53 protein-coding genes and 1 tRNA gene (2 of these 54 cut by a window edge) are annotated in these 57543 nt (G+C 72.1%); 42 read left to right on the top strand and 12 right to left on the bottom strand.

Going from position 1 to position 57543, the window contains the following annotated elements; translation table 11 throughout:
* Nucleotides 1-251: the end of a Gfo/Idh/MocA family protein gene (locus EXU48_RS12720; RefSeq protein WP_133108008.1), read on the top strand. Its footprint begins 766 nt before the window's first position; the window shows 251 of its 1017 coding nt (coding positions 767-1017); the start codon falls outside the window, past its left edge; its stop codon occupies nt 249-251.
* Between the two features lie 37 nt (nt 252-288).
* Nucleotides 289-1551 carry a BadF/BadG/BcrA/BcrD ATPase family protein gene (locus tag EXU48_RS12715; RefSeq protein ID WP_133108007.1) on the top strand — a complete coding sequence of 421 codons (1263 nt, stop codon included), beginning with the start codon at nt 289-291 and terminating at the stop codon, nt 1549-1551.
* A 1-nt stretch (nt 1552) separates the two neighbouring features.
* Here EXU48_RS12715 and EXU48_RS12710 read toward each other — a convergent pair whose 3' ends face one another.
* Entirely contained in the window at nt 1553-2737 is a 1185-nt protein-coding gene (locus tag EXU48_RS12710; RefSeq protein ID WP_328591645.1) for a glycosyltransferase, read from the bottom strand.
* 133 nt (nt 2738-2870) lie between these two features.
* Here EXU48_RS12710 and tmk point away from each other — a divergent pair, with 133 nt between their 5' ends.
* From tmk to EXU48_RS12685, 5 genes are all read left to right on the top strand, one after another.
* Complete coding sequence (gene tmk / locus EXU48_RS12705; RefSeq protein ID WP_407938733.1) at nt 2871-3509, top strand: dTMP kinase; 639 nt, start codon at nt 2871-2873, stop codon at nt 3507-3509.
* Nucleotides 3506-4642, top strand: coding sequence for a DNA polymerase III subunit delta' (locus tag EXU48_RS12700; RefSeq protein ID WP_133108004.1), 1137 nt, complete (start codon nt 3506-3508; stop codon nt 4640-4642). The genes tmk and EXU48_RS12700 overlap by 4 nt, the downstream gene beginning before the upstream one ends.
* Nucleotides 4643-4846: 204 nt before the next feature.
* Nucleotides 4847-6361: an alpha/beta hydrolase gene (locus EXU48_RS12695; RefSeq protein WP_133108003.1), complete on the top strand. Its 1515-nt coding sequence runs from the start codon at nt 4847-4849 to the stop codon at nt 6359-6361.
* A gap of 98 nt (nt 6362-6459) precedes the next feature.
* Nucleotides 6460-6532, top strand: a tRNA-Thr gene (locus tag EXU48_RS12690).
* Between the two features lie 152 nt (nt 6533-6684).
* Nucleotides 6685-7617: an alpha/beta fold hydrolase gene (locus tag EXU48_RS12685; protein ID WP_133108002.1), complete on the top strand. Its 933-nt coding sequence runs from the start codon at nt 6685-6687 to the stop codon at nt 7615-7617.
* A gap of 54 nt (nt 7618-7671) precedes the next feature.
* Here the strand turns inward: EXU48_RS12685 and EXU48_RS12680 are convergent, their stop codons facing one another.
* Nucleotides 7672-8766, bottom strand: coding sequence for a LacI family DNA-binding transcriptional regulator (locus tag EXU48_RS12680; RefSeq protein WP_133108001.1), 1095 nt, complete (start codon nt 8764-8766; stop codon nt 7672-7674).
* A 124-nt stretch (nt 8767-8890) separates the two neighbouring features.
* On the opposite strand from EXU48_RS12680, the gene EXU48_RS12675 reads away from it, so the two are divergent.
* From EXU48_RS12675 to EXU48_RS12645, 7 genes are all read left to right on the top strand, one after another.
* Nucleotides 8891-10786, top strand: a complete 1896-nt coding sequence (locus EXU48_RS12675; RefSeq protein WP_207947716.1) for a glycoside hydrolase family 127 protein — start codon at nt 8891-8893, stop codon at nt 10784-10786.
* An 82-nt stretch (nt 10787-10868) separates the two neighbouring features.
* Nucleotides 10869-11882 (top strand): alcohol dehydrogenase catalytic domain-containing protein, encoded by a 1014-nt coding sequence (locus EXU48_RS12670; RefSeq protein WP_133108000.1) that lies wholly within the window; start codon nt 10869-10871, stop codon nt 11880-11882.
* Complete coding sequence (locus EXU48_RS12665; protein WP_133107999.1) at nt 11879-12868, top strand: Gfo/Idh/MocA family protein; 990 nt, start codon at nt 11879-11881, stop codon at nt 12866-12868. The genes EXU48_RS12670 and EXU48_RS12665 overlap by 4 nt, the downstream gene beginning before the upstream one ends.
* Before the next feature lie 53 nt (nt 12869-12921).
* Nucleotides 12922-14292, top strand: coding sequence for an extracellular solute-binding protein (locus EXU48_RS12660; protein ID WP_133107998.1), 1371 nt, complete (start codon nt 12922-12924; stop codon nt 14290-14292).
* On the top strand, nt 14289-15245 hold the full coding sequence (locus tag EXU48_RS12655) for a carbohydrate ABC transporter permease (protein ID WP_133107997.1): 957 nt from the start codon (nt 14289-14291) through the stop codon (nt 15243-15245). Before EXU48_RS12660 ends, EXU48_RS12655 begins: the two co-directional genes overlap by 4 nt.
* Nucleotides 15242-16147 carry a carbohydrate ABC transporter permease gene (locus EXU48_RS12650; protein WP_165962797.1) on the top strand — a complete coding sequence of 302 codons (906 nt, stop codon included), beginning with the start codon at nt 15242-15244 and terminating at the stop codon, nt 16145-16147. The genes EXU48_RS12655 and EXU48_RS12650 overlap by 4 nt, the downstream gene beginning before the upstream one ends.
* A 75-nt stretch (nt 16148-16222) precedes the next feature.
* Nucleotides 16223-16546 carry a hypothetical protein gene (locus EXU48_RS12645; protein WP_133107996.1) on the top strand — a complete coding sequence of 108 codons (324 nt, stop codon included), beginning with the start codon at nt 16223-16225 and terminating at the stop codon, nt 16544-16546.
* Nucleotides 16547-16555: 9 nt separating this feature from the next.
* Here the strand turns inward: EXU48_RS12645 and EXU48_RS12640 are convergent, their stop codons facing one another.
* From EXU48_RS12640 to EXU48_RS12630, 3 genes are read right to left on the bottom strand one after another with little or no spacing between them, the layout of a single operon-like run.
* Nucleotides 16556-17077, bottom strand: a complete 522-nt coding sequence (locus EXU48_RS12640) for an SRPBCC family protein (protein WP_133107995.1) — start codon at nt 17075-17077, stop codon at nt 16556-16558.
* Complete coding sequence (locus EXU48_RS12635; RefSeq protein ID WP_133107994.1) at nt 17074-17439, bottom strand: ArsR/SmtB family transcription factor; 366 nt, start codon at nt 17437-17439, stop codon at nt 17074-17076. Before EXU48_RS12635 ends, EXU48_RS12640 begins: the two co-directional genes overlap by 4 nt.
* Before the next feature lie 59 nt (nt 17440-17498).
* Complete coding sequence (locus EXU48_RS12630) at nt 17499-17768, bottom strand: nickel-binding protein (RefSeq protein WP_165962796.1); 270 nt, start codon at nt 17766-17768, stop codon at nt 17499-17501.
* A 143-nt stretch (nt 17769-17911) separates the two neighbouring features.
* Here EXU48_RS12630 and EXU48_RS12625 point away from each other — a divergent pair, with 143 nt between their 5' ends.
* The 5 genes from EXU48_RS12625 to EXU48_RS12605 all read left to right on the top strand — a co-directional run bounded on the left by EXU48_RS12625 (nt 17912) and on the right by EXU48_RS12605 (nt 25619).
* Nucleotides 17912-18862, top strand: coding sequence for a hypothetical protein (locus EXU48_RS12625; RefSeq protein ID WP_133107992.1), 951 nt, complete (start codon nt 17912-17914; stop codon nt 18860-18862).
* Nucleotides 18863-18975: 113 nt separating this feature from the next.
* On the top strand, nt 18976-19509 hold the full coding sequence (locus EXU48_RS12620) for a sigma-70 family RNA polymerase sigma factor (RefSeq protein ID WP_133107991.1): 534 nt from the start codon (nt 18976-18978) through the stop codon (nt 19507-19509).
* Nucleotides 19510-19672: 163 nt separating this feature from the next.
* On the top strand, nt 19673-21175 hold the full coding sequence (locus EXU48_RS12615) for a hypothetical protein (RefSeq protein WP_133107990.1): 1503 nt from the start codon (nt 19673-19675) through the stop codon (nt 21173-21175).
* A 205-nt stretch (nt 21176-21380) separates the two neighbouring features.
* Nucleotides 21381-24335, top strand: coding sequence for an FAD-binding and (Fe-S)-binding domain-containing protein (locus EXU48_RS12610; RefSeq protein ID WP_407938734.1), 2955 nt, complete (start codon nt 21381-21383; stop codon nt 24333-24335).
* Between the two features lie 117 nt (nt 24336-24452).
* Nucleotides 24453-25619 (top strand): hypothetical protein, encoded by a 1167-nt coding sequence (locus EXU48_RS12605; RefSeq protein WP_133107989.1) that lies wholly within the window; start codon nt 24453-24455, stop codon nt 25617-25619.
* On the opposite strand, the gene EXU48_RS12600 is transcribed toward EXU48_RS12605, so the two are convergent.
* Nucleotides 25573-26277 carry a maleylpyruvate isomerase N-terminal domain-containing protein gene (locus tag EXU48_RS12600; RefSeq protein WP_133107988.1) on the bottom strand — a complete coding sequence of 235 codons (705 nt, stop codon included), beginning with the start codon at nt 26275-26277 and terminating at the stop codon, nt 25573-25575. The genes EXU48_RS12605 and EXU48_RS12600 overlap by 47 nt on opposite strands.
* Before the next feature lie 109 nt (nt 26278-26386).
* Here EXU48_RS12600 and EXU48_RS12595 point away from each other — a divergent pair, with 109 nt between their 5' ends.
* Entirely contained in the window at nt 26387-27382 is a 996-nt protein-coding gene (locus tag EXU48_RS12595) for a Gfo/Idh/MocA family protein (RefSeq protein ID WP_133107987.1), read from the top strand.
* Between the two features lie 37 nt (nt 27383-27419).
* Here the strand turns inward: EXU48_RS12595 and metX are convergent, their stop codons facing one another.
* Both metX and EXU48_RS12585 read right to left on the bottom strand, forming a co-directional pair.
* Nucleotides 27420-28616, bottom strand: coding sequence for a homoserine O-acetyltransferase MetX (gene metX / locus EXU48_RS12590; protein WP_133107986.1), 1197 nt, complete (start codon nt 28614-28616; stop codon nt 27420-27422).
* 74 nt (nt 28617-28690) lie between these two features.
* The gene (locus EXU48_RS12585) at nt 28691-30040 is read right to left on the bottom strand and encodes a bifunctional o-acetylhomoserine/o-acetylserine sulfhydrylase (RefSeq protein ID WP_133107985.1); all 1350 of its coding nucleotides are present in this window, start codon (nt 30038-30040) and stop codon (nt 28691-28693) included.
* 362 nt (nt 30041-30402) lie between these two features.
* Between EXU48_RS12585 and EXU48_RS12580 the strand changes: the two genes are divergently transcribed.
* Nucleotides 30403-31749, top strand: coding sequence for a C40 family peptidase (locus tag EXU48_RS12580; protein ID WP_133107984.1), 1347 nt, complete (start codon nt 30403-30405; stop codon nt 31747-31749).
* A gap of 96 nt (nt 31750-31845) precedes the next feature.
* Here EXU48_RS12580 and EXU48_RS12575 read toward each other — a convergent pair whose 3' ends face one another.
* Nucleotides 31846-32349 (bottom strand): pyridoxamine 5'-phosphate oxidase family protein, encoded by a 504-nt coding sequence (locus EXU48_RS12575; protein ID WP_133107983.1) that lies wholly within the window; start codon nt 32347-32349, stop codon nt 31846-31848.
* 94 nt (nt 32350-32443) lie between these two features.
* A complete protein-coding gene (locus tag EXU48_RS12570; protein ID WP_133107982.1) occupies nt 32444-32959 on the bottom strand; it encodes an inorganic diphosphatase in 516 nt (171 codons plus the stop codon).
* Between the two features lie 122 nt (nt 32960-33081).
* Here EXU48_RS12570 and dacB point away from each other — a divergent pair, with 122 nt between their 5' ends.
* The 16 genes from dacB to EXU48_RS12480 all read left to right on the top strand — a co-directional run bounded on the left by dacB (nt 33082) and on the right by EXU48_RS12480 (nt 52544).
* A complete protein-coding gene (gene dacB / locus EXU48_RS12565; protein ID WP_165962795.1) occupies nt 33082-34506 on the top strand; it encodes a D-alanyl-D-alanine carboxypeptidase/D-alanyl-D-alanine endopeptidase in 1425 nt (474 codons plus the stop codon).
* 211 nt (nt 34507-34717) lie between these two features.
* Nucleotides 34718-35791 (top strand): zinc-dependent metalloprotease, encoded by a 1074-nt coding sequence (locus EXU48_RS12560; RefSeq protein WP_235856990.1) that lies wholly within the window; start codon nt 34718-34720, stop codon nt 35789-35791.
* The gene (locus EXU48_RS12555; protein ID WP_207947715.1) at nt 35791-37179 is read left to right on the top strand and encodes a tRNA lysidine(34) synthetase; all 1389 of its coding nucleotides are present in this window, start codon (nt 35791-35793) and stop codon (nt 37177-37179) included. The genes EXU48_RS12560 and EXU48_RS12555 overlap by 1 nt, the downstream gene beginning before the upstream one ends.
* Nucleotides 37180-37734 carry a hypoxanthine phosphoribosyltransferase gene (gene hpt, locus EXU48_RS12550; protein WP_133107979.1) on the top strand — a complete coding sequence of 185 codons (555 nt, stop codon included), beginning with the start codon at nt 37180-37182 and terminating at the stop codon, nt 37732-37734. It abuts the gene before it with no gap.
* Between the two features lie 136 nt (nt 37735-37870).
* Nucleotides 37871-40015: an ATP-dependent zinc metalloprotease FtsH gene (gene ftsH, locus EXU48_RS12545; protein WP_133107978.1), complete on the top strand. Its 2145-nt coding sequence runs from the start codon at nt 37871-37873 to the stop codon at nt 40013-40015.
* Between the two features lie 14 nt (nt 40016-40029).
* On the top strand, nt 40030-40620 hold the full coding sequence (gene folE, locus EXU48_RS12540; protein ID WP_133107977.1) for a GTP cyclohydrolase I FolE: 591 nt from the start codon (nt 40030-40032) through the stop codon (nt 40618-40620).
* Nucleotides 40621-40682: 62 nt separating this feature from the next.
* Nucleotides 40683-41534, top strand: coding sequence for a dihydropteroate synthase (gene folP / locus EXU48_RS12535; RefSeq protein WP_207947714.1), 852 nt, complete (start codon nt 40683-40685; stop codon nt 41532-41534).
* Nucleotides 41531-43882, top strand: a complete 2352-nt coding sequence (gene folK / locus EXU48_RS25330) for a 2-amino-4-hydroxy-6-hydroxymethyldihydropteridine diphosphokinase (protein WP_133107976.1) — start codon at nt 41531-41533, stop codon at nt 43880-43882. The genes folP and folK overlap by 4 nt, the downstream gene beginning before the upstream one ends.
* Nucleotides 43852-44346: a DUF3180 domain-containing protein gene (locus EXU48_RS12525; protein WP_165962794.1), complete on the top strand. Its 495-nt coding sequence runs from the start codon at nt 43852-43854 to the stop codon at nt 44344-44346. Before folK ends, EXU48_RS12525 begins: the two co-directional genes overlap by 31 nt.
* Nucleotides 44347-44429: 83 nt before the next feature.
* Nucleotides 44430-44924 (top strand): PH domain-containing protein, encoded by a 495-nt coding sequence (locus tag EXU48_RS12520; protein ID WP_133107974.1) that lies wholly within the window; start codon nt 44430-44432, stop codon nt 44922-44924.
* A complete protein-coding gene (locus EXU48_RS12515) occupies nt 44921-46528 on the top strand; it encodes a PH domain-containing protein (protein ID WP_133107973.1) in 1608 nt (535 codons plus the stop codon). The genes EXU48_RS12520 and EXU48_RS12515 overlap by 4 nt, the downstream gene beginning before the upstream one ends.
* Nucleotides 46525-48411 carry a pantoate--beta-alanine ligase gene (gene panC, locus EXU48_RS25420; protein ID WP_328591643.1) on the top strand — a complete coding sequence of 629 codons (1887 nt, stop codon included), beginning with the start codon at nt 46525-46527 and terminating at the stop codon, nt 48409-48411. The genes EXU48_RS12515 and panC overlap by 4 nt, the downstream gene beginning before the upstream one ends.
* Nucleotides 48412-48420: 9 nt before the next feature.
* Nucleotides 48421-49980, top strand: coding sequence for a lysine--tRNA ligase (gene lysS, locus EXU48_RS12500; RefSeq protein ID WP_207947713.1), 1560 nt, complete (start codon nt 48421-48423; stop codon nt 49978-49980).
* 287 nt (nt 49981-50267) lie between these two features.
* Nucleotides 50268-50603: a histone-like nucleoid-structuring protein Lsr2 gene (locus tag EXU48_RS12490; protein ID WP_133107971.1), complete on the top strand. Its 336-nt coding sequence runs from the start codon at nt 50268-50270 to the stop codon at nt 50601-50603.
* A gap of 100 nt (nt 50604-50703) precedes the next feature.
* Nucleotides 50704-51732 carry a lactonase family protein gene (locus EXU48_RS12485; RefSeq protein WP_133107970.1) on the top strand — a complete coding sequence of 343 codons (1029 nt, stop codon included), beginning with the start codon at nt 50704-50706 and terminating at the stop codon, nt 51730-51732.
* A gap of 74 nt (nt 51733-51806) precedes the next feature.
* Nucleotides 51807-52544, top strand: coding sequence for a phosphoglyceromutase (locus EXU48_RS12480; protein WP_133107969.1), 738 nt, complete (start codon nt 51807-51809; stop codon nt 52542-52544).
* Between the two features lie 66 nt (nt 52545-52610).
* On the opposite strand, the gene phoU is transcribed toward EXU48_RS12480, so the two are convergent.
* Nucleotides 52611-53276, bottom strand: coding sequence for a phosphate signaling complex protein PhoU (gene phoU, locus EXU48_RS12475; RefSeq protein ID WP_133107968.1), 666 nt, complete (start codon nt 53274-53276; stop codon nt 52611-52613).
* Between the two features lie 225 nt (nt 53277-53501).
* Between phoU and EXU48_RS12470 the strand changes: the two genes are divergently transcribed.
* Entirely contained in the window at nt 53502-54722 is a 1221-nt protein-coding gene (locus EXU48_RS12470; protein ID WP_133107967.1) for a sensor histidine kinase, read from the top strand.
* Entirely contained in the window at nt 54700-55389 is a 690-nt protein-coding gene (locus EXU48_RS12465) for a response regulator transcription factor (RefSeq protein ID WP_133107966.1), read from the top strand. The genes EXU48_RS12470 and EXU48_RS12465 overlap by 23 nt, the downstream gene beginning before the upstream one ends.
* 39 nt (nt 55390-55428) lie before the next feature.
* Here EXU48_RS12465 and EXU48_RS12460 read toward each other — a convergent pair whose 3' ends face one another.
* A complete protein-coding gene (locus EXU48_RS12460) occupies nt 55429-55911 on the bottom strand; it encodes a hypothetical protein (RefSeq protein WP_133107965.1) in 483 nt (160 codons plus the stop codon).
* 264 nt (nt 55912-56175) lie between these two features.
* Between EXU48_RS12460 and EXU48_RS12455 the strand changes: the two genes are divergently transcribed.
* The 3 genes from EXU48_RS12455 to EXU48_RS12450 form a co-directional block, all read left to right on the top strand.
* Nucleotides 56176-56658, top strand: a complete 483-nt coding sequence (locus EXU48_RS12455) for a CarD family transcriptional regulator (protein WP_133107964.1) — start codon at nt 56176-56178, stop codon at nt 56656-56658.
* Between the two features lie 122 nt (nt 56659-56780).
* A complete protein-coding gene (locus EXU48_RS24505) occupies nt 56781-56945 on the top strand; it encodes a hypothetical protein (RefSeq protein ID WP_165962793.1) in 165 nt (54 codons plus the stop codon).
* Nucleotides 56942-57543, top strand: partial view of a CPBP family intramembrane glutamic endopeptidase gene (locus EXU48_RS12450; protein ID WP_133107963.1) — the 5' portion only. The gene runs 121 nt beyond the window's last position; 602 of the gene's 723 nt are visible here — the first part of the coding sequence; the start codon lies at nt 56942-56944; the stop codon falls past the right edge of the window. Before EXU48_RS24505 ends, EXU48_RS12450 begins: the two co-directional genes overlap by 4 nt.

Below are 57543 nucleotides of genomic sequence, written 5' to 3'. Positions count from 1 at the left end.
ACGGGCGGATCGAGATCGCCGGCACGTTCTACGCGCCGACGACCGTCACCGTGCGGCCCCGGCACGGCGAGGCGCGCAGCTTCACGCCCGAGGTGAGCGCCGGGTTCGCCTACCAGGCCGCCGAGGTCGCACGCCGGGTGCACGCCGGCGAGACGTTCTCCCCGCGGCACGATCCGGAGGGGACCATCGCCGTGATGGCGACGATGGACGAGGCACGACGCCAGCTCGGGGTGGTCCTGCCCGGTGAGTGAGCCGGACCGCCGGGGGCTGGAGCCGGCACCGGGAGCAATGCGTGTGATCGTCGGGGCGGACGTCGGCGGCACCTCCAGCAAGGTCGCCGTGGGGCTCGCCGACGGGCCGGTGCTGAGTTACGCGACCGGCCCCGGTGGGAACATCCGCAGCTCGCCGGGCTCGGTGCGGGCCAACCTCGCGCAGACCCTCACCGCGGCCCTCGCCGCGGCCGCCGATCGCGATCGCAGGGTGGCCGCGCTCACCGCTCGGTCCGGCCGGCCGGGCGGCCGCGGCGGATCCCTGGCCGTGGTTGTCGGTGCGGGTCCGGTCGCCGCCGGGGCGGCCGACGGCGGCCGCGGACTCGCGGATGCGGACGCTGCGGGCATCGAGGTCGCCGGGTTGGTCGGCATGGCCGGCGCGGGCACCGGCGCCGACCCGGTGCCGGACGCGCTCGAGGCCGTGCGTGGCGCGTGGGCGGACGCCGGTCTGCCGGGCGAGCCGTGGCTGCGTGGCGACCTGGCGATCGCCTACGCGGCAGCAGCGCAGGCGCCCGACGGGCTGCTGCTGCTCTCCGGTACCGGCGCCGTCGCGGCTCGGGTCCAGGTGCCCGGCAGTGCGATCGCGGGCGGCGACACATGGGCCGGTCTCGAGGTCGCGGCCCGCTGCGACGGGATGGGCTGGATCCTCGGCGACCTCGGCTCAGGGGTCTGGATCGGGCTGGCCGGGCTCCGGGCCGCGGCCGCCGACCTGGACGGACGAGGCCCGGCGACCGCGCTCACCACCGCGATCCTCGACTGGGCCGGGGTACCCGGTGGCCCGGAGGCGCGCCAAGGGCTCATCGTGGCCGTGCACGCGATGGCGCCGTCCCAGTACGGGTCCGTCGCGCCGCTCGTGGCGGGCCTGGCCGCCTCCGGCGATCGGGTCGCGTCCGCGATCGTCGATGAGGCCGTCACCGCACTGGTGTCGGCCGCGCAGGTCGTCGCCGGGTCTGCGCCGTCCGAGGCCGGCCCCGGATCGGCCGGCGGCGGCGCCGATCCGGCGGGTCACCCCGGTCCCACCGGACCGGATGGTGCCGCTCCGGCTCCGGCCGAGATCGTGCTGGCCGGATCCCTGCTCACGACCGCCGGGCCGGTCCGGGACGGGGTCCGAGCGGCTCTGACGGCCCGGTTCGGGTTGCCGCAGGGTGTCGAGGTTGCGCTTCGTGACGCCGAGGTACCGGTGGTCGGGGGCCTCCGGCTGGCCGCGGCGGAGGCCGGCTGGCCCGTGGGCGATCCGGCCGTCCTCGCGGATGCGGTGCGCGCCGTCGCGCCGCGGCGCTGAGCTAGCCGGCCGTGCGCGAGTCAGCAATCTGTTCGATCTCCGGCACGAGCGTCGCGGCCTCGGGAAGGGCGGCGATCTCGGCCGCCAACTCCCGCGCGCGCGTTCCGATCCGGTCGTCGGCCAGTACACGCGTCACCGCCTCTGCGAGCTGCGTGACGCCCGCAGGCCCGTCGTCGACCCGGACACCGGCGCCCACCGCTGCGACCCGGTCGGCGTTCAGGCGCTGGTCGGTGGCGAACAGCGGCATGAGCACCTGCGGCACCCCGGCGGACAACGCGGACATGGTGGTGCCGAACCCGCCGTGGCCCACGACGGCCGCCGCGAGCGGCATCACGTCGTCCTGCGGCCAGAACGTCTCGACGTGGGCGTTCGCGGGCCACGGCGTCGCGACCTCCAGTCCCCCGGCGTGACCCGTGGTCATCAGCACCCGGACGGGCAGGTCCGCCAGTGCCGCCAGTGCGGCGTCGAACAGTTCGGATAGATGGCCGAGGCCCGCCGCGACGGTCCCGAAGGAGACGTAGACCAGCGGATCCGTGGGCTCGCCCCAGGCCGCCGGCAGGCGTCCGGCACGCTGATCCGTGCCGGCTCGGTAGCGCGTGATCGGGCGGCTGCCCCGACCGGGGGCGGGGTCAGGATCGTCGAGGCTCGCAGGTACCATCGTGAGGGCCGGCGCGGATCGCAGGGCGGCGTGCAGCCGACCCTCAGCAAGCCCTGCAAGCGAGTCCAGTTCGGCCAGCGGCTCACGGAGGTGGCCGGCGGCCCAGGTCATCGTCACGGCGAGTCCGATCGAGACCTCGACGTGCGGAATGCCACGGGCCTCGGCAGCCGCCAGCGATCCCAACTCCATCGGCTCGCGCAGGACGACGTCCGGTCGCCACTCCTCGACCGCGGTACGGATGCCGGGCAGTGCGTACTGCGCGTCGAGGCGGCCGAAGATCTCGCGCACCACGGTCTCGTTGGCCTGGTCGAAGCTCAATGTGGGCAACGCTGCCATCACGGGGCCGATCCGCTCCGGTGGCACATCCGGGAACGGGGCATGTGCCAGTCCGGCTCGGGCCACCGCGCGTGCGAAGGACGCCGGTGCGGATACCACTACCTCATGGCCGGTTTCGATGCAGGCGCGAGCCACGCGCGCGAGCGGACCGAAGTGGCCGTCGCCGGCAGTCGTCGAACACAACACCCGCATGACGCATCTTCGCACTGCGAGGCCGCGCGAACCAGAGCCGCGGGGGCCGGTCGCAGCCCGGGGACGACCGGCCCGGTGCTGCGGTGGTGGGCGTCGGTCCGCACCGTCGGTGGGCGTGGTTAGGCTGCAGGGCGTGAGCGGACTCTTCATCTCCTTCGAGGGCGGCGACGGCGCCGGCAAGTCGACCCAGCTGGGTCTGCTCGCCGACTCCCTGGCGGCCGGGGGCCACCGGGAGGTGGTGCGCACCCGCGAGCCCGGTGGCACCGAACTCGGGCGCACGCTCCGGGACCTGCTGCTGCACGGGGCGGACCTGGACCCGCGCACCGAGGCGCTGCTGTTCGCGGCAGACCGCGCCTACCACGTGGCCTCCCTGATCCGCCCGGCGCTCGCACGCGGGGCGGCGGTGCTCACCGACCGTTACCTCGACTCCTCCGTGGCCTACCAGGCCGGCGGGCGGACCCTGCCCGCCGAGGACGTGGAGCGGCTCTCCCTCTGGGCCACCGATGCGCTGCTGCCGGACCTGACCGTGCTGCTCGATCTCGATCCGGCCCGGCTGTCCGAACGGCTCACGGACGCGCCGGACCGGCTCGAGCGGGCCGGGTCCGAGTTCCACGCCCGCACCCGGCAGGCGTTCCTCGACCGGGCCGCCGCAGACCCGGGCCGCTGGCTGGTGCTCGACGCCACCCGTGCGCGCGAGGACCTCGCCGCCGCGATCCGCGCCCGGGTCGACGCGCTGCTCGCGAACCAGGTGACCGCGGGGCAGCAGCGGTGAGCGTCTGGGACGCCCTGGTCGGGCAGCCGGAGGCGGTGGCCGTGCTCAGCGAGGCGGTCCGGCGCCCCGAGGCGATGACGCACGCCTGGCTGATCACCGGTCCACCCGGCTCGGGCCGATCCGTGGCCGCGCGCGCGTTCGCCGCGGCCCTGCAGGACCCCGACGATGCCGACGGCACCTCCCACGAGACGCAGACCGCGCTCGCGGGCACCCATGCCGACGTCACCGTGCTGGCCACCGAGAAGGTCGTCATCAGCATCGACGAGGCCCGGAACCTGGTCGGCCTGTCCCAGCGTGCACCGTCCCAGGGCCGCTGGCGGGTGATCATCGTCGAGGACGCCGACCGCATGGTCGAGCGCACCTCGAACGTGCTGCTCAAGGCGATCGAGGAGCCGCCGCCGCGGACGGTCTGGGTGCTCTGCGCCCCCAGCCCGCAGGACGTGCTCGTCACGATCCGGTCGCGGTGCCGGCTGGTGAACCTGCGGGTGCCGCCGGCCCAGGCGGTCGCGGATCTGCTCGTGGCCAGCGACGGTGTCGACCCGGCGCTGGCCCTGGAGTGCGCGCTCGCCGCGCAGAGCCACATCGGGATGGCCCGCCGGCTCGCCGCGAACCCCAAGGCCCGCGACTACCGGGCGAAGGTACTCGCGATCCCGGCGACGATCCGGGGGGTCGGGGACGCGATCCTGGCCGCCGGAACCCTGGTGGACGAGGCCACCGAGGAGAGCAAGGTCGCGACCGCGGAGCGGGACGCGGCGGAGAAGGCCGAACTGCTGCGCAACCTCGGCGCGGACCAGGGCGGCACCATCCCGCCGGCGCTGCGGGCCCAGGTGCGCCAGCTGGAGGAGGAACAGAAGCGGCGGGCCCGGCGCGCGCTCATCGACGTGCTGGACCGCGCGATGGTGGACCTGCTCTCGTTCTACCGGGATGTCCTGGTGGTCCAGCTCGGCAGCGACCAGGTCCTGATGAACCGGGCCGCCGAGCCGGCCGTGCGGGAGATGGCAGGCGCGTCGGCACCCGAGCAGTCGCTGCAACGGATGCAGGCCGTCGGGGTGGCGCGCACCCGGATCGCGGCCGGCGCGGCGCCGTTGCTGGCCATCGAGGCGATGACGGTCGCGCTGCGACCGCAGAACTGACGACCACCCCTCAGGGGTGGAACCGGTTCGGAACGGGCGGCGCCGGGCGGTGGGAGTCTGCGCCGGCCCGTCCGCGGAGCGTCGCACCGCGCGGACCGGACCCACCGCGAGCCCTCGCACCCGCGCGGACCCGACCTGCGCCGTCGGGCAGTTCTGTCCCTTGCCCGGCACGGAGACCTCGGTCTGCTTGGTTAGGCTGCGTTCGTGCCTACCCCGCCCCGCCGTCTCTGGTCCGCCGTCGCCGCCGTGTTCGCCGGCGTCGCCCTGCTCGCGGGCTGTGCCGCGCCGGCGCCGCTCGTGCAGCCGCCGGCCGCTGGCGGGGCACCGGCGCCCGAGGGGCTCGAGGAGTTCTACAGCCAGCAGCCCGAGTGGGCCGAGTGCGACTCGAACTACCGGTGCGCGGACATCGAGGTGCCGCTCGACTACGAGGACCCCGGCGGGGAGCGCATCACCATCGCGGTCAAGGTGTTCGCGGCCGTCGGGGAGCCGATGGGCTCGCTGTTCGTCAACCCGGGCGGGCCCGGCGGGTCCGGCATCGAGATGGTCGAGTCGATCGACGCCTACCTGGGCTCGGACATCCTGCGGAACTACGACGTGGTCGGGTTCGACCCGCGTGGGGTGGGGCAGTCGACGGCGGTGCGCTGCTACGACTCCGCGCAGCTCGAGGAGTGGTACGGCACCGAGTTCGACGTCGAGACCGACGCCGGCTTCCAGGCCTTCGTCGACGGCAGCACCGCCTACGGTGAGGCCTGTGCCGAGAACACCGGCCCGCTGATCGGGCACGTGGACACGATCAGCGCCACCCGGGACCTGGACGTACTGCGCGCCGTCGTGGGGGAGGCGCAGCTGACCTACCTCGGCTTCTCCTACGGCACCTTCCTCGGGGCCCACTACGCGGAGCTGTTCCCGGAGAATGTCGGGCGCCTGGTGCTCGACGGTGCGGTCGACCCCGCGCTCGGCTACGGCGAGATCGTCCGCGGCCAGACCGCGGGCTTCGACCTGGCCTACCGCTCGTTCGTCGAGGACTGCCAGGCCGGGACCGACTGCCCGCTGACCGGCGACGTCGAGTCCGGGATCGACCAGACCGTCGCCATCCTCGAACAGCTCGCCGACACCCCGGTCGCCAGCGGTGACCCCGACCGTCCCGCGAACGACGCCGACCTGATGAACTCGATCATCGTGTCGCTCTACAACCCGGCCTCGTGGCCCACTCTCAGCAGCGCGATCGCCGCGCTCCAGGACGGCGACGGCTCCCAGGTGCGGTTCCTGTCCGACTACGCGCTCGACCGCGACGAGGACGGCAACTACCCCGAGGACCAGGGAGCGTTCCGGGCCATCGACTGCCTCGACTACCCGGTCGAGGTGGACCGGGACGCGATGCGTGCCGAGGCCGAGGAGCTCACCGAGATCTCCCGGCTGTTCGGCCCGTACAACGGGTACGGCGAGGTCGGCTGCGGCACCATGCCGGTGCAGTCCACCGCCGTCCGGGAGCCGATCGCCGCGGAGGGCACCCCGCCGATCCTCGTGATCGGGACCACCCGGGACCCGGCCACGCCGTACGAGTGGGCCGAGTCGATGGCGGATCAGCTGTCCTCCGGCGTCCTGCTGACCTACGACGGCGACGGGCACACCGCCTACGGTGCGGGCAGCTGCATCGACGACGCCGTGGACGACTTCCTCGTCGAGGGCACGGTGCCCGACGACGGCCTGTCCTGCTGACCACTGCCGGGCCGGTGGCACGACGTGGCCGTTTTGGCGAACGCCGACGGCGGCAGGTACAGTGGGCGCGCCCCGCGGCTCCACCCGCGCGGGCATCCGCCGCCTTAGCTCAGTCGGCAGAGCGTCTCACTCGTAATGAGAAGGTCCAGGGTTCGATTCCCTGAGGCGGCTCCGGCCAAGCGGCCCCGGGCACCGATCTTGGTCGGTGCCCGGGGCCGTCTTCGTGCCGCGGGGGGACACCTTGACATCGGGCCAGGATGATGGGATTTTCCTCACACCGGGCGGTCGCCGTGCGCTCGTTTCGGCGACTGACGGGAGCCCACATGCGCGCAAATCCCGAGAGGGCGAGTTATCGTCACCGCGCGCGACGGCATCCGCGGCGGCCCGCCTCCGGCCTGACCGACACGTGGACCACGGTCGACGGGGTCGACGTGTTCTATCGCACGTCGCGCAATGCCGAGGGCGCGCCGGTGATGACGCACCTGCACGGATTCGGGCTCTCCGGCCGCTATCTGCTGCCGACCGCCGAACTGCTCTCCGACGAGTTCCTCACCTATGTGCCGGATCTGCCCGGCTTCGGGCGCAGCGGACGCCCCAGTCGTCCGTTCGACGTGCCCGATCTGGCTCACGCTGCGGCCGGCTTCCTCGACGACCGAGGCGTCACGTCGACCACGCTGGTGGGCAATTCGATGGGGTGCCCCGTCATCTGCGAGTTCGCGCATCGGTACCCCGAGCGCCTGGATCGCGCCGTTCTGGTCTCGCCTGCCGGCGGCATCGCGAACCAGCCGCTGCGACGCGCGATCGGGCAGCTCACGAGGGACGGCGGACGGGAGCCGGCCAGGATGCTCGGCGTGGCGACACCGGACTATCTGCGTTTCGGCGTGCCGAGCACGATCCGACTGTTCCGGGCCCTCACCCGGTACCCGACGCTCGAGCGGCTGCTCGAACTGACCATCCCGACGCTGGTGGTGCTCGGCGACCGCGACCCGCTGCTGCCGGGTCCGGCGCGCGTCCAGGAGGTCGCCGCGCAGACCGACAACCATGTGCTCGTGGTCCTCATCCAGGGTGCCGCGCACGCGATCAACTTCAGCCACCCGGGTGAGCTCGCCCACGCCATCAGGCTGTTCATGAGGGATGAGCCCATCGTCGACGACCCGGACTCACCCGGAACCGCGTCGGTCTACGAGATCCACCGGGGCACGCTGCACCCGCCCGCGAAGCCGAAGCCGGACGGCGGAGGGACGCCGGGCGGGTGACGTCGCGGATCGAGATCGGCGGCGTCCCGGACGCCAGCCCGAACCGGCTCGGCGTCAGACCGCGCCCGTGGCATCGGTCGAGCCGCGGATGACCAGATGTGGGGCGACACGCTCGACGCCGGAGTGCGGGCGGCCCGCGATCGCGTCGAGGAGCCGCTCGGCGGCGATCCGGCCGACCTCGGACAGGCCGGTGTCCACGGTCGTGAGCGGGGGGCGGGCGCCGGTCGCGACGATCTCCCAGTTGTCGGTGCCGATGAGCGCGACATCGCGCGGCACGTGCCGGCCGAGTTCGCGCATGCTGTCGCCGACGCCGCGGGCGACGAGGTCGCTGCCACAGTAGATCGCGTCGACCTCGGGGTGGGCACGCAGCAGCATCTGCCCGGCCTGCCGCCCCCACTCCTCGCCCCAGCCGCCGTAGAACGTGGGCGCGACCAGCGCGGCGCCGGCGTCGGTGAGCGCGTCGAGCAGGCCACCGGCCCGCTCGCGGGCCGCGTCGAAGTGCTCGGGGCCGGTCACGTGTGCGATCCGGGTGCGCCCCATCCGCAGGAAGTGCTCGCCGGCGATCCGCCCCGCGGCGGCGTCGTCCACGACGATCGAGCAGTCGGCCGGATCGGCCGACGGTGTGAGCGCGTAGACCACGGGTGTCCCGGGCTCGACGTTGAGCGGCTGCCGCACGTTCGAGCTGCGGCCGGTCACGATGAAGCCGTCGACCCGCCGCCCCTGCAGCACGTCGATGTAGTGCTTCTCGCGGATCGGGTCGTCGCGACTGTCGCACAGGAAGACCGAGATCCGGCCGGCGCCCAGTGCATCCTCCGCGCCGAGCATGACCGGGACGCTGAACCGCTCGAAGCTGTCGGTCGTGATCATCCCGACCGTGTAGCTGCGCCGCTCGAACACGCTGCGTGCGAGCTCGTTCGGCTTGAACCCGGTCTCCGCGGCCGCGGCGAGGATGCGCTGGCGGGTCTCGGTGCTGATCTGTCCGGTCCCGTTCAGGGCCTTGGAGACTGTTCCTGGGGACACGCCAGCTCGTGCCGCGACATCACGGATCGTCGTGCGGCGGTGCGGTTCGGCCACGTCGTACCTCTCTGTTTCCGGAAACTCTAGCCCCTCCTGCGCCGGTCGCGGATCAGGCGCGACTCCCCGTCCCATCGCATATGCGGAAATTTCGGAAACATGTTGCGCTTGTTGCCGTGGTCGTGCCAGAGTGTGCGTCACGGCCCGCTGGAGGGCCGCAGCCGTCCGCCGAAGCACGCAATTTCTCACCGGGAGCACCGTGTCCGTTCAGTCCGACCTGACCATCACGACCGTCGATGCCCAGGGCGTCGGAGGGGGACCGGTCCAACCCCGAGCCACCACGGTGCTGACGCCGCTGGGCTTCGCCGACGTCCGGCTGACGGACGGTTTCCTCGGTCGGCTCCAGCAGGAGAACGCCACCACCTCGATCGTTCGCGGGCAGCAGCACCTCGATGGTCAGCAGGCCTGGACGAACTTCGCGAACGCGGCCGACGGTACAGCCGGCCGGCCGTACCACGGGCCGGTGTTCGAGGACGGCGAGGCGTTCAAGTGGTTGGAGGCGACCGCCTGGGAGCACGGCCGCTCCGATGACGAGCAACTGGCCGGGTGGCTCGAGCGCTATATCGAACTGGTCGCCTCGGCCCAGGCGCCCGACGGCTACCTTTCCACGTTCAACCAGATCGCCGGCAAGCGGGATCGCTACGAATGGATCTCCTACGACCACGAGATCTTCAACATGGCGACGATGATCCAGGCGGCCGTCGCGCGCTACCGGGCCTCGGGGTCGCCCGACCTGCTCGAGGTGGCCCGCAGGGCGGCCGACCACCTCGACGCCACCTTCGGCTTCGACAAGCGCCGCGAGACCTGCGGTCACCCGCTCGTGGAGATGGCGCTGGTCGAGCTCTACCGGGTGACCGGCCAGCGCCGGTACCTCGACCTCGCGTCCTACTTCGTCGAGGTGCGCGGTCACGGCACGCTGACCGACCCCACCTGGCAGGGATGGACGTCCGTCTACTTCAGCGACCGGATACCGGTTCGCGACACGGTCTACCCGGAGGGTCACGCCGTCCGAGCCGTCTACCTCGCAGCGGGTGCCACAGACGTCGCGGTCGAGACCGGCGACGTGGACCTCTTCGCCGCCGTGCGCCGTCAGTGGGACAACATGGTCGAGGCGAAGATGTACGTCAACGGCAGTCTCGGCGCACGCTGGGAGGGTGAGGCCTTCGGTGATCCGTATGAGCTGCCGTCCGACCGGGGGTACGGCGAGACCTGCGCGGCGATCGCCAGCATCCAGTGGAGCTGGCGGCTGCTCCTGGCGACGGGCGAGGCCAAGTACGCCGACCTCATCGAACGGCAGCTCTACAACGCCGTGCTCTCGGGGGTGACGCTCGACGGTGACCGGTACTTCTACGTCAACACACTCCAGGTGCGCGAGGGTGCGATCCCCTACGACGACCGGATGGGTGCGGCCGGCCGGCAGGAGTGGTTCGGCTGTTCGTGCTGCCCCACCAACCTGATGCGCACGCTCGCGTCCTGGCACCACTATGTCGCGACGTCGACGGAGTCCGGGCTGCAGATCCACCAGTACGGCACGGCCACGGTCCGCGGTGGTGGCCTGCAGGTGCGGATGGTCTCGGACTATCCCTGGCGGGGCGACCTCGAGTTCATCGTCGATGACGCCCCCGGGGCCGAGGTCGAGCTCAGCCTCAGGGTGCCCGGGTGGGCCGCGGGTGCCACGCTCGAGGTGGTGGGGGACCCGGTGCCCGTCGCGCCGGGTGAGTACGCCCGGGTGCGGAGGACCTGGCGCGCCGGTGATGTGGTGCGGCTGGTGCTGCCGATGGCGCCACGGGCCACGCAAGGGCATCACCGGGTCGATGCCGTCCGCGGAAGCGTCGCGATCGAGCGCGGTCCGCTCGTCTACGCGATCGAGCACGTCGACCAGGACGCCGGTCTACGGGTCGATGACGTCGCGCTGACCTCGACCGACCTGTCCGAGGAGTGGCGCGACGACCTGTTCGGCGGCATCCCGGTCGTCACGGCACCCGCGCGCAACCTGCCCGACGGTGACGTCGGCCGGGTGGTCGCCGTCCCGTACTTCATGTGGGCCAACCGCGAGATCGGACCCATGAAGGTCTGGCTGCCGATGGACGCCTGACCCACCCTCGACGTCCACCCACGCAACGGCGGCCCGACCAGGGTCGGCCGGCGGATCGCGACACCCTGGAAGGGGACCCCGAGTGAGCATCACCGCGCCTGCACCCCACTTCGACGGAGCCGGTCGCATCCGTGTCGCCGATCATGTCTACCGCGATCCCGGACCCGGCGAACTTCGGGTCCGGATCGGGGCGAACGCGATCTGCGGCACCGACCGCAAGGAGTACCTGGAGGGTGTCGACATCGTCCCGGGCCACGAGGCCGCCGGGGTCGTGGAGGCCGCCGGGCCCGCAACCACGGTGCCGATCGGGACCCGCGGTGCGATCTACCTCATGGACTACTGCGGCCAGTGCCGCTCCTGCGCGGTCGGGGCCACCAACCAGTGCTCGGCCAAGCGACAGGACGTGGGACAGACGTCCGACGGCGGGTACGGGCCGTTCGCGATCGTGCACGAGACGAACTTCTTCCCGGTGACCGAGGACGTCTCCCTCGTCGCCGCGACCATGCTGTTGGACGTCATGGGGACGAGCACCCACGCCCTGCGGCGGGCCGAGCTGGTGCGCGCGGACACGCAGAGCGTCCTGGTCGTGGGGGCCGGTCCGATCGGTCTCGGACTGGTCGCGATGACGAAGGTCCGATACGGCCACGACTTCCCGGTCTACGTGAGCGACGTCAGCGAGTTCCGCCTCGACCTGGCCGACCGGCTTGGCGCGCGGCCCGTCGACGCCCGCGACGAGGCCGGCATTCTCGCCCTGCAGCCGGATGTCGCGTTCGACTCGTCCGGGAGGACGGTCGCCCGTGAGACCGCGCTGCGGTCCCTGAGCCAGCGCGGCGCACTCATCTGCGTCGGCCACGGCGAAGGCCTCGGCATCGACGTCTCGCGTGACCTGATCGCCCCCGAGCGTGCGGTGCTCGGCAGCGAGTACTTCCGGTACGACGAGATGCCGCAGAACCTGCAAGCCCTGCGCGACAACCTCGACTACCTGTCCGCGATCGTGACCCACACCGTCGACGTGACCGAACTGCCGGCGGCCTTCGAGCTGTTCCTGTCCGGACGAAGCGGCAAGGTCGTCGTCACCCAGCAGGTGCCCGCGTGAGCGCGCTCAAGGTGGCGGTCGTGGGCGCCGGAACCTGGGGCACCCAGCACGCACGGATCTTCGCCGGCCGCCCGGACACCGAACTCGTCGCGGTCGTGGGTCGCGACCCGGGACGCGTCACCCGCCGTGCGGATGAATTCGACACCCACGCCTACACCGACCTCGACCGCATGCTGGAGCGGGAGCGCCCCGACCTCGTCACCGTGTGCCTGCCCAACGAGGGACATTTCGAGGTCACCCGGCAACTGGTGGACGCGGGCGTCGACCTGCTGGTCGAGAAGCCGCTCGTGTTCGACCTCGGTGAGGCGGACACGTTGCTCGACGCGGCGGAGGCGTCGGGCAGCTTCTTCGCGATCAACTTCAACCACCGGTACGCCGAGCCCGTGCAGCGCGCGAAAGCCGCGATCGACGCCGGCGAGCTGGGGCGGCTGGTCTTCGTCACCTGGCGGTTCGGAGGTGAGGCCAACCACGGCACCTCGCGGCACGCCAACCTCATCGAGACCCAGTGCCACGGCTTCGACATGATCGAGCACCTCGCCGGTCCGGTGGTGTCCGTCGCGGCCCAGATGACCGACGCCACGTACGGCGACTACAGCACGATCGCGCTGGCGCTGGAACTCGCCGACGGCGTGGTCGCCACCATGCTGGGCAGCTACGACACCTCCTACGCCTATCCGGACAGCCAGCTCGTCGAGGTCAACGGGACCGACGGCCGCCTGACGATCCACGACACCGTCCGTCGTCTCGAGGTCGCCCGAGCCGGGAACGCGGAGCGCCGCGTCTGGGAGGCGGGCTACTTCGACGACGAGGCGCGTCGCTTCCACGGGACGTTCGACCGACACGTCGAGCACCTGCTCTCGGCGCTGCGCGCCGGCGACCCACCACCGATCCACGCACGTGCCGGGCGCCGTGCACTCGAGCTGGCCCACGCGGCGATCGCATCCTTCGAGACCGGGCGGCGCGTGCCGGTCGCCACAACCTCCTGACGCTCGTCAGGAAGATCCCACCCCTCGCACACCCACCCGCAAGGAGCCCGACAATGAAGCCGATCTTCCTCAACCGCCGAGACGTGCTCCGTCTCGGCGGCGTCGCCGCGCTGGGAACCGCCGTCGGCGGCTCCCTCGTCGCCTGCAGCTCAGGCGGCCCCAAGATGCAGTACATGTTCTGGGGGTCGACCGCGGAACAGGAGGCGGTCGAGGGCATGCTCTCCAGCTTCCAGACCACGCTGCCCGAGGACGTCGACCTGACGGTCGAGCCGCTGTACACGCCGGACGACTACGACACCAAGCTCAACGCCCTGATCGCGTCCGACCGGATGCCCGACGTCGCCTACATCAACAACCCGATGGCCTACCGGCTGGCCGAACAGGACAGGTTGCTCGACCTCGCCCCGTACTTCGACGACTATCCGGGCATCGGCGAGCGGCTCCCGGAGGCGTACAACTACTGGAGCGAGACCCAGACCTTCGGCACACCGGCCGCACTCGAGATCATGTGCCTGTTCACCAACAAGAAGGCCTTCTCCGAAGCCGGGATCGAACTGCCGCCGGTCACGGCCGACGGTGCCTGGAACTGGGACGCGTTCGTCGAGGCGGCGTACCGGCTCACCGTGGACCAGAGCGGGCGCCGACCCGACGAGGACGGGTTCGACACCACCCAGGTGGCCCGGTTCGGGACGTTGGCGAACATGTGGTCGGCCGCCTGGTACGGGCTGCTGCTGAGCAACGGCGTCGACGTCGTCGACGAGTCCGGCACGACCACCCTGCTCAACAGCCCGGAGGCGGTGGAGGTGCTGCAGAACCTGGTCGACCTCATGCACGTGCACCGGGTGGCCCCCTCACCCACACAGCTCGGTAACAATGCGCCGTCGACCGCGGCGCAACTCGCCTCCGATCGCCTCGGGATGGCGATCGACGGGCAGTGGGCGCTGCTGGACATCAGCGGGGCCGACTTCGAGTACGGCATCGGGGTGCTCCCGAGTTACGGAACACCCTCGACGGCGTCGATGGGTGGCGCGATCGGCATCTCCACGGAGACCGAGCATCTCGACGAGGCGCTGGAGCTGTACACCTACCAGTCCGACCCGTCGGTGGTCAGCCTGTTCTCGTCAGGGCTGTGGATGCCGGTCGAGGAGAAGTACTACACCGACGACGACCTCGTGAAGGTCTGGATCGACAACGACGCGCACCCCGAGGAGTACCGCACCGCGGTCGTGGACTACGCGGTCTCGAGCTCCACGCGGTACTTCGCCGAGAGGATGAAGAACTACGAGGACATCGACAAGGTGATCTCGCCCGCGATGGAACGCATCCAGACCGGCGAGGAAGACGTCCAGACCGTGATGGACGAGGTCGCCGGCCAGCTCAACGACGGGATGCTGCAGGGCTTCTACCCGAACCCGCGGGTATGAGCACGGCGACGGCGGACCCGGTCACCGAGGCGACCACCCCGCCCCGACCAGCAGGGCGGCGTCGCAGTCGGATGGGCCGCGCCGAGGCACGGTGGGGAGTCCTGTTCGCGATGCCGGCGATCCTCGGCTTCCTGATCTTCACGATCGGGCCGATGGTGGCGTCCTTCATCTTCAGCCTGACCGACTGGACCGTAGGAGCGGCGCCGAACTTCATCGGCCTGGGCAACTACCAGGCGATGGTCGACGACCCACTGTTCTGGAAGTCGCTCGGGGTCACCACCTACTACACCCTCGCCGCGGTCCCGATCGCCCTGGTGGTCGGATTCGTCGTGGCGATGCTGGTCAACGCCGGCTGGCGGCGGCAGTCGATGTGGCGCACGATCTACTACCTGCCGACACTCGTGCCCGCGGTCGCCAGCGCGGTCCTGTGGATCTGGATCTTCAACCCGGACTCCGGGCTCTTCAACTCGGTGCTGCGGGCGCTGGGACTGCCGACGTCGAACTGGATCTACGCCGAGTCCACGGCGGTGCCCTCGCTCATCATCATGAGCACGTGGGGCTTCGGGAACGCGATGGTGATCTTCCTCGCCGGGCTGCAGGGGGTTCCACGGCACCTCTATGAGGCAGTCGCACTCGACGGCGGTGGTGCGTGGGCGAAGTTCCGGCACGTCACGCTGCCGTTCATGACGCCGGTGATCTTCTACAACCTGGTGACCGGCGTGATCGGCACGTTCCAGGTGTTCAACCAGGCCTACATCATGACGAGCGGTGGCCCGAACAACGCGACGCTGTTCTACATCTACTACCTGTACACCCAGGCGTTCACGGACAGCCAGATGGGATACGCGAGCGCCCTGGCCTGGGTGCTGTTCCTCATCGTGCTCGTCATCACGGCGCTGCTGTTCCGCAACGCCCGGAGCTGGGTCTACTACGAAGCGGGAGGTGCGCGATGAGTTCCTCGATGCGATCCGTGCTGAGCGTCGGACGCCGACGTCGGCGCACCGGCGACCAGGTCACGGGTGGGCGGCCCCTGACGCGAGCGATGATGTTCCTGATCCTCGCGTTCGGCGCGGCGGCGATGCTGATGCCATTCGTCTGGCTGGTCCGCAGCGCCCTGATGACGGACGCCCAGATCTTCATCAATCCACCCCAGTGGATCCCGAACCCGGTCGCGTGGGAGAACTTTCCCGACGCGCTGACCGCGCAGCCGTTCGTGCGCTACTTCCTCAACACGATGATCATCGAGGTGCTCGTCGTCACCGGGACGGTGCTGACCTGCTCGCTGACCGCCTTCAGCTTCGCGCGACTTCGGTGGCGCGGTCGCAACCTGGTGTTCGGGTTGCTCTTGACCGGCGTGATGCTGCCGTACGCCGTCACCCTCATCCCGACGTTCGTGGGCTGGGCCGCGCTCGGTGCCCTGGACACCTTCATCCCGCTGACGCTGCCGGCGTGGTTCGCCGGCGCTGGCGGCGGTGTCTTCAACATCTTCCTGATCCGGCAGTTCTTCCTCACCATCCCCTACGAGATGGATGAGGCCGCCTACATCGACGGTGCGAACCCGTGGCAGGTGTTCACGCGGATCGTGATGCCGCTGTCGAAACCCGTGATCGTGGTCGTCACGATCTTCACCTTCATCGGGGTCTGGAACGACTTCCTGGGCCCGTTGTTGTACCTGACCGACAGCGACAACTTCACGCTGGCCCTCGGGCTCGCGACGTTCCAGAGCACCTATACCGCACAGTGGGGTCTGCTGATGGCGGCATCGCTCGTGGTGATCCTCCCGATCGTCTTGCTGTTCTTCGTGCTGCAGCGCTACTTCGTCGAGGGCGTGACGCTCACCGGGATCAAGGGCTGACCGGACCGAGGGAGCGTCCGCGCGAGGCGGCCGGCAGGTCCGAGCCCGTCGCCGCGGCGTGGTTTGATGGCCCGCATGAGCGATGCGGGGGAGTCGGGCACGCAGGGGAGCGGCGGGTTGCGGGTGCCGGATCCGTCGCCGGTGGGTTCCGCCGTCGTGCTCACCTTCGGCGTGGCGCTGCTGGTGGGCGGCTGGCTGGCGGTGGACCACGCCCGGTACCTCAGCCTGGTCTGGGAACTCACCGGTGCCGCGCAGAACGACCCCGGCCGGGTCTGGCTGACCGTCGGTCTCATCGTCGCGGGGGTGGGTCTGGTCGCGACGCTTGTGGGCGTCTACCGGCTGGCGGTGGGTGTCGACTACGCCGCGCACCGGTGGGCCGCGAACGCTCCGGGGACGTGAGGGTGCCGGTCAGGCCAACTCGTTGCGGTAGTGCTCGGTGAGGGCCGGGTAGTACGCGTCGAAGTCGACCGTACCGGGATCGGCGCCGGTCTCCGCCGCGACCATCCGGTCGAGGTAGTAGTCCCACCCCGGGCCCACGCCCTCCGCGAGGGTGGCATCCCCGACCTCCTGGGCGAATGTCAGCGTGGTGACGCCGTCGGTCTCGGCGAGGTCGATCTGCCAGGTCCACTCGACGGCGCTGTCGTCGGGACGCGCCGACCGCATCACCAGGCGTTGAGGCGCGTCGCAGACGTCGATGTAGATCGTCTCCTCCGGTGCGTCTGCGGCCTCGGCGGTCATCCAGAAGGACACCGAGCCGCTGGACGGGTCTCCGGCCCAGTGGCCGATCCAGCGCACCAGCCGGTCGGACTCGGTCGCGGCCGCCCAGACGTCGGCGATCGGCGCCCGGAACGTGCGCTCGAAGACGAGGTAGGCGACCCCGTCCCGTTCCTGGTGTCGCCCTGTGGCGCGGGGGGTGTCGGTGGTACTCATGCGGTCTCCTCGGTCGTGGTGTGGATGATGGCGTCGGTGCCGGTCCGGTCCCGGACGGCGCGTCGGACCTCGAGGTCGAGACCGTCGAGGACGGAGTCGTCGAAGCGCGGCTGGGGTTCGAGCGCCGCGAGGTAGTCGGCCACCGGGGCCAGCCCGGTGCGCTCGAGCCGGTAGTGCCGCTCGCGCCCGACGTCGTCCGCGGCCACCAGGCCGGCCTCGCCGAGCACCCGCAGATGGCGGCTGATCGCCGGTCGGCTGATGGCGTGTTCGCCCGCGAGATCCACGACACGCGCCGATCCGTTGGCGAGCCGGCTCACGAGGTCCCGGCGTACCGGGTCCGCGAGGGCGGCGAAGGCGTCCATGTCACATTGGTAACCTAACGGTTACCGATCTGTCAAGAGCGATCGGGGCCATCCCCGTTTCAGGACAGGTGGGTGGGTCGTCCGAACAGGTGGCGGAGTTCCTCGGCGACGTACCCACTGAGCCGGGCATGTTCGCGAACGTGCGCCTCGCTGGCGGCGCGATAGAGGCAGACCAGGTGGTCGCCGGCCACGAAGGTCCGCTCCCAGCGGGCGGATGCGCCGACGTGCGCGCGTGCGGCGGCGTTCGATGCCGTCGACAGCGCGCGGAGCTGCTGCGGAGTGAGTTCCCCCGCGCTCGGAACGGCGCGGCGGATCAGGAACGTCGGCATGGCCTCTCCTCGGGTGTCCGGTGACCCGGCGGGTCTGGTGGGTCCACCCTGGTCGGTGCGCGCCGTGGCGTCATGAGGGAAATCCCCCATCTCGCCGGGCGGCGCTGCATGACACCATGGCCGCATCGACGTGAAGGAGCGAGATGGCCACCACCGTGGGTCCGTTGGGCTGGATGGAGAGCAGCGACCTGGCCGACGGCGCCACGATCACGGTGCTGCGCGGCGTGGACGGCGGCGCCGTGCTCAAGGCCTTCGGGGCGATGGGCACCCCGGTGCCGCCGGGCACCCGGATGCAGGAGGCCTCGGGCGGGGACCTGCCGCTGCCGTGGGCCGTGGTCGCGGCCGTGGCCGGTCGGGTGCTGGTGGTCGAACCCAACGGGTGGGTCGGCACGAACCCCGTGGTGCTCCGGCGGGCCTCCCCGGGCGGGCTGGCCGTCTCCGTCTACTGGAACGTCAACCTGCTCACCGACGTGGAGATCGCCGAGAACGGTGCCGTGATCGGCGGGATCAATGACACTCAGCCACACGGTGCGGACCGGTTCCGCGAGTTGGTCGCGCCGCTCGGGTTGCCGGGTTCCGGCGTGGAGGCGCTCGGCGCCGTCGCGTGGGGCCTGCGGGCGCAGGCCGAACTCGTCGGGTTGTCCCTGACGCAGCAACTGTGGCAGCACCTCCGGACCCAGCCCTGCGCGTACCTGCTGGTGCCGCCGCTGCCCGAGCAGTACGGGAACCGGCACACCTGGCACCAGGACGTGGCCACGCTCACCGCCGCAGCGGTTGCGGCGGACGCGGGACTGGTCCGCGAACTGACCTGGCAGTCCGCGGGCCAGGTGGCTGCCGCGGCCGGTGCCGGACAGCGCGCCGAGGTGGTCTCGACGCTGGCGAACCGGGCACTCGACGCCAGCGCCGATCTCGCTGCCCGGCGGGCGTTCCTCGGTGCCGGCAACGAGATCGTCCTGTGGCGGATGCTGTATGCCGCGACTAACCCCGACGCACCGACCGCCCTGCTCGGCGTTCTCGCGGACGCCTCGTTCCTGCTCGACGACGCCGCCTTCGCCGACCTGCTCGCCCGCGTCCGCGCCCACCTACCCAGCTGACGGAACCGACGTCGGCTGTGTGATCGTGTGCAACGATCGCGGTGATGGGGACATAGGCATCTTGAGAGCACCGTGGCATTCCGCCCGTGCCCCCAGCAGATCCGGGAGTGACGATGACGGACCACGACGGCCCCGTGCCCGCGGCTGATCCCGCCGGCCGTGACCGAGCCTGGTTCGAGGACTTGTTCACCGCCCACGCCGGCGCCGTGCACCGGTACTTCCTACGCCGTGCGCCCCGTGACGACGTCGAGGACCTGACGGCCGACGTCCTCGCGACCGCATGGCGTCGGCGCGCGGATCTCCCCGAGGGCCACGAACTGCCGTGGCTGTACCGGACGGCCGGGTTCGTGCTCGCCAACCACCGGCGCAAGGGCCGGCCGGTCCCGGTCGAGTCGCTGCCCGACGACGCCGACGGCGAGTACGCCGCCGATCCCGCAGATCTCGTCCTCGCGGACGCCCAGGTGAGTGATGCGCTCGCCGCGCTGAGCGACCGGGACCGGCACGTCCTGATGCTGCACGCCTGGGAGGGCCTCGACGGCGAGGAACTGGCCGCGGCGCTCGGCATCGGCCGCGGTGGGGCGGCCGCCGCGTTGTCCCGGGCCCGGGCGCGGCTGCGCTCGGCCTGGGACGAGCGCGTGACCGCGTGAGGTCCGGGTCACCCACCGCGCGCCGGGCGCCGACGCAACACCCGCCGTCGACGGCACACAGGCAGGGCAGAGGGCGAAGGCGAGGGCGACCACACGATCCGCCACGGATCGGGCCGGCGAGGACGGTCGCGGCTCCCGAAGCCCCTCGGCGAGAGGACATCTGATGAGCAGCGACGATCCCACCGGCACCGACGAGGCGTTCCGACGCCTGCGCGCCGCCGACCCGGCCGCCGGCTCCACCCCGGACCTGGACATGCTGCGCAGTGCCGTGACCGCTCGGGTCGGCGACCTCGAGGAGGACGGCCCCGGGCGGCGCGAGCGCGAGAACACCGAGCACGACGACGAGCTGCTCGCCAAGCGGAACCGGCGCGCAGCCGTCGGGCGGGGCCGCCGCGGTCTGCTGGTGGCCGCGTCGGTCGCCGCGCTCGCGGTGTTCGGTGGCGGCGGGTACGCGATCGGTGCCGCGAGCGGCACGGAGCCCGACGGCGGCAGCGTCGTCGCGAGCGACGGTTCCGAGGACGCTGCCGGGGGGGCGGTGGAGCAGGAAGCGCTCGGGAGGGTGGCGGACACCATGCTCGCCGGCTACGGCCGGACGGAGTTCACCGCGGACGGGCTCTCCACGCAGGGTTCGGCGGCGGAGGCGTACGGGCTGGACGCGGGCGCGGCGCTGACCGCAGAGCGGGTCGCGCAGGTGGCGCAGGCCCTCGGTCTCGAGGGCGAACCGGTGCTCGCCGACGGCGCCTGGACGGTCGGTTCCTGGGACGGCGGCGGCCCGGTGCTGTCCGTGTACGTCGACGGGACGGCCTCGACGAGCTATACGAACCCGTCTCTGGACCCGTGGCGGTGCGCCGCCATCGAGCAGATCGAGCCGGACACCGGCGGCGGTGACACCGCCGCGGCCGAGTGCGAGGGTGAACAGGTGGCCGCCGGCGAGGACGAGGCGATCGCCGCCGCCCAGGCGGTCGTGACCGCGGCCGGCGGCGACGTCGGGGATTACAACTGGAGCATCACCGAGCCGGGTGAGCACGCGACGAACGTGCTCGCGACCCCGAACATCGGCGCGGGCACGGTCGAGGGCGTGATCGGCTGGCAGTTCACCGTCACCACCGAGGGGATCGCCTCGGCATGGGGGTCGATGGCCGAGGTCTTCTCCCTCGGTTCCTACGAGGTGGTCTCGCCCGCGGAAGCGGTGCAGCGGCTCACCGACCCACGGTTCGGCGCCGGCGGTGGCGGGATCATGCCGTTCAGCGCGGCCGGCTCCGCGGTCGCGGAGGCTCCGGCGGGACCCGTGGAGGACTCCGGTGCCGGTGAGCCCGCCCCCGGCACGGCGGCCGAGGAGACGGCCCCGGGCACAGCCCAGGATCCAGCTCAGGAGTCGGCACAGGAGTCGGCACCGGAAGCAGTCGAGGCGCCCGCCGGCCCGGCCGACGCGCCGGTCGATGCCGCGCCACCGACCGAGGCGCCGGCGCCCGCCGAGGTGGGCGCCCCGATCGACTGGCCGGTCCGTCAGGTCACGATCAACGGGTCGGAACTCGTCCTGATGTCGGTGTACTCCGACGACGGCGCCGTGGTGCTCGTCCCGGCGTGGCGGCTGTTCGACACCGAGGGCGGGGTCTGGACCATGAACGCCGTCGCCGACGCGGGTCTGGACTTCGGCGCCGACTGAGACGCCCGCTCGCCCGGGCCGGAGGGGCCCGGGCGGGTGGTCGGTGAGGCCGCGGCTTCAGATCGCACCTGCCGCCTCGAACTCGTACGCCGGGGGGCACGATCTCGAGGCGGCCGGTGCGATCTCGGCGTCCGGGATGGGTCCCGTGGCCGTGGCGGTCTCACAACCGGGGCGGGAGCACGGGGCCGGGCGCGGGCGTGGGAAACTGGCGAACGTGTCGACCCTGAGCACGAATCCCCCCGTGGCGCCCGAGGTGGCGGATCTGGTCGCGGCCCTCGGCCGTGCGATCACCGGGGAGGTGGATGCCTCCGCGCGGCGCCGATCGGAATACGCCACGGACGCCTCGAACTACCGGGTCCCGCCCCAGGTGGTGGTGTTCCCGAGGAGCACCGAGGACGTGCTCGCCACGCTCGCCACCGCCCGTGAGTACGGCACCCCCGTGACCGCCCGAGGTGGCGGCACCTCGGTGGCCGGCAACGCCGTCGGGCCCGGGATCGTCATCGACTTCTCCCGGCACCTGAACAAGGTCCTCGAGATCGACCCGGTCGCGCGGACCGCGCGGGTGCAGCCGGGCGTCATCATGTCCGACCTGCAGGCGGCCGCGCGGCCGCACGGCCTGCGGTTCGGGCCGGACCCGTCCACCCAGGCCCGAGCCACCCTCGCCGGGATGATCGGCAACAACGCCTGCGGCCCGCACGCCGTCGCCTACGGGCGCACGGTGGACAACACCATCGCCCTCGACGTCGTGGACGGCACCGGGCGGCGCTTCGGTACCGGCACCGGGGCCGGCGCCCTTGACGAGATCCCCGGCCTGGCGGACCTGGTCCGCTCCCGCCTGGCCCTGATCCGCACCGAGTTCGGCCGCTTCGGCCGCCAGGTGTCCGGGTACTCCCTCGAGCACCTGCTGCCCGAGAACGGCACCGACCTGGCGAAGTTCCTGGTCGGTACCGAGGGCACCCTGGTCACCATCCTCGAGGCCACCGTGGCGCTGGTGCCGATCCCGAGTTCCCCGATGCTGGTGGCGCTCGGCTACCCGGACATGCCCTCGGCCGCGGACGCGGTGCCGACCATGCTCGCCCACGCCCCGCTCGCGATCGAGGGCCTTGACGCGAAACTCGTGGACGTCGTGCGCGCCCACCACGGTCCCGACTCGGTGCCGGACCTGCCGCCGGGCGCCGGCTGGCTGCTCGTGGAGGTCGGCGGCGAGACCCAGGAGGCGGCACTGGCCTCGGCCCGCGCGATCGTCGCGGACTCCGGCACCGAGGCGACCCGGATCATGCCGCCGGGACCGGACGCGACCGCGATGTGGAAGATCCGGGCCGACGGCGCAGGGCTGGCCGGGCGCACCGGGTCCGGTGCCCAGGCGTGGCCGGGTTGGGAGGATGCGGCCGTGCCGCCGGAGCGGCTCGGCACCTACCTGCGCGAGTTCGAGGCGCTCATGGCCTCCTACGGTGTGGACGGACTGCCGTACGGGCACTTCGGGGACGGCTGCATCCACGTGCGTATCGACTTCCCGATGACCGACGAGGCCGGCGCCGCGCAGTTCCGCTCCTTCATGCTCGACGCGGCGAGACTCGTGGCCTCCCACGGCGGCTCCCTCTCGGGCGAGCACGGGGACGGCCGGGCCCGCGGGGAGCTGCTGCCACTGATGTACTCGGCCGAGGCGATCGCCACCTTCGAGGCGGTCAAGGCGCTCTTCGACCCCGAGGACCTGCTCAACCCCGGAGTCGTGGTGCGGCCCCGGCGCGTGGATGAGGACCTGCGCCGCCCGCACGCCCGCCCGCTGCCGATGCTGGCCTCCTCGGGCTTCGCGTTCGCCCACGACGACGGCGACTTCACCACCGCCGTGCACCGGTGCGTCGGCGTCGGCAAGTGCCGCGCCGACCTGACCGACGCCGGGTCCTTCATGTGCCCCTCCTACCTGGCCACCAGGGACGAGAAGGACTCCACCCGCGGCCGCGCCCGGGTGCTCCAGGAGATGGCCAACGGCACCCTCGTGCAGGGCTGGGACGCCCCGGAGGTGCACGACTCGCTGGACCTGTGCCTGTCCTGCAAGGCGTGCTCGTCGGACTGCCCGGCCGGGGTGGACATGGCCCAGTACAAGTCCGAGGTGCTGCACCGCAGCTACCGCGGCAAGGTGCGTCCGATCAGCCACTACGCGCTCGGTTGGCTGCCCCGCTGGGCCCGGCTGATCACGGCCGTGCCGGGTGTCTCACGGCTGGTGAATGCGGTGCTCGGGGTTCGCCCGATCGCGAAGCTGGTGCTCGCCGGCGGTGGCATGGATGTCCGACGGCGGATGGTCACCTTCGCCGAGGAGCCGTTCAGCAGGTGGTGGCGCAGGCGGGCGCCCAGCCGGCCCGAAGGGCCGGGCGCCCGGGTGCCGACCGCCGAGGTGACGTCGGCGCCGGGGCGAGTGACGACGTCGGGCAGCATGGGCCGATCGGGCACCGAGGTGCTGCTCTGGGCGGACTCGTTCTCCGAGCATCTGGACACCGCCGGGGCCCGGGCGATGGTCGACGTGCTCGAGCAGGCCGGGTACACCGTGCGGCTGCCGGAGGCGAGTGCGTGCTGCGGCCTCACCTGGATCTCGACCGGCCAGCTCGACGGTGCCCGGGCCCGGCTGAGCCAGACCATGGACGTGCTCGGGCCGTACGCCGAGGCGGGCATCCCGATCGTCGGGATCGAGCCGTCCTGCACGGCGGTGCTGCGCTCGGACCTGCCGGACCTGTTCCCCGACGACCCACGTGCCGCCGCCCTGGCGAAGGGGACCTACACCCTCGCCGAGCTCCTGACCGCCCCGGCCCCGGTCGGTCCCGCGGACTGGGCCCCGCCGGACCTGGACGGGACGCAGGTCATCGCCCAGCCGCACTGCCATCAGCACGCCGTGATGGGATACGAGGCGGACCTGGAACTGCTCCGCCGGGCCGGTGCGCAGGTGTCCACGCTCGGTACCTGTTGCGGGCTGGCCGGGAACTTCGGCATGGAGAAGGGCCACTACGACGTGTCCGTCGCGGTGGCCGAGCAGGCGCTGCTGCCGGCGCTGCGGGAGGCGCCGGAGGGGGCCGTGTACCTGGCCGACGGCTTCTCCTGCCGCACCCAGGCGAAGCAGTTGGCAGACGTTACCGGAATGCAACTGGCCCAGTTGCTCCGGCACTCTTGATCCCTGCGCTGGGAGTGTCAGAATGGTCCCCGGGGCAGGACAGTCACAGAACTGACGGCGCGCTTCCGCGGAAGCACTGCCGTGCCCGCCGCTGCCATCAGAAGAGAACCCTTGCCGATGCCGTCGTTCGCGTTCGAGTCCGGTCACCTCGTCCCAGCGACGTTCGGACGGCAGGGCCCGAGCCGGCTGAACCCCGACCACAGATCGGCGCTACGGCGATATCTGCTCGACGTGCTCGAAGCGGACCTCTTCCCGATCTGTTGGAGCGATGGGGCCGAGCCGGTGCTGACCGCGATGGATCCCGCCGGTCAGGTGGTCACCGCCCTGGTCGTGGACCGGCTCGACGAGGCCACGCTGATGCGCGCCCTCGCCGGTGCCGGTGAGAACGCGGCGGCGTCCTGGCTGACCATCGCGGGTCGGTACCGGTCCGGTGTGGCCGGTTTCCGGCGTGACTGGAACGCGTTCCGGGAGTCCCGGCCCGCGGGCGCCCAACCGGGCCCGCAGCTGTACCTCGTGGCCGGTGACGTGTCCGCCGAGGTGCTCGCCGGCCTGCGGGTGATGCACGGTGTGCGGGTGGTCGCCGTGGATGTCCGGGAGGGCCCCTCCGGTGCGCCGCTGCTCGACGTCACCGACGTCGCGCCGTCCCGGGTGCGGGTGTTCGACGGCGAGGCGGAGCCCGAACTCGCTCCCGTCACCGGTCCGGTGGCACCGGTCGGCTCGACCGCGGTGCCGGAGACCGCTCCGGCATCGATCGGGCGGGCCGCGGCGCCGGCGACCGCGCCGGCGCCTGCCGAGCCGGTCCGGTCCGCCCCAGTAGCGGCCGCTGCGACCGCACCGCCACCACAGCCGCCAGCCGCCCACCCCACCACCCGGTTCCCGCTGCGGCGCGAACCCGAACCGGTGCGGGCGTCCGAGCACCTGCGCGCCGTCGCGGCACTGGTCGACGCCCCGGTGCGGATCGTGCTGCGTTCGCGAGAGCGCGACCACACGGCGTGGCTCCGGCAGGACGGCGTGGTCGTGGTCTCCGGCGGCGTCGAGCACGGAGAGCTCGACGCCGCGGCCGCGCACCTGCTCGGTCACGAACCGGCCGACGCCTGGTCCCAGTGGCGCTTCGCCGAGGGCGGTCTCGCACTCGCCGATGCCCGCGCCGAGGTGATCCGGACAGACCGGTCGGGGCACCGCCAGGCACCCGCGGCCCAGGCCGCCCGAACGGGCGGCGAGCCGAGCCGCCGGGCGCTCAGATCAACGGAAGGAAACGGCTCACGTCGGGGAGCCCGTCACTGAGGTACTCCGGGCGCAGCGCCCCCGCGGCGACCGCGTCGGCCCAGGTGAGCCGTCCCGTCGCCGTCTTGATCCAGGCGACCTCGTCGCCCACCTGCAGGTCGTAGCCGCTGGCCCAGTTGAGCGCCTCGAGCAGCGCCTCCGCGGCCAGCCTGCGCGCCCCGGCGTCGACCGGAGCGGGGTCGGGCAGGTCCGTGGCGAGGTCGTACCCGTGCGCCACGAGCTCGATGATCCGGGTGAGCACCAGGTCGCGCACGGTGATCGGCCCGCGCCGGGCGAGCACCACCGCATCCGGTCCCGCCTCCGTGAGCGCGGCGAGGCGTTCGAAGGCGGCCTCGGACAGCTCGTCCAGGCGGGGCAGGGGATCGTCGCCGAGGTCGGCCGCCAGGGTCTTCGCCGCGCGGGTGATCTCCTCGGCGCCCATCGCGTAGCCGCGCAGGTACTCCCCGAGGGACAGGGGCTCCACCTCGGCGGGCTGTGCCTCGCAGGCGGAGAACGCCGCGATCGAACGTCCGAGGTGCGCGACCAGGTCGGCGACGCTCCAGCCGGGGACGGCACTCGGCTCGGCGAGCACGTCGTGGTCGAGGTCCTCGAGCCTGCCCCGGAGCAGGTCCCACTGGTCCCGAAGTTCGGCGGTCAGGGTCGGCAGCGGTGTCGGCATGCCACCATGATGGCGGAACGATGGTGGAACTCGCGCGCCGCGCGTGCCACTGGCAGGTCGGACGGCAGGGTCGGAAACGTTCGCGACGATCGCGGGAGATGGACGGGACATGACGCAGGTGCGCTGGGGCATCCTCGGGCCGGGTCGGATCGCGGCGAAGGTGGCCGCCGACTTCGGCCACGTCGACGGCGGGGTGCTGGCCGCCGTCGGCTCCTCGTCCCTGGACCGGGCCCGGGCCTTCGCGACCGAGCACGGGGCCGCCCTCGGCACCGAGATCCGGGCGCACGGGTCCCATGAGGCCCTGCTGGACGACCCGGACGTGGACGCGATCTACATCGCCACGCCGCACTCCGACCACGCCCGGCAGGCGATCGCGGCGGCGCGGGCCGGCAAGGCGGTGCTCGTGGAGAAGTCGTTCACGGCCACGCTCGCCGGCGCCGAGGAGGTGCTGGCCGCGGCCCGGGAGTCCGGCACGTTCGTCATGGAGGCCATGTGGACGAGGTTCCAGCCGGCGCTGGTGCGGGCCCGCGAACTGATCGCCGACGGCGCGATCGGTGAGGTCCGGGCGGTCCAGGCCGACCTCGGCGTGCGCCGGGAGTTCGAACCTTCCGACCGCCTGTTCGCGCTCGAGCTCGGCGGCGGCGCGCTGCTCGACCTCGGCGTGTATGTGGTCTCCTTCGCCCAGCACTTCCTCGGGGGCCCGGACACCGTCACGGCGAGCGGGACCCTGCTCGAGACCGGCGTGGACGCGGAGGCCGCGATCACGCTGGGGTACGCCGACGGGCGTGCCGCGAGCCTGCTCACCTCGTTCCGGCTACCGCTGCCGGGCCAGGGACGCATCTTCGGGACCGACGGGTGGATCGACGTTCCGCCGCGCTTCCACCACCCGACCTCGCTCGTGCTGCACCGGGACGGGGCGGACCCGGAGCCGATGGACGTCGCACCCGGGGGCGCCGGATACGCGCTCGAGTTCGACGAGGTGAACCGGGCCCTGGCCGCCGGCGCCGTGCAGAGCGAGATCATGCCCTGGGCGGACACGCTCGCCGTGCAGGCCGTGCTGCAGCGAGCCGCGGACCAGATCGGGGTCGCGCTCCACGAGCGCTGACGGTCAGGTTCGGGCCCGACGAGGGACCCGGGGGGTCTCAGCGGGTCAGATAGGCGCGGTTGCCGAGGAACTCGGCGATGATCGGCCCGAGCTGGTCGAAGTCGATCAGGAAGCCGTCGTGCCCGTAGTCCGAGTGCAGCAACCGGTAGGTGCCGCTCGGGGCGCCGGCGGCGATCCGTTCGGACTGGGTGGGCAGGAACAGGCGGTCGGAATCCACGGCGACGGCGAGCGTGCGGGCCGTGATCGAGGCCAGCGCGGACTCCACGCCACCTCGGTCCCGGCCGATGTCGTGGGTGTTCATCGACTCCGTCAGGACCACGTAGGAGTTCGCGTCGAAGCGGCGGGCGAGCTTGTTCGCGTGGTGGTCGAGGTAGGACTGGACGGCGAACCGGCCGCCGCCGCCGAGCGGGTTCTCGCCGCCCTGGGGCAGCCGCCCGAACCGTTCGTCCAGCTCGCGGGCGCTGCGGTAGGTGGTGTGGGCGATCTGCCGGGCGATCCCCAGGCCGACGTGCGGGCCGTCGCCCGCGGCCGCGTCGTAGTAGTCACCGCCGCGGTAGCGCGGGTCGGCGCGGATCGCCCCGATCTGGGCGTGCGCCCACGCGATCTGGTCCGCCGTGCTCTGCGCCGACGTCGCGATCGCGGCGACGGCGGCGACCCGGTCCGGCTCTCCGGCGGCCCATTCCAGGGCCCGGTGCCCACCCATCGAGGCCCCGACGACCAGGGCCCAGGTGCCGACGCCGAGCCGGTCGGCGAGTTCGCGTTCGGCGGCCACCTGGTCGCGCACCGTCACGTACGGGAACCGGCTGCCCCACGGGGTTCCGTTCGGGGCGTCCGAGGAGGGACCGGTGCTGCCCTGGCAGCCACCGAGCACGTTCGGCGCCACCACGTAGTAGTGGTCGGTGTCGATCGGACGACCCGGCCCGATCATGTCCGACCACCAGCCGGCCGTCGGGTGGCCCGGCTCGGCGTCGCCGGTGACGTGCGAGTCGCCGGTGAGGGCATGCAGGACCAGCACGGCGTTGTCGGCCCGGGCGCTCAGCGTGCCCCAGGTCTCGTACGCCATCCGGACCTCGGGCAGTTTGCCACCGGCCTCGAGGTGCAGTGGACCGAGGTCGGCGAACCGTCGCCTGCCGACCGGATCCGTCTCCCGCCACGCGCACGAGGCGGGGATCGGACCACCGGCGGTGCGGTCGCGCGCCGACGGGCGGTGTGCGCGTCGTTCGGACTCGCTCATGGCCACCTCCGCCTGCTGGACTGCGTCCACGGTAGTTCGTCCCTGCCTCGTGCGCCCGGTCGTCCGGTTCCCGGTCAGATGCCGGCCGGCTCGGCGGCCTCGTCGGCCGGGACCGCGATCGCCGCGGCGAACCCGGTGTCCAGGTCGGCGATGATGTCGTCGATGTGCTCGAGGCCGACGGACAGGCGCACGAGCCCCGGGGTGACGGCGCTCGCGGCCTGCTCCTCGGGCGTGAGCTGGCTGTGCGTGGTCGAGGCGGGGTGGATCACCAGGGACCGCACGTCGCCGATGTTCGCGACCAGGGAGTGCAGCTCGAGACCGTCCACGAACGCGCGGCCGGCGTCGAGGCCGCCCTCGATCTCGAACGCGAGCACGGCGCCCGCGCCCTTGGGCAGGTACTTCTGGGCGAGCGCGTGGTACGGGCTCGAGGGCAGGCCGGCGTAGTTCACCGAGCGGACCTGCGGGTGGGCCTCGAGGTAGGCCGCCACCTTCTGGGTGTTCTCGATGTGTCGCTCGACCCGTAGCGACAGGGTCTCCAACCCCTGCAGCAGCAGGAACGCGTTGAACGGGCTGGCCGCCGGCCCGAGATCGCGCAGCAGCTGGACCCTGGCCTTGAGGATGAACGAGAGGTTGACGCCGAACGCGCCGCCGACGCCGAGGTCCTTGGCGTAGGTGAGCCCGTGGTAGCTCGGGTCCGGGGTGTTGTAGTTCGGGAAACGCTCCGGGTGCTGGGCGTAGTCGAAGCTACCGGCGTCCACGATCACGCCGCCGATCTGGGTGCCGTGGCCGCCGAGGTACTTGGTGGTCGAGTGGATGACCACGTCAGCGCCGAACTCGATGGGGCGTACCAGGTAGGGGGTGCCGACGGTGTTGTCCACGAACAGCGGCACGCCGACCTCGTGGGCCACGGTGGCCACGGCCTCGATGTCGAGGACGTCGCCCTTCGGGTTCGGGATGGTCTCCCCGAAGAACAGCTTCGTGTTCTCCTGCGCGGCGGCGCGCCAGGACTCCGGGTCGTCCGGGTTCTCCACGAACGTCACCGAGATGCCGAGCTTGGGCAGCGTGTAGTGGAGCAGGTTGTAGGTGCCCCCGTACAGGCTCGGGCTGGCCACGACGTGGTCGCCGGCCTCGGCGACGTTCAGGATCGCGAGCGTCTCCGCCGCCTGCCCGGAGGCCACGAGGAGCGCCCCGACGCCGCCCTCGAGGGAGGCGATCCGGTCCTCCGCGGTGGCCTGGGTCGGATTGCCGATGCGGGTGTAGATCGGCCCCAGGTCGGCCAGGGCGAACCGGTTCGCGGCCTCCTCGGTGTTCTTGAACACGAAGGAGGTCGTCTGGTAGATCGGCACGGCTCGGGCACCGGTCTGGCCGTCGGGGCTCTGGCCGGCGTGGATCTGACGGGTCTCGAAGTTCCAGTTCTCGCTCAAGGCTCTCTCCGGTGCGTGTGGGGGTGGGGTGGTCCTGGACCGATGGTTTCCCACGATAGGTGCCGTCCCAAGGGGTAACTGGCAAATCTCACATGGCAAGACGTCGGGCTGTGAGTGGTTCGGACGTAGAGATCGGCATGCTGGCACCGCGATTCGTGCCTGTGACACGTGTGACAAATGTGAAAGTTGGGACTCGTGTTCACAAATTCAACAACTTCCACTACGTTGAGCGGCGGACAGCGATCGAATCGTCAACCCGACACGCCGGGAAAACTCAGATCCGAATGACATCGGTGTAGTTCTGGGTCGGTCACCGGGGTCGAGGGGATTCGTTCGGCACTGGAGTGGATGGAGACTGATCGGTGAGAGCACGACCCGGGCGACGCCTCGTCGCCGTACTCGGCTCGGTGGCGCTCGCGGGCACCCTGGCGGTCGGGTCGGCGTCCGCCGAGCCGACCATCCCCAGCCAGGACGACATCGATGACTCCCGGGCCGCCCAGCAGAGCACGGCGGCCCAGATCGCCGCGCTCGAGGTGCAGCTGGCCACGAACGCGGCCGCGGCCGACGCCGCCAACGTCGAGGCGGCCGTCGCCGCCGAGGCCTACAACCAGGCTGCCGTTGACCTCGAGGATGCCGAGCAGGCCTCGGAAGCGGCCCAGGTCGCCGCGGACCAGGCGGACGCCGCCGTCCTCGTAGCGAGCCAGGAGGTGGCCCGCATCGCGACCGCGGCCTACCGCAACGGCGGCGACCTGCAGCAGCTCTCGATGTTCCTGTCCGCGGACGGCGTCCAGGACGCGGTCCACGGGGCCACGACGTTCGACCGGCTCGGCGGCAACGCCACGGACGCGCTCGGCGAGCTCGACGCGGCGGAGCTGGTCGCCGACATCATGCACGAGCGGGCCGACGACGCGCTCGCGGAGCAGGAGGCGGCCACCGCCGAGCTCGAGGAGGCCTCCGACGCCGCGGATGCCGCCGCGTTCACCGCACAGACCACCCTCGAGACCACCCAGTCCGAGCGGGCCGGCCTCATCAACGAACTCGCCGCCCTGCGCAACACCACCGCGGAACTCGAGGCCGAGCGTCAGACCGCGCTCGAGCAGCAGCAGCGGGACCGGGAGAACGCTGCGGCCGCCGCCGCGATCAGCGCTCCCGTGGCAACCCCGGCCGCGCCCGCCGCCCCGGCGACGCCCGCCGCCCCGGCGACGCCCGCCGGGCCGAGCACCCCGGCGCCCAGCACTCCGGCTCCGAGCACCCCGGCACCACCCGCGACACCCGCGCCACCGCCGTCGACCCCTGCGCCGCCGGCGACTCCCGCGCCGACGCCCCCGCCCGCCGCCACCCCGCCGCCGTCGTCGGGCGCCGGTGCCGCGGCCCTCGCCTGGGCGCGCACGCAGATCGGCAAGCCGTACGTGTACGGCGCTGCAGGCCCGAACAGTTACGACTGCTCCGGACTCACCATGCGCGCCTATCAGAACGCCGGCGTGAACCTGCCGCGCACGACGAGGGACCAGTACGCGGCCGTCAGCCACGTCCCGGTCAGCCAGATGATCCCCGGCGACCTCATCTTCTACGCCGAGAACGGCCGCATCTACCACGTGGCCATCTACGCCGGGAACGGGATGCGCGTGCACGCACCGCGGCCCGGTGGCAGCGTGGAACTCGTCCCGATCTGGTGGACGAACGTGCTGCCGATGGCGGGTCGTCCCTAGCCGGCCGGACGGCGAACGCCGGAGGACCCGGGGAAGGTCGTCCGGCGTTCGCGTCGATGCTCCGCCCGCTCGGCGAGGGCCCCGCGAAGACGGGACTCAGTCGAACATGTGGGCCGTCTGGGAGTGCGGTTCCTTGCCGAACGTGAGCACCTTCGCCGGTGTCACCGCGAACACCCAGGCCGGGTGGTCGCCGTCGCCCACGCCGTCACCGTGGACCGTGAACCGCCACGCCTCGCCGTACTTCGCGAGGGTGGCGTCGGCGAACGCCTGCAACCGGACCGGCTCCGTCAACCGCTGCGCCGTGCCCTCGAGCACCACATCGGTGCCCGCCGCCCATGCGTTCGCCCCGGTGGTCACGGCCACCTGGGGGTTCAGCAGGAGGTTGTGCACCTTCTGCTCCCTGGCTCCGCTCGCGAAGTGGAACCGGTCGTCGAACCACGCGCCGATCAGTGGCGTCACGTGCGGGCGCCCGTCGGCGCGCACCGTGCTCAGCCAGTACAGCTCCGCATCGGCCAGCAGCCGGTCGGTGCGGGCCCACGGCGCCGCGGTCGGGTCGTCCCCGTAGCGGGGGTCCGGGCGGGACAGGCGTGGTCCGGGCATGGTGGCTCCAGGGGTGGGTAGGGTCATCTCACCCGGAACAGACCCGGGTCGTTCCCGAAACTCACCGTGCGACCTCAGGCTCGGCCGCCCCCGGTCAGTGTGCGATATGCGGCTGTGGGTGTGAGTAGCCGGTGTCGATCGCACGCTGGAACGAGCGCTGGATCTCGGCCTCGGCCTCGGCGCGGCCGACCCAGTGGGCGCCCTCCACGGACTTGCCGGGCTCGAGGTCCTTGTAGACCTCGAAGAAGTGCTGGATCTCCAGTCGGTGGAACTCGGAGACGTCGTCGATGTCGGAGCGCCAGGACGCGCGCTGGTCGCCCTTCGGGACACACAGCACCTTGTCGTCGCCGCCGGCCTCGTCGCGCATCCGGAACATCCCCAGTGCCCGGCACCGGATCAGGCAGCCGGGGAAGGTCGGCTCCTCCAGCAGCACCAGCGCGTCGAGCGGGTCACCGTCCTCGCCGAGGGTGCCCTCGATGTAGCCGTAGTCGTCCGGGTAGCGCGTGGAGGTGAACAGCATCCGGTCCAGGCGGATCCGTCCGGTCTCGTGATCCACCTCGTACTTGTTGCGCTGCCCCTTGGGGATCTCGATGGTGACGTCGAATTCCACGGTCTTCTCTTCCCGTTCGCCTGATGGTCCTTGCCATAGTCTGTCCTACGCCGGCCCGGGCTGCGGCATCCCGGTGGCGGCAGGTGGCGGCAGGTGGCGGCAGAGGACCGGATGGGGTGAGCGTGGCACGCACGAAACGGCGACGGCGGCGCCGTCGGGGACTCGCCGTCGGCCTCGTCCTCGCCCTGGTGATCGTCGGACTGGGTGGTTACGCCTACCTCGACATCACGGATCAGGCGCCCGGTGTGCTCACCGACGACCCGCCGTGGCCGGACGCGGACCCGTTCCCGGACCCGGCCTCGCCGACCGTGGCGAGCCCTGCCGAGGCACCCGGCGTCGACCCGGACGCACCGGTCCCGACGGCGGATGCGCTCGCCGCGCTGACGGCGCCGCTGTTCGAGGACGCCCGGGTCGGCCCCACCCCGGGGGTCTCGGTCCGGGACGTGGCCACCGGCGAGGAGCTGTACGCGTCGTCGGCCACCAACCCGTACGTGCCCGCGTCCACCCTCAAGCTCCTGACCGGGGTGGCGGTGCTCGAGACGTACGGGGACCGGCACACGTTCACCACCGAGGTCGTCGGCGCCGACGACGGCACCATCACTCTGGTCGCCGGCGGCGACATCACCGTCGCCGCGGACGCCGGTGACCCCGAGGCCACGATCGGTCACGCCGGGCTCGGCGACCTCGCCGAGCAGGTGGCCACGGAACTCCTCGCCCAGGGCCGCACCGAGGTCGCCCTCACCCTCGACGACACCCTGTTCACCGGCCCCGCGCTCGCTCCGGACTGGGGTGAGGTCGACCTGGCCGGCGGCTGGGCGATGCCGATCATGCCGCTCGCCGTCAACATCGGGATCGTCGACGGCGTCACGCGCCGATCCTCCGACGCCGCCCTGGCCGCGGCGGGGGACTTCGCGGCTGCGCTCGCGGCCCGCGGCATCACGGTCACCGGGGACGTGACCCGGGCGGCCCGGCCGGAGACCGCGACCGTGCTCGGCTCGGTGGAGTCCGCACCGCTGCGGGACATCGTGGCGTACATGATGCAGCACTCGGACAACGTCCTCGCCGAGGTCCTCGGCCGGATGACGGCCGTGCAGACCGGGCAGGAGGCCAGCTTCGTCGGCGCCGGGATCGCCGTGCTGGACGTGATCGCCCGGCTCGGCGTCGACGTCACCGGCGCGCAGTTCCAGGACACCTCCGGCCTGTCCCGCGACAGCACCCTCACCCCGCGGATGCTCACCGACACCACCGTCCTGATCGCCGCCGGCGGCCGGCCGGAACTGCTCGCCGCCGTCCAGGCCCTGCCCGTCGCCCACCTGGAGGGCACCCTGGCCGACCGGCTCGGCGACACCGACGCCGCCGGGACCCTGTCCGCGAAGACCGGCACGCTGCCCCAGGTGGTCTCGCTCGCCGGTCTGGTGACGACGTCGGACGGCCGCCTGCTCGCATTCAGCGTGCTCGCGAACTCCTTCCCGCCCGGCGCCGCCTACCAGGCTCGGGTCGCGATCGACGCGTGGGCGGCCGGACTCGCCGCGTGCGGCTGCTCCTGACCCACCCGTTCCCCACTCGTTGCCCACTTGTTCCGGGCTCCGCGCGTCCGACCCATCGGTGGGGGTGCTGGAGTGGCGACCACTTCGTCACTCCCGGCCGGCTCGGCCGCCGTCGGCCCGCATGTCGCGCCTAGGCTGGGGGGATGTATCCCGTCGCGCCGGTCCCACGCCTCACCCGCTCCGCTGCGCCGGCCCGCGGGGGAGCGAGCCGGTGACCGACGCCGTCGACTGGGACCTGGCCGCGCGCCGCGCGGCGCGGCTGGCCCGGCCCGGGCCCACGGCCGACCGTGAGGAACTGAGCGCGCTGGTCGCCTCGTTGCGCACCGGGGCGGTTCGCGCGCCGGAGTTCGTGGGCACCGTCACCGACCTGACCGAGGCCGCGGAACGGACCGCGGCCGGGCCCGTGTACGTGATCGACCGGCCGCGCTGGTCCGCGGGCAACCTGGCCATGCTGCGGCACCTGGTCGGCGACCTCATGCCGGTCCCGAAGGGCCCGGGCGGCCCCCGGTTCGCCGCCGAGGAACTCGGCGCGCTGCTCAGCCTGCTCTCCTCCCGGGTACTCGGCCAGTACGACCCGTTCACCCCGCCGTCGACCGGGACCGAGGGCGACGGCACGGTCACCGCGGGCCGCCTGGTCCTGGTGGCCCCGAACATCCTGCACGTGCAGCGCCAGCTCAACCTCCGGGCCGCCGACTTCCACCTGTGGGTCTGCCTGCACGAACAGACGCACGCCCTCCAGTTCGCCGCCGCTCCGTGGCTCGCCGACCACATGCGCACCCGGATGCGTGAGCTCATGGCGACCCTGCTCGTCGAGGAGGACGCGGCCTCCCGGATGCGGGACCTGATCGGCGCCCTGCCCCGAGTGCTGCGCGGCGACGGCGAGCCCGCGACCGCGAGCGCCGGCGGCGCGCTCCTCGGCGCGGTCCTGACCGAGGCCGAGCAGGAGGCGATGGACGCCTCGATCGCGGTCATGTCACTGCTGGAGGGGCACGCGGACGTGGTGATGGACGCGGTCGGCCCGCGGGTGGTGCCCACCGTGCGCACGATCCGCAAGTCCTTCGAGGCCCGCCGCGCCGGCCAGGGCTTCGTGGACACACTGCTGCGCCGGGTCCTCGGCCTTGACGCCAAGCTCGCCCAGTACCGCGAGGGCGCGGCGTTCGTCCGGGCCGTCGTGGCGAAGGTCGGGCACCCCGGCCTGAACGCGGTCTGGGCCGCGCCCGAACACCTGCCGTCCGCCGCCGAGATCGCCGACCCCGCCGCCTGGGTACGGCGGGTCCACGGCTAGTGCCACGGCTCGACCCCGCCGTCGCCGCGGTCCGTACTGCGGTGCGGACCTTCCTGCAGGCTCGACTCGACGATGGCGCCCTGACCCCGGGTGACCTTGTCCTGGTGGCCTGTTCCGGTGGTGCGGACTCGCTCGCGCTCGCGGCGGCCGCCGCGTTCGTGGCACCCCGGCTCGGGGTCCGCGCGGGCGCCGTCAGCGTGGACCACGGCCTGCAGGACGGCAGCCGTGCCGTCAGTGAGCGGGCGGTCGCCACGTGCGCCGGGCTCGGCCTGGACCCGGCCCGGGTGCTGACGCCCGACGGCGGCGGGGTGCGCGAGGACGGTTCCACCAGGCGGGTGGTCGCCGCTGGGGGATCGGCCGGTGCGATGGGCGAGGACGGTTCCGTCGAGCGGGTGGTCGCCGTGGGGGGAGCGGCCAGTGGTGCGGCGGGTGGGCACGGTCCCGTCCCGGACGCGGCCGAGGGTCGCGTGGGTGGCGCCAGGGGCGAGGGCCCGGAGGGCGCCGCCCGGTTGCTGCGGTACGAACTGCTCGACGCGGCGGCGACCGAGTTCCACGCCGTCGGGGTGCTGCTCGGGCACACCCGGGCCGACCAGGCCGAGACGGTTCTGCTCGGTCTGGCGCGAGGCTCCGGCACCCGCGCGCTCGCCGGCATGGCGCCCGTGCGCGGGCGGTTCTGGCGCCCGTTGTTGGACGTGAGCCGCGAGCAGACCCGGCGGGCCTGCGAGGTGGGCGACCTGCTGGTGTGGACGGACCCCACGAACGCGGCCGACGGACCGCTGCGCACCGCCGGCGGCGCCGCACTGCCCCGTGCGGCCGTGCGGGATCGCGTGCTGCCCGAACTCACCCGCGCCCTCGGTCCCGGGGTGGAGGTCGCGCTGGCCCGCACCGCGGACCTGGCCCGCGACGACGCCGATCTGCTCGACGAGCTCGCCCGCGGCCTGCTCGAGGACGCTCGCCACCGCTCGCGCAGCGACCTCCGGTCCGGCGCCGACCTCCAGGACGGCGCCGACGCCCGGGCCGGTGTCGACCTCCAAACCGCCACCGGCCCCCAGGACGGCACCGACGCCGTCGGGCCCGCCGTGGTGCTCGAGGTGTCGGTGCTCGTCGACGCCCACCCGGCCCTGCGCCGTCGGGCCCTGCGGCTGGCCGCCCTCGAGGCCGGCGCCGACGACGGCGCGCTCGCCCGGATCCACGTGCGGGCCCTCGACGCGCTCCTGACCGACTGGCACGGGCAGGGTCCCATCCACCTACCCGGGCCGACCGAGGCGGTCCGTCGGTATGGCAGGCTGTTCCTGCGCGCTCCGGAAGCGTCGGCTCGCGCCGCCGCACCCGATGATCCGCACGGACCGACAGCACCTCATCGACACAGTGACAATCGGGAGAGTTGAGTGGACGCCAACGACATGGGCTCGGACCTGGAGAAGGTCCTGGTCAGCGAGGCGCAGATCGCGACCCGGCTCGATGAGCTCGCGGCCCAGATCGACGCCGACTACGCGGGCCGGGAGCTCCTGCTGGTCGGCGTCCTCAAGGGTGCGGTGATGGTCATGGCGGACCTCTCCCGCCGGCTGCACACCGACCTCAAGATGGACTGGATGGCAGTCTCCTCCTACGGGTCCGGCACGAAGTCCTCCGGCGTGGTCCGTATCCTCAAGGACCTCGACACCGACCTGCTGGACAAGCACGTGCTGATCGTCGAGGACATCATCGACTCGGGGCTGACCCTCTCCTGGCTCGTGTCCAACCTCCGCAGCCGCAACCCCGCCTCGCTCGAGATCGCGACCCTGCTCCGTAAGCCGGACGCCGCCAAGGTGGACGTGGACGTCCGCTACATCGGCTTCGAGGTCCCGAACGAGTTCGTGGTCGGCTACGGACTCGACTACGACGAGCGCTACCGCAACCTGCCGTTCGTCGGCACGCTCGCACCACACGTGTACCAGAGTTGAGCCGGCTGCCGGGTGCGCCGGGCTGGCTCGGCGTTCATGCCGTCGGCGAACACATGACGGGATTCCCGGCCCCGTCGTATAGCGTCACGGTCTAACAGTGCGAGCAGGAGGGACGGGGCCCGGCCCCACACCGAGGATGAATGTGAAGAAGTTGTTGCGCGGGCCGCTCATCTGGGTGCTCCTTCCGCTGGTCATCATCTTCGTGAGCTTCCAGCTCATGAGCGGCGGCGGAACCCGGCAGATCGACACGTCCGCGGGTCTGGAACTGCTCGCCGGGGACACTGTCGAGCAGGCGCAGATCACCGACGGTCAGCAGCGGGTCAACCTCACGCTCACCGAGGACTACCTCGTCGACGGCGACGAGGAGCAGAACATGGGCCGCGACGTCGAGTTCTACTACGCCGCCCCGCAGGCCGAGACCGTCGCCGAGGCGATCGCGACCGCCGAGCCGGAGGGTGGGTACAACTCCGTCGTCCCGCAGACCCCGTGGTGGTCCTCGCTGCTGATGACGCTGCTCACGGTGCTGCTGCTGGTGGGGCTCTTCTGGTTCCTGATGTCCCGCCTGCAGGGCGGCAACTCCCGGATGATGAACTTCGGGAAGTCCAAGGCCAAGCAGGTCTCCAAGGAGGCTCCGAAGGTCAAGTTCAGCGACGTCGCCGGCGTGGACGAGGCCATCGAGGAGCTCGAGGAGATCCGCGACTTCCTCACCGAGCCGGCCAGGTTCCAGGCCGTCGGGGCGAAGATCCCCAAGGGTGTGCTGCTGTACGGAGCGCCGGGTACCGGCAAGACGCTGATGGCGCGCGCCGTCGCCGGCGAGGCCGAGGTCCCGTTCTACTCGATCTCCGGTTCGGACTTCGTCGAGATGTTCGTGGGTGTGGGTGCCTCGCGCGTGCGGGACCTGTTCGAGCAGGCGAAGGCGAACGCCCCGGCGATCATCTTCGTGGACGAGATCGACGCCGTCGGTCGTCAGCGTGGTGCCGGCCTAGGCGGCGGGCACGACGAGCGTGAGCAGACCCTGAACCAGCTCCTGGTGGAGATGGACGGGTTCGACGCGAACGCGAACGTCATCATGATCGCGGCGACGAACCGTCCGGACATCCTCGACCCCGCCCTGCTCCGCCCGGGGCGCTTCGACCGTCAGATCTCCGTCGAGTCACCGGACCTGAAGGGCCGCCAGGCGATCCTCGAGGTGCACGCCAGGGGCAAGCCGATGGCGCCCACGGTCGACCTGCACGCCGTGGCCAAGCGCACCCCCGGATTCAGTGGTGCCGACCTGGCGAACGTCCTGAACGAGGCCGCCCTGCTCACGGCCCGCACCGGGCTGGAGCTGATCGGTGACCATGAGCTCGACGAGGCGATCGACCGCGTGATCGCCGGCCCGCAGAAGAAGTCCCGGATCATGAACGAGAAGGAGCGCAAGCTCACCGCCTACCACGAGGGCGGGCACGCGCTGGTGGCGGCGGCGCTCCGGTACACCGACCCGGTCACGAAGGTGACGATCCTGCCCCGTGGGCGAGCCCTCGGGTACACGATGGTGATGCCGGCCGAGGACAAGTACTCGACCACCCGCAACGAGCTGCTCGACCAGCTCGCGTACGCGATGGGCGGTCGGGTCGCCGAGGAGATCGTCTTCCACGACCCGACCACGGGTGCCTCGAACGACATCGAGAAGGCCACCGCGACCGCACGCAAGATGGTCAAGGAGTTCGGCATGAGCGAGCGCGTCGGTGCGATCCGGCTCGGGCAGGCCGACGGCGAGGTGTTCCTCGGCCGCGACATGGGCCACCAGCGGGAGTACTCCGAGGACGTCGCCGGGCTCGTCGACGACGAGGTCCGCCGGTTCATCGACTCCGCCCACGACGAGGCGTGGGAGATCCTCACCCACTACCGCCAGGTGCTCGACGACCTCGCGCTCGCGCTGCTGGAGCGGGAGACCCTGAACCAGGCGGAGCTGGCCGAGGTGTTCATCCCGATCACGAAGCGGGAGCCGCGCCCGGTGTGGCTGTCCAGCCAGCACCGCGCCGTCAGCGACGTGCCGCCCGTGCAGTCCCCACGCGAGATCGCCAGCGGCGACGCGCCGATGCTGCCGCAGGACCAGGCCGCAGCGGCCGGTGACGACGAGGCGCCCGCCGAGACGATCGTCGAGGTTCCGGAGCGGTTCGCCTACCCGGGCGAGTCCACCCCGGGCGCCGGCCCCGGGCAGGCTGGGCAGAGTGGCTCGAGCGGGTCGAGCGGGTCCGGCGAGCCCGGACCGGACACGCCCACGTCGGGTCAGGCCTGAGGAGGCGGACCGACATGGCCGAAGAAGTACGTCCCGCTCGCCCGTATGACGCCGAGGGTGTCGAGCGGGCCGTCCGGGACCTGCTGATCGCGGTCGGGGAGGACCCCGACCGGGACGGCCTGCGGGACACCCCGAAGCGGATGGCGAAGGCCTACACGGAGATCTTCGCGGGGCTGCATGCCGAACCGGAGGACGTCGTCCAGACCTTCTTCGAGATCGAGCACGAGGAGATGGTGATCGTCCGCGACATCGCCGTCTACTCCACCTGCGAGCACCACCTGCTGCCGTTCCACGGGGTCGCCCACGTGGGCTACATCCCGTCGGTGGACGGCACCGTCACGGGCTTGAGCAAACTGGCCCGGCTGGTCGACGTGTTCGCGAAGCGGCCGCAGGTCCAGGAACGGCTGACCAGCCAGATCGCGGACGCACTGGTCCGGCTGCTGGATGCCCGCGGCGTGATCGTCGTCGTCGAGTGCGAGCACCTGTGCATGTCGATGCGCGGGGTGCGCAAGCCGGGTGCGCGGACCGTCACCTCGGCGGTGCGCGGTCAGATGCGGAACACGGCCACCCGCGCCGAGGCGATGAGCCTCATCGCGCGCGACTGAGCGATGGCTCGCGCCCGTCGGGGAGTGGAGGTCGCACGCCGGCGACTGGATAGGGTGGCCGGATGACACCGCGAACGCTCGTGATGGGCGTGGTCAACGTCACCCCGGACTCGTTCAGCGACGGCGGACAGTGGTTCGAGCAGGACGTCGCGATCGCCCATGGGCGGCACCTGCTCGCGCAGGGCGCGGACATCCTCGACATCGGTGGTGAGTCCACCCGTCCGGGCGCGGAACGGGTCAGCCTCGCCGAGGAGCTCCAGCGGGTGGTCCCGGTCGTCGAGGCCCTGGCCGCCTCCGGGTCCGTGATCAGCGTGGACACCATGCGGGCCGAGGTCGCCGAGGCCGCGCTCGAGGCCGGCGCCGAGATCATCAACGACGTCTCCGGCGGTCTCGCGGACCCACGGATGGTGCCGCTCGTCGCCGCGGGCGGGTTCCGGTACGTGGTCTCGCACTGGCGCGGCCACGCCGACGTCATGGCCGAGCGAGCCGGTTACGGCGAGGTCGTCGGCGAGGTCGTCGCCGAACTCCGCGGGCGCCTCGAGGCGCTCGTCGCGGCGGGCGCCGATCCCGCGCGGCTCATCGTCGACCCGGGCCTGGGGTTCGCCAAGAACGGGGCCGACAACTGGCGCCTGCTCGCGGGACTCGACGCCCTGACGGCGCTCGGCCATCCGGTGCTGATCGGAGCCTCACGCAAACGGTTCCTCGGGCAGTTGCTCGAGGCCGCGGGGGCAGAGTCGCTGCCGGTGTTCCGGGACCGAGCCACGGCCGCGGTCACCGCCCTGGTGGCCGCCCACGGGGTGTGGGGCGTGCGGGTGCACGAGGTGGCAGGCTCCGTGGACGCCGTCAGGGTGGCCCAGGCCCTGCGTTCGGCGCAGAATGAAGCCATTTCGGACGGTCGAGAAGGGACACCATGAACTCCGAGGACAACCAGGTCCACGACGTCATCCGCCTCATCGGGCTGGGTGGGGTTGGCCGCCACGGCGTCCTGGCCGAGGAACGCCGTGACGGCCAGACCTTCCTCGCGGACGTCACGCTGCACGTCGACACCCGCGCCGCCTCCGCCAGCGACGACCTCGTCGACACGGTCGACTACGCCGCGGTGGCCCAGTCGGTCGTGGCGATCATCGAGGGCGAGCCGGTCCAGCTCATCGAGACGCTCGCGGCCCGGATCGCGGACGCCGCGCTCGCGCCGAACGCGGTCCGGTCGGTCGAGGTGACCGTGCACAAGCCGGAGGCGCCGGTCGGGGTGCCGTTCACCGACGTGCAGCTCACCATCCGGCGCGACTCGGTCACCGGCCCCTGGGCCGCCGGGGACGACGCAGCCCCGGAGGCCGTGCCCGCCGGTGCTGGTGGGGCGATGGCCGCTGCCGCGCTCGGGCATGCGTCGCCCGCTGCCGACTCGATGTCTCCGGCCGCCGCCGCGGACGAGTCGTTCGACGGCGTGCCGGGCGTCCCCGAGGAGGCCGCCGAGGAGCCCGGCGCCGCCCTGCATCGGGTGCCGGACGAGCCCGCGGAGGTGGTCCTCTCGATCGGCGGCAACGTCGGCGACGTGCGGGCGACGTTGCGGGCCGCGGTCGCGGATCTGCGGGAGGTCCCGGGCCTGAGCGTCGCGACGGTGTCACCGCTCGCTCGCACCGCCGCCGTCGTGCTCCCGGACGCGATGCCGCAGCCCGACTTCCTCAACGCCGTCGTGCTCGCCAGCACCACGCTGTCCCCGATGGACCTGCTGGACCGGGTGCACGAGATCGAGGACGCCCACGGCCGCCAGCGTCGCGAGCGCTGGGGCGAGCGCACCCTCGACATCGACATCGTCGCCTATGACGGCATCTCCAGCGCCGAGTCCGAACTGACCCTGCCGCACCCGCGGGCCAACGAGCGGGCGTTCGTGCTCGTTCCGTGGGCCCAGGCGGACCCGTCGGCGTTCCTGCCGGGCCTCGGCGGTGGGCCGGTCGCGGCCCTCGCCGAGACCGCTCCGGACCGGACCGGCGTGCGCTGGCTCGCCCTCGACTGGCTGGACGCGACGAACGGGCCGCGGTCCCACGCCGCCGAAGCCGCCCCGGCGCCCGAGCCGGCCGCGGCCGAATCCGCCGGCGAGCCGGCCCCGCCGGAGTTCGTCAGCCGGCCGGCGCCCGTTGCCCCGGCGGAGTCAGAGGCCCCGCCGGCGGTGCCCCCGCCGGCACCGGTGCCGCCGCCGGCACCGGTGGCCCCGGCCGACGCCGAGCTGCCGCCCGAGCCCGAGCAGTCCGGCGCGGGTTGGGCCCTCATCGACCCGATGGCATCCGAGGCGTCCGGGATGCCCCCGGCCGTTCCGCTGGCCACGGCCGACGACCTCCCCGAGCCGGCTGCCTCCGAGTTCGCCGCCCCCGAGCAGGCCGGCCGCGAGTCGGTCGAGGACCTCGAGCTGCTCGCCCATTCCGGCCCAGCAGCCACTGACGGACCTCACAGCCCTGACGGCACTGGTGCCGTCGACGGCGAACACGAGTCGGCCGATCCGGAGCCGTTCGCGGAGTCCGTGTACGGGCGGCCCGCGGCCGAGCAGCCAGGCGGATCGACGTTCGGGCTTCCTCCGGAGGCCCAGGTGCCCCGGACCGATGGCCCGGCCCGGAGGTCTGCGTTCGAGCCGTTGCCCCCGAGCCCGGCCCCGACGTACCAGGCGCCGCCGGTGCAGCCCGGAGCGCACGAGCGGCCCTCCTACGGGCAGCCCTCCCAGGAGCAGTCCTCCTATGAGGAGCCGGGCAGCGAGCAGCCCTCCTATGGGCAGCCGTCCGGGCAGACGTCCTACGGGCAGTCGTCCGGCGAGGCGCCCGGACCCGCCCGGCCCGGCCCCACCGAGCCGCCGGCCCATGAGCCGCCGCCCTACGAGCCACCCGCGCCCCCGCAGCCGCCCGGCCACGAGCCGCCGCCCTACGAGCCACCCGCGCCCCCGCAACCGCCCGGCCATGAGCCGCCGCCGTACCAGCCGTCCCCCTACGAGCCGCCCGCACCGCAGCCACCCACCCACGAGCCGCCGGCGCCGTCCGGCTTCGAACCCCAGGCGCCGCCGTCGGGCTTCGAACCGTCCGCGCCCGAGCCACCCGCGGCCGAGCCCTCCCCGGGGTTCGTCCGGTCCGGACCGGCGTCGTTCCCACCGGCCGACGATGACGGCGAACTGGACGAGCAGACCCGTGGGCCTGGCCGGCGCTGGACCGGACCGGAGTCCGAGCCGGAGGCCCAACAGCAGGCCACTCCGAAGTGGCAGCCGCTGCGCCGCGACCCGAACTGACCGTGCAGCGGGTCGGCTGGCGGGTGCTGGCAGCCACGATCATCGTGGCCGGAACCATCGCCGTCATCGGGCTGCGCTGGTGGGACAGCCGCGGGAACACCCTCCCGCCGGTCTCGCCGGCGGTCGTGGTGCTGCTCGCCGTGGTCGCGGCCGGCGTCGCGCTGCTGGGCCTGCGGGTGCGGCGGGGCGTGCGCGCACGCACGATCACGGACCCGATCGGCGCGGCCCGGATCCTCGTGCTGGGGCAGGCCGCCGCGCTCACCGGTGCGGTGCACGTCGGGTACTTCCTCGCGGTCCTGCTGCTGTCGCTGCCGCGCGCCGAGGCCCCCGACCCGCGCGAGCAGGCGTTCGCCGCCGGCGTGGCGATCGTCGTCGCCGGGGTGCTCATCGCGGCCGGCCTGTTCACCCAGTGGTGCTGCAAGGTGCCCCCCGAGGACGAGGACGACGGCCCGGCTCCCGGCTGAGTTCGTCACCCGGGTGGTCCGCCCCACGGCCCTCCACCGCGCGGTGGACGCGAAACCCCCGGCCGATCGGGGAGAATGGCCGCATGCCCACACCGACCAGCCCTGCACTCGACATCGAGGGCGTGCAGTGGCGCCCGATCTCCCTACGCCTGATCCCGGTGCGCCAGATCTCCGTCGGGATCTTCCTCGGTCTGCCCGGCCTGGTGACGATCTGGCCCGCCATCGTGGTCGGTTCGGCGATGTGGCTCCTCCCGATCGGGCTGCTCGCGCTGACCGCCTGGCTGCTCTGGCTGATCCCGCGGCAGGTCCGCGCGATCGGTTATGCCGAGCTCGAGGACGACCTGCTCATCCGACGCGGGGTGATGTTCCGCTCCCTCGTGGTGGTGCCCTATGGGCGGATGCAGTACGTGGACGTCGAGGCCGGCCCGATCGCGCGCAAGATGAAGATCGCCGCCGTGCAACTGCACACCGCCTCGGCCGGCTCGGACGCCTCGATCCCCGGACTGGCCGAGGAGGAGGCGGCCCGGCTGCGCGATCAACTGACCGCTCGCGGTGAGGCGAGGCTGGCCGGCCTGTGAGCATCGACCGCGCCACGAAGGCGGAGGTGGACTGGCGCAAGCTGCACCGCGTCACCCCGCTGCTGAACGCCTGGAAGGTCGCGGCCGCGCTGATCGCGATCTTCGTCTGGCAGTACTCCGACACCCTCGGGCAGCTGGATCTGCCCGCCACCCAGCTCCTGCTCGTGATCATCGGTGTCATCGTCGTCGGCTCGCTGATCGGCCTCGGCTACTCGGCCCTGGCCTGGAGCCGGACCCGGTACGGCGTCAGCCCGGAGAGCGTCTACCTGCACTCCGGTGTGCTGTTCCGCCAGCAGCGCCACCTCCGGCTCGACCGGGTGCAGACCGTGGACGTCACCCAGCCGCTGCTGGCCCGGCTGTTCGGCTTCGCCTCGCTCAAGATCGAGTCGGCGGGCGGGGCGGGCTCGAACCTGACCCTGTCCTTCCTCACCGAGGACGAGGCGCAGCGGCTGCGCAACGAACTCCTGGCCCGGGCCGCCGGACTGACCGTGGAGGAAGCGGCCGACGGCGCCGCGGCACCCTCCGCACCAGCCGCACCCGAGCGCGAGGTGCTCGCGCTCGCACCCGGCCGGCTGGTCGGCTCCCTCGCCCTCTCGTTCTGGGTGATGGCGTTCGTGATCGCCGGGGCGGTGCTCGTCGTGCTGGCCGTGGTGAACCAGAGCCTCGCGCCGTTCCTCGGCGTCGCGCCCGCCCTGCTCGGTGCGGCCGCGTACGTGTGGAGCCGGTTCGCGGGGGAGTTCGCCTTCCGAGTCGCCACCTCGCCCGACGGCGTGCGGGTGCGGCAGGGCCTGCTCGAGTCGAAGGCCCGGACGGTGCCTCCGGGCCGGGTGCAGGCCGTGCAGGTGACCCAGCCACTGCTGTGGCGCAAGCGCGGCTGGTGGCGCCTGCAGGTGAACATCGCCGGCTACGGCGCCGAGGAGACCACGGGCAGCGTGTTGTATCCGGTCGCCACCACCGAGGAGGTCGGCCGGCTGCTGTACCTGGTCCAGCCCGACCTCGGCGACCCGCGGCCGCTCGAACTGCTCGAGGCCGGCCTGTCCGGCACCGGCGGCGACGAGGGCTTCGTGACCTCCCCCCGCCGGGTGCGCTGGCTCGACCCGTGGGTCTGGCGCCGCACCGGCTTCCGGGTCACCGACACCGTGACGATCCTTCGAACCGGCCGTATCTGGCGCCGTCTGGTCATCGTGCCGCACGAGCGCACCCAGTCCCTCGGCCTGTCCGAAGGGCCGCTGGACCGACGACTGCGGGTCGCCAACTTCTCGCTGCACTCCACCCCCGGCCCGATCACGCCGATGGTCACACACATCGACGCCGACACTGTCCGCGAGTTGCTCGTGGACGTCGCCGACCGGGCCCGCCGGGCCCGTCGCGAGGCCGGGCCGGAGCGCTGGATGCTGCCCCGCACCGCCCGGCTGGCCGTCGGCGCCGAATCCGGCCCCGGTGAGGAGACCGGCGGTTCCGGGGTCGCCGGCCCGGCCGTGCCACCGGGCGTCTACGGCGGGATCCTGCCGAGCCCGCCGGTGCGCCCCGTCTACGGTGGCGTGCTCCCGGGGCGCAGCGCGGGTACGACCAGCCCCGGCGACGGTGGCAGGATGCACGGGTGACCTCACGACCTGGACGGCTCGGCGTCGGGGTCGTCGGTGCCGGCCGGGTGGGGGCGGTGCTCGCGAGCGCCCTGCGCTCGGTGGGGCACGCCGTCGTCGGCGCCAGCGGAGGGTCCGAGGACACCCTCGAGCGGATCGACGCGCTGCTGCCCGGCGTGCCGGTCCTCGACGTGGAGGCGGTCGTCGAACGGAGCGAACTCCTCCTGCTCACCGTCCCCGACGACGTGCTCGGGGACCTGGTCTCCGGCCTGGCGACCCTCGGGGCATTCCAGCCCGGACAGCTCGTCGTGCACACCGCCGGCCGGTACGGCACCGGTGTGCTCGCCCCGGCCCGCGCCGCAGGCGCGATCCCGCTGGCGATCCACCCGGCCATGACGTTCACCGGGACCAGCCTGGACCTGGCCCGGATCGTCGGCGCCCCGTTCGCGGTCACCGCCGCAGGCCCGGTGCTGCCGATCGCGCAGGCCCTCGTGGTCGAGATCGGCGGCGAACCGGTGGTCCTCGGCGAGGACGTCCGTGGGCTCTACCACGCGGCCCTCGCCCACGGCGCGAACCACCTGGTCACCCTGACCGCTCAGTCCATCCGACTGCTGACCGCGGCCGGGGTGGAGGACGGCGGGGCCCTGCTCACGCCGCTGCTCCAGGCCGCGCTCGACGGCGCACTCCGCGGTGGCGAGGCGTCGTTGACCGGGCCCGTGGTCCGCGGCGACGTTGGCACCGTGCGCGAGCACCTGACCGCCTTGGCCGAGGCCGACGACGGCAGGCCCGGACTCGTCGACATCGCTCCCACCTACGTGGCACTCGCGCGCGCCACGGTGCAGCGCGCGCTGGTCAACGGCCGGATCGGCGAGGCCCGGGCCGGCGAACTGCTCGACGCCCTGGAGAGCGCCACCCCGGGCGGCCCACCACCGGCAGCCACCGCGGCAGGGGCTACGCGGGCGAGTGCCGCCGTCGACCGGCGTGCCGACGGTGAAGCCACCGACGGCGAGGCCACCGACGGCGATGACGGCGATGACGGCCCGGTCGTCGTGCACACCGTCGCTGACCTGCGGGCGGTCCGCCCGCGCGGCCGGCGCGCCGTCGTGATGACCATGGGCGCGTTGCACGCGGGGCACGTCGCGCTGGTGCGCGCCGCTCGGCAGCTGGCCGACGAGGTCGTGGTGACCGTCTTCGTGAACCCGTTGCAGTTCTCCTCCGAGGCGGATCTCGAGACCTACCCACGCACGCTCGACGCGGATGTGGCGGTGCTCCGCGCGGAGGGCGTCGACGTCGTGTTCGCGCCGTCCGTGGACGAGGTGTACCCCGGCGGGGAGCCGCAGGTGCGGATCGTCGCCGGTCGGATGGGCGAGTTGCTCGAGGGGGAGCACCGGCCCGGGCACTTCGACGGGATGCTCACCGTGGTGCACAAACTCCTGAACCTGACCGGCCCCGACGTCGCGCTCTTCGGGCAGAAGGACGCCCAGCAGCTCGCCCTGGTGCGCCGGATGGTCGCCGATCTGAACATGGGCGTCGACGTGGTCGCGGTCCCGACCGTGCGCGACCCGGACGGGCTCGCGCTCTCCAGCCGGAACGTGCACCTGTCACGGACGGATCGCAGCGCCGCCCTGGTGCTCTCCCGGACGGTGCGCGCGGGCGCGGGGGCCGCGCTGCAGGGGCGCCCGCCGGCGGACGTTCTCGAGGCTGCGCGCGCCGAGCTGGCGACCGCGGACCCGGCGCTGGTGCGGGTCGACTACCTCGAGCTCGTCGACCCGGTGACGATGACCGCCTACCCCCGGGAGGGCGAGCCGGCCGAGGACGGGCTGCTCGTGATCGCCGCCCGCGTGGGCTCCACGCGGCTCATCGACAACGCGGTCGTGAGCTGGGCCGATCCGCGTTCTCGTTAGGATTGGGGCGTGACCGACGAGACCCCGCCCTCCACCGTGCCGACCGAGCCGAACCTCATCGGTGGCTCTGTCGGCTCTGATGACGCCGATGGTGACGACCTGCCCGAGCAGGTCCGGATCCGGCGGGAGAAGCGCGAGAAGCTGCTCGCCGACGGGATCGAGCCGTACCCGGTCACGCTGCCGGTCACGGACAGCATCGCCGGGGTGCGGGCCGCCCACCCGAACCTCGAGCCGGGCACCGAGACCGACGATGTCGTGGGCGTCACGGGTCGGATCGTGCACCTGCGCAACACCGGGAAGTTGTGCTTCGTCACACTCCAGGACGGTGCCGGGAGCCGGCTGCAGGTGATGGTCTCACTCGCCGAGGTGGGTCAGGAGTCGCTCGAGAGGTTCAAGGCGTTCGTGGATCTGGGCGACCACTTCTACGCGCACGGCCGGGTGATCGCGTCCCGCCGCGGAGAACTCTCCGTGATGGCCGACTCGTGGGAGATCGCCGCGAAGGCGATCCGCCCGCTGCCCACCCTGCACAAGGAGTCCTCGGAGGAGTCGCGGGTGCGGCGCCGCTATCTCGACCTGATCTCTCGCCCGGCGGCGCGGGACATGGTCCGCACCCGGGCCGCAGTGGTGCGGTCCCTGCGGGACTCCCTGCACGCAAGCGACTTCATCGAGATCGAGACGCCCATGCTGCAGACCATGCACGGGGGTGCGACGGCCCGGCCGTTCATGACGCACATGAACGCGTTCGACATCGACCTATATCTACGGATCGCGCCGGAACTATTCCTCAAGCGCGCCGTGGTCGGCGGCATCGACCGCGTCTTCGAGATCAATCGGAACTTCCGAAATGAAGGGGCGGATTCCTCGCACTCTCCGGAGTTCGCCATGCTCGAGGCCTATCAGGCGTACGGCGACTACAACACGATGGCGACCCTCACCAGGGAACTGGTACAGACGGCGGCCCGTGATGTATTCGGCGGCACCGTCATGACGTTGTCGGACGGAACCGAGTACGAGATCGGGGGCGAATGGCAGGACCTGTCCCTGTATCTCTCGCTGTCGGAGGCGGCCGGTGTCCGGATCACCCCGCAGACCCCGGTATCGGAATTGCTCGCTCTCGCGGAGAGGGTGGACGTCGCGATCAACCCCGCTATTGCGACGCCGGGCAAGGTCGCGGAGGAACTCTGGGAGCACTTTGTGGGGCAGCACCTGTATGCCCCCACATTCGTGCGGGACTTCCCCGTGGACACCTCACCGCTGACCCGTGCGCACCGGGAGATCGAGGGCGTCGTGGAGAAGTGGGACCTGTATATACGTGGATTCGAACTGGGCACCGCCTATTCGGAGCTCGTGGACCCGGTGATCCAGCGGCAGCGCTTCGAGGCGCAGGCGCAGCTCGCTGCCCGGGGCGACGTCGAGGCCATGCGTGTGGACGAGGAGTTCCTGCAGGCCATGGAGCACGGCATGCCGCCCTCCGGCGGGATGGGGATGGGCGTGGACCGCCTCCTCATGGCGCTGACCGGGCAGGGGATCCGGGAGACCATCACCTTCCCATTGGTGAAGCCCCGATGAGCGGACTCTGGGATTCTCTGGCGGCACTCGCACCCTCGGTGGGGGTTGCCTTTCTCTTCATCGTGGCCATTCGGGCGATGGTCCACGCGGATCGTCGTGAACGTATTGCCAGGGCGCGCGTGGAGGCCGAAGAGGACGCGCGGACGGACCGAGAATCGCGCGATGGGAAAATGTGACGTTGGTGGCACGTTCAACGATCTTTGACAGGTTGTTCTCCTCGGTGGCATTCTGAGCGCGCACGCATTGTTGGGCATTTCGCCCGTCTCTTGAGAGCAAGGAATACACACATGGCTCAGAAGGTCCGCGTCCTCCTCATCGATGACCTCGATGGTTCGGACGCCGTGGAGACCGTGACGTTCGCCCTCGACGGTGTCACGTATGAGATCGACCTGAACGAATCGAATGCGGCGGGAATCCGTGAGTCCTTTGCCTCATGGATCGGACACGCCCGGCGTTCCGGTGGGCGTCGTAGCACGGGGACGGCTCGTCGCTCGTCCGGTACCTCGCGCGGTGCTTCCGACGCCGGAAAGATTCGTGAATGGGCCCGCGAGAACGGCTTCCAGGTGAGCGATCGTGGTCGTGTCTCCGCGGAGATCCGTGAGGCCTACGCAAAGGCCCACTGACCCGGGCGTCGTGGCCGTCGCGATCACGTGAGCGAGATCGCATCCGTGGACCGCGCGCACTCGTCCACCGTCATGGCATCCGACCGTTAGGTTGGGTGCCATGACTGTTGTCCAGCACATGTGGATCGGGTCGACCTCGACCGCGCAGATCCCCGGCGGGATCTGGCGGCTGAACCGCTCGGCCGGCGGCGACTGGGCGGACTCGACGGCGCAGCGGATGCTGACCGCGGACCACCCGAGCTTCCTCGCCCTGCACCCGGCCGCGGACCGGCTGTTCGCGGTCGGGGAGGGAGACCCAGGGACCGTCTCCTCCTACGCCGTCGATGCCGAGTGCGCGCTTCGCCGGACCGCGGTGACCGGTAGCGGCGGCGCCGGGCCCTGCCACCTGCTCGTGCACCCCCAGGGGCACTGGCTGTACGCCTCGAACTACGGCGACGGCAGCCTCGGGGCGATCGCCCTGACGGAGGCCGGCGATGTCTCCGACCACGTCGTGAGCCTGCCGCATGCCGGGTCCGGACCGGTGTCCGGTCGGCAGGACGGGCCGCACGCGCACTCGGCGAACCTGTCCGCGGGCGGGGAGTTCCTGATCGTGGCGGACCTCGGCACCGACCAGTTGCGGGCCTACCCGCTCGACATGGGTCGGCCCGATCCCGAACCGATCCTGACCGATCTGCCGCCCGGTACCGGGCCGCGCCATCTGGTGGTCGCGGGCGACTTCGTGTACGTGGCCGGGGAGCTCAGCGGCGAGGTGCTGGTGCTTGCCTGGGACTCCGACGGCGGCCGTGGCGAGGTGATCCAGCGGGTGGCCGCCTCGACCCTGCCCGGGCGCAGCGCGGACGTCCACCAGCTCTCGCACCTGCTCGCCCACCGCGACAGCCTGGTGGTCGGGGTGCGGGGCGCGGACGCGATCTCCACCTTCTCCGTCTCCGAGGACGGCTCGCACATCGAGCTCACCGGTGAGGTTGTCACGGCCGCGTGGCCACGTCACCACGAGATCGTCGGATCCGAGCTCCTGGTCGCCGGCGAACGTGCCGACGAGGTCGCCATCCACCCGATCGCCGACGGCGTCATCGGCCCGGTGCGGGCGAGCGTGGCCCTGCCCACCCCGATGTTCATCCTGCCGGTCTGAGGCGTTCGCCCGGGCCGGCGCCGGTTCGCGGTACCCGGTCGTGGCCGGTCGCCGCGATGCGGCAGACTGGAACCATGACGTACACCCTGGTACTGCTCCGCCACGGCGAGAGCGAATGGAACGCGAAGAACCTGTTCACCGGTTGGGTCGATGTCCCGCTCTCCGAGAAGGGCACCGCCGAGGCCACCCGCGGTGGGGAACTGCTCGCCGAGGCCGGTGTGCTGCCGGACGTGGTGCACACCTCGCTGCTGCGCCGGGCCATCTCGACGGCGAACCTGGCCCTGGACGCGGCGGACCGGCACTGGATCCCGGTGAAGCGGAACTGGCGCCTGAACGAGCGCCATTACGGCGCGCTGCAGGGCAAGGACAAGAAGCAGATCCGCGACGAGTTCGGCGAGGAGCAGTTCATGACCTGGCGCCGCTCCTACGATGTGCCGCCGCCGCCGATCGAAGCCGGTTCGGAGTTCTCCCAGGATGCGGACCCGCGCTACGCCGGCGAGCCGATCCCCGCCACCGAGTGCCTCAAGGACGTGCTCGAGCGCGCGCTGCCCTACTGGGAGAGCGACGTCGTCACGGACCTGCGCGCCGGCAAGGTGGTCCTCGTGGCCGCCCACGGCAACTCGCTGCGGGCCATCATCAAGCACCTGGACGGCATCGACGACGACACCATCGCCGGGCTGAACGTGCCGACCGGGATCCCCCTCGTCTACGAGCTCGACGACGACCTCAGGCCGACCACTCCCGGTGGGCGCTACCTCGACCCGGAGGCCGCGAAGGACGCGATCGCCGCGGTGGCCAATCAGGGCCGCTGACCGTTCCGATCACGACGAAGGCCGGGCCACCCGACTCGGGTGGCCCGGCCTTCGTGATCGCGGCGCTCAGGCCTTGTTGTAGTCGCCGAGGTGCTCCAGGTCGCCGGTCACCAGGTAGGAGATCCGGCGGGCGATGGCGACGGCGTGGTCACCGAAACGCTCGTAGAACCGCGCCAGCAGCGTCACGTCCACGGTCTGGGCGGTGGTGCCGGCCCACTCCGGGCTGAGCGTCAGATTGAAGGTCTGCTGGTGCAGGTGGTCGAGCACGTCGTCGTCGCGCTCGACCGCGGCCGCCAACTCGAGGTCGTGCGTCTCGAGCAGCCGGACCACGTCCGTGGCCGCCTTGTCCGCAGCTTCCCCCATCGCCGCGAACAGGTCGCGGGCCGGTTCCGGGATCGCCAGCTCCGGGTACCGGAGCCGAGTCACCTGGGCGACGTGCCGGGCGAGGTCGCCCATCCGCTCGATCGAGGCACTCATCCGCAGCCCCGAGACGATGATCCGCAGGTCCGTGGCGACCGGCTGCTGCCGGGCCAGCAGGTCGACGCACCGGTCGTCGAGCTCGCGTTCCAGCTGGTCGATCGCGTCATCGGCGGCGATGACCTGCTCGGCCGCCTGGAGATCGGCCGCCGCGAGTGCCGTGGAGGCGTCTCGGACCGCCGTCTGGACCTGCCGGCTCATCTGCAGCAGGCCCTCACCGACCGCGCTCAGTTCCTGCTCGAAGATCGCTCGCACCCGATCATTCTCCTCTTCTCGTTGCGGGCGACCGCCCGCCGTTCCAACCGTTGGCCGTGCGTACCCGCGGCGGTCGCGTCTCTGTGGACCCGACTCCCCGACGTGCGCACACGTACTCCTCAGAGTCCCACGCCACGGTGAACGAGCGATGCACCCACGGTGAACAACAGGCTACCCGGCCACCGGCGGCCGAGGGCACCCGATGGCGGGGCCTAGTCTGGCGCTGTGGACGGTTCGTGGGCACTGATCGCGGTGGGCCTGGTCGGCCTGCTGGTCGGTGCCGCGGCCGCCCTGGCGTTCCGATGGAGCGAGCGCAGCCACGCCCGCGAGCCCGAGGTCGCCAAGCCGGCGGTCTCCTACGACGTGGCCGCGCTGCTGTCCGCACTGCGTTCGACGTCCGTGCTGCTCGGGCCCGGGGGAGAGGTCCTGCGCGCGAGCCCGGACGCGTATGCGACGGGCCTGGTCCGCAACGGCCGTCTCACGCACGCGACGCTGAACGACCTCGTCGCTGCCACGCGCGCCGACGGCCAGATCCGTGACGAGCACCTGGAGGTGCCTCGCTCGGCAGTGCCGGGCGCGGACCGGCTGTCCTTCGAGGTCCGGGTCGCCACGATGGCCGGCGGCCGGGTCCTCCTGCTCGCCGACGACCAGACGGCGCAACGTCGCCTCGAGGAGGTTCGCCGGGACTTCGTGGCGAACGTCTCGCACGAACTGAAGACGCCGGTCGGGGCGATCGCACTGCTCGCCGAGACGGCCGCGGACGCCGCCGACGACCCCGAACTCGTGCGTCGGTTCGCGGGGAAGATGCAGCGGGAGGCGGTCCGGCTGTCCGCCCTCGTCCAGGAGATCATCGAACTGTCAAGACTCCAGGCCCCGGACAACGAGGTCGGCTACGTGGACGTCTCCGTCGACGGCGTGGTGACCGAGGCGGTGGACCGGATCCGGGTCGAGGCGGAGTCCCGCGAGATCACGGTCGTCGTCGGCGGCACCACGGGCCTGCACGTGCTCGGCGACCATGCGCTCCTGGTCACGGCCGTCCGGAACCTGCTCGACAACGCCCTGCGCTACTCGGACAACGGCACCCGGGTGAGCGTGGGCGTGCGGCCGCGCGACGGGATCGCCGAGATCGCGGTGGTCGACCAGGGCCCGGGAATCTCCAGCGAGAACGCCGGGCGGGTGTTCGAACGGTTCTTCCGCGTGGACCCGGCCCGGTCCCGGGACACCGGTGGCACCGGGCTCGGCCTGAGCATCGTCAAGCACGTGGCCCAGAACCATGGCGGCGAGGTGACCCTCTGGTCCGCGCCCGGCCGCGGTTCCACGTTCACCCTGCGTATTCCCCTGGCAGACGACAGCAGCGACGGCGGCGCGCCGTCCCGCGATGAGAAGGCACCGCCCACCTCGGCCGGTGCAGGAGGAGAGACCCGTGACCCGCATCCTGCTCGTTGAGGACGAGGAGTCCTACCGCGAACCGCTGACCTACCAGCTCACCCGCGAGGGGTTCGAGGTGGTCCCGGTCGCGACCGGCACCGACGCCCTGGTGGAGTTCGACCGCGCGGGCGCCGATCTGGTCCTCCTCGACCTCATGCTGCCGGGGCTGTCCGGGGTCGAGGTCTGCCGCGAGCTGCGCCAGCGCAGCGCGGTCCCGGTGATCATGCTGACCGCCAAGGACGGGGAGATCGACAAGGTGGTCGGGCTGGAGATCGGCGCGGACGACTATGTCACCAAGCCCTACTCCTTCCGGGAGCTCCTGGCCAGGATCCGTGCGGTGCTGCGGCGTGGCAACGAGTCCATGGACGCGCTCACCCCGGCGGTGCTCAGCGTCGGCCGGATCCGGATGGACACCGACCGGCACGTGGTCACCATCGACGGTGAGGAGGTCGCGCTCCCGCTGCGCGAGTTCGAGCTGCTCGAGCTGCTCCTGCGCAACCCTGACCGGGTGCTCACCCGGGGTCAGCTGATCGACCGGGTCTGGGGAGCCGACTACGTCGGGGACACCAAGACCCTCGATGTCCACGTCAAGCGGATCCGGGCCAAGATCGAGGTGGATCCGGTCAACCCGCAGGTGCTGGTGACCGTGCGCGGTCTGGGCTACAAGCTCGTCGACCAGCGCTGAGGCCGACGGGCGCCGGGCCGTCCGATCCGGCCCGCCGGGTCACTCCTCCTCGGGAGCGGCGGGCACGAGTTCGTCATAGGGCGCGAGGGTGCCGTCCAGGACCGGCACCGCCACGCTGACCGAGCCCTCCTCGGGCGAGGAGAGGATCACGTCGATCGTGGCGCCCGGGGCGGCAGGCACGGACGCGATGGTGACATGCTCGTGGTCGGGCTCGAGCAGGACCGTCGAGCCGCCGTCGACCTCGACCGTGACGGCCTCGGCGCTCTCTCCGACCGACAGGCTCACCGTCGTCGGGGACTCCCACCGGTTGACCAGCGCGCCGATCAGGACACCCTCGGCGCCCTCGGCCGGAGACAGGATGAGCAGGTTCTCGCCGCGGATCTGGTCGCCGATCTCCACCTGGATGCCGTCGCTGGGGGCGGTGCCGTACTGGGTCACGATCGGGGAGCAGGCGCTCACGGCCACGACCGCGGCGGATGCCATCAGCAGGGACGCCACGAGGCGGCGGGAGTTGCGAGCCACGAGGCTCTCCTTTCGACGATGCCCGCGCCGTCGGACGCGCGCGTGGACGCGGGTAGGGCGAGGACGTTCAGGACCTGGCCGTCAGCCTAGTGCCTGTCCGGTGGGGGGCGTGGCCTTCACATTCTCCGCAAGATCCTGCTCGCGCATGCCGGGGCCGGAGTGGCCGGAGCCTACCGCCATGACCTGCGCAAACGTCGGACGCCCGCGAAATTGCCCGCGTTTCGCGTGGTAAACTTGGGTCTTGCGAAAGGGGAGTGCGAGCACATGACCTTCACAGTCGGCGAAACCGTCGTCTACCCGCACCACGGTGCAGCCCTCATCGAGGAGATCTCGAAGCGGATCATCCGAGGGGAGGAGAAGCTCTATCTCCGGCTCAAGGTGGCGCAGGGTGACCTGACCATCGAGGTACCGGCGGAGAACGTCGATCTGGTCGGAGTTCGCGACGTCGTCGGCAAGGAGGGCCTGGAGAAGGTCTTCGAGGTGCTGCGCGCACCGTACACCGAGGAACCGACCAACTGGTCGCGTCGCTACAAGGCCAACGTCGAGAAGATCGCCTCGGGTGACGTGATCAAGGTGGCCGAGGTGGTCCGCGACCTGTCCCGTCGCGACGCCGACCGCGGCCTGTCCGCCGGCGAGAAGCGCATGCTGGCGCGCGCCCGTCAGATCCTCGTGTCGGAGCTCGCCCTGGCTGAGCACACCGAGGAGGAGAAGGCCGAGGCCATCCTCGACGAGGTGCTCGCGTCCTGACCCGCGGGGGGAATCCGCTCCTACCGTGCCGGCGGCCGTCGGCACGGTAGGGACAACCCTCGGATCCGGTCCGGGTGCAGGCCCCCTGGGTCGGCTCGGCGCACGCCTGTTGGCTGGTGGGTATGACCACACCGACCACCGCACCGGCCCGCGCCGGCATCGCTCCCGCCCCGCAGAAGGTCCGCGGGTTCATCGCCCTCACCTTCGCCCTCACCTGGGCCCCCTGGCTGGGTGCCCTGGCCCTCGGCGGCGACCTCGACCGCCCGTCGTCTTCGTCCTGTACGTGATCGGCGGCTTCGGGCCTAGTCTGGCCGCGCTGGTCCAGCGCCTGCGCGGCATCCGCACCCCCAGGTCGGCCAGGGTCTCCCGGATCGCCCGGTGGCTCCCGGCGGCGGCCCTGCTGGGAGCGGCCCCGGCGGTCATCGCGGCGGTGGCCGGCCCGCTGTTCGGCGCCCCGGCGCTCACCATGGACGACGTCACGGCCACGTTCGCCGGATCCGGGCTGCTCCAGTTCCTGCTGATCGCCACCGTGGCCGGTCCGCTCGCCGAGGAGTTCGGCTGGCGCGGCTACCTCCAGCCGCGGCTGCGGGTCCGGCTCTCGCCGGTCGCCACCGCCGGTGTGCTCGGCACCGTGTGGGCGCTCTGGCACCTGCCGCTGTTCCTGCTCACCGGGACCTGGCAGTCGACGCTCGGCCCGGTGGAGGGGCTGGGCTTCCTCGTCTCGATGGTGCCGATGTCGCTGACGTACTGGTTCATCAGCGAGCGGCTGCGCGGCGGGGTGCCCGCGGCCGTCGTGATGCACTACGCCGGGAACGTGGCGCTGTCCCTGCTCCCGTTCACGGCGCTCGCCGGAGGTCTCTGCTTCCTCGTCGGCGTGCTCGGCAT

The organism is Occultella glacieicola, assembly GCF_004353825.1.
GTDB lineage: Bacteria > Actinomycetota > Actinomycetes > Actinomycetales > Beutenbergiaceae > Occultella > Occultella glacieicola.
This window is presented reverse-complemented; position numbering and strand designations above follow the sequence as displayed.

Bases quoted from the DNA above. Each gene is read 5' to 3' on its own strand.
- EXU48_RS12715 (WP_133108007.1), top strand. From the start codon at position 289: ATGCGTGTGATCGTCGGGGCGGACGTCGGCGGCACCTCCAGCAAGGTC.
- EXU48_RS12710 (WP_328591645.1), bottom strand. From the start codon at position 2,737: ATGCGGGTGTTGTGTTCGACGACTGCCGGCGACGGCCACTTCGGTCCG.
- EXU48_RS12685 (WP_133108002.1), top strand. From the start codon at position 6,685: ATGCGCGCAAATCCCGAGAGGGCGAGTTATCGTCACCGCGCGCGACGG.
- EXU48_RS12680 (WP_133108001.1), bottom strand. From the start codon at position 8,766: ATGGGACGGGGAGTCGCGCCTGATCCGCGACCGGCGCAGGAGGGGCTA.
- EXU48_RS12660 (WP_133107998.1), top strand. From the start codon at position 12,922: ATGAAGCCGATCTTCCTCAACCGCCGAGACGTGCTCCGTCTCGGCGGC.
- EXU48_RS12655 (WP_133107997.1), top strand. From the start codon at position 14,289: ATGAGCACGGCGACGGCGGACCCGGTCACCGAGGCGACCACCCCGCCC.
- EXU48_RS12650 (WP_165962797.1), top strand. From the start codon at position 15,242: ATGAGTTCCTCGATGCGATCCGTGCTGAGCGTCGGACGCCGACGTCGG.
- EXU48_RS12645 (WP_133107996.1), top strand. From the start codon at position 16,223: ATGAGCGATGCGGGGGAGTCGGGCACGCAGGGGAGCGGCGGGTTGCGG.
- EXU48_RS12640 (WP_133107995.1), bottom strand. From the start codon at position 17,077: ATGAGTACCACCGACACCCCCCGCGCCACAGGGCGACACCAGGAACGG.
- EXU48_RS12635 (WP_133107994.1), bottom strand. From the start codon at position 17,439: ATGGACGCCTTCGCCGCCCTCGCGGACCCGGTACGCCGGGACCTCGTG.
- EXU48_RS12630 (WP_165962796.1), bottom strand. From the start codon at position 17,768: ATGCCGACGTTCCTGATCCGCCGCGCCGTTCCGAGCGCGGGGGAACTC.
- EXU48_RS12625 (WP_133107992.1), top strand. From the start codon at position 17,912: ATGGCCACCACCGTGGGTCCGTTGGGCTGGATGGAGAGCAGCGACCTG.
- EXU48_RS12620 (WP_133107991.1), top strand. From the start codon at position 18,976: ATGACGGACCACGACGGCCCCGTGCCCGCGGCTGATCCCGCCGGCCGT.
- EXU48_RS12615 (WP_133107990.1), top strand. From the start codon at position 19,673: ATGAGCAGCGACGATCCCACCGGCACCGACGAGGCGTTCCGACGCCTG.
- EXU48_RS12605 (WP_133107989.1), top strand. From the start codon at position 24,453: ATGCCGTCGTTCGCGTTCGAGTCCGGTCACCTCGTCCCAGCGACGTTC.
- EXU48_RS12600 (WP_133107988.1), bottom strand. From the start codon at position 26,277: ATGCCGACACCGCTGCCGACCCTGACCGCCGAACTTCGGGACCAGTGG.
- EXU48_RS12595 (WP_133107987.1), top strand. From the start codon at position 26,387: ATGACGCAGGTGCGCTGGGGCATCCTCGGGCCGGGTCGGATCGCGGCG.
- metX (WP_133107986.1), bottom strand. From the start codon at position 28,616: ATGAGCGAGTCCGAACGACGCGCACACCGCCCGTCGGCGCGCGACCGC.
- EXU48_RS12575 (WP_133107983.1), bottom strand. From the start codon at position 32,349: ATGCCCGGACCACGCCTGTCCCGCCCGGACCCCCGCTACGGGGACGAC.
- ftsH (WP_133107978.1), top strand. From the start codon at position 37,871: ATGAATGTGAAGAAGTTGTTGCGCGGGCCGCTCATCTGGGTGCTCCTT.
- folE (WP_133107977.1), top strand. From the start codon at position 40,030: ATGGCCGAAGAAGTACGTCCCGCTCGCCCGTATGACGCCGAGGGTGTC.
- folP (WP_207947714.1), top strand. From the start codon at position 40,683: ATGACACCGCGAACGCTCGTGATGGGCGTGGTCAACGTCACCCCGGAC.
- folK (WP_133107976.1), top strand. From the start codon at position 41,531: ATGAACTCCGAGGACAACCAGGTCCACGACGTCATCCGCCTCATCGGG.
- EXU48_RS12520 (WP_133107974.1), top strand. From the start codon at position 44,430: ATGCCCACACCGACCAGCCCTGCACTCGACATCGAGGGCGTGCAGTGG.
- EXU48_RS12490 (WP_133107971.1), top strand. From the start codon at position 50,268: ATGGCTCAGAAGGTCCGCGTCCTCCTCATCGATGACCTCGATGGTTCG.
- EXU48_RS12485 (WP_133107970.1), top strand. From the start codon at position 50,704: ATGACTGTTGTCCAGCACATGTGGATCGGGTCGACCTCGACCGCGCAG.
- EXU48_RS12480 (WP_133107969.1), top strand. From the start codon at position 51,807: ATGACGTACACCCTGGTACTGCTCCGCCACGGCGAGAGCGAATGGAAC.
- EXU48_RS12455 (WP_133107964.1), top strand. From the start codon at position 56,176: ATGACCTTCACAGTCGGCGAAACCGTCGTCTACCCGCACCACGGTGCA.
- EXU48_RS24505 (WP_165962793.1), top strand. From the start codon at position 56,781: ATGACCACACCGACCACCGCACCGGCCCGCGCCGGCATCGCTCCCGCC.